This is a genomic window from Streptomyces typhae (genome assembly GCF_009755605.1).
GTDB lineage: Bacteria > Actinomycetota > Actinomycetes > Streptomycetales > Streptomycetaceae > Streptomyces > Streptomyces typhae.
The window spans coordinates 1-57,501 of record NZ_WPNZ01000023.1 but is presented as its reverse complement, the minus strand read 5'-3'; the positions used below and the strand labels follow the sequence as shown (position 1 = coordinate 57,501).

Annotated in this window: 49 protein-coding genes and 2 pseudogenes (1 of these 51 only partly in view); 22 read left to right on the top strand and 29 right to left on the bottom strand. The window is 69.4% G+C overall.

The genetic code is table 11. The features are described from left to right. The 4 genes in view from GPA10_RS32385 to GPA10_RS32370 are tightly spaced (at most 52 nt apart) and all read right to left on the bottom strand, a layout consistent with a single transcriptional unit that may run on beyond the window. A protein-coding gene (locus GPA10_RS32385; RefSeq protein ID WP_058849971.1) for an ABC transporter permease crosses the window boundary here: on the bottom strand, window positions 1-346 show its beginning. Its footprint begins 377 nt before the window's first position; the window shows 346 of its 723 coding nt (coding positions 1-346); its start codon is at window positions 344-346; its stop codon lies off the left edge, out of view. An 11-nt stretch (window positions 347-357) separates the two neighbouring features. After that, entirely contained in the window at window positions 358-1,269 is a 912-nt protein-coding gene (locus tag GPA10_RS32380) for an ABC transporter ATP-binding protein (RefSeq protein ID WP_157168577.1), read from the bottom strand. Window positions 1,270-1,321: 52 nt separating this feature from the next. Beyond that, a complete protein-coding gene (locus GPA10_RS32375) occupies window positions 1,322-2,203 on the bottom strand; it encodes an ABC transporter permease (RefSeq protein ID WP_058849973.1) in 882 nt (293 codons plus the stop codon). After that, the gene (locus tag GPA10_RS32370) at window positions 2,193-3,341 is read right to left on the bottom strand and encodes an ABC transporter ATP-binding protein (RefSeq protein WP_343041595.1); all 1,149 of its coding nucleotides are present in this window, start codon (window positions 3,339-3,341) and stop codon (window positions 2,193-2,195) included. Before GPA10_RS32370 ends, GPA10_RS32375 begins: the two co-directional genes overlap by 11 nt. Before the next feature lie 348 nt (window positions 3,342-3,689). Here GPA10_RS32370 and GPA10_RS32365 point away from each other — a divergent pair, with 348 nt between their 5' ends. The 5 genes from GPA10_RS32365 (at window position 3,690) to GPA10_RS32345 (ending at window position 9,687) form a co-directional block, all read left to right on the top strand. Further along, complete coding sequence (locus tag GPA10_RS32365; protein ID WP_157168576.1) at window positions 3,690-4,541, top strand: M24 family metallopeptidase; 852 nt, start codon at window positions 3,690-3,692, stop codon at window positions 4,539-4,541. Then, the gene (locus GPA10_RS32360; protein ID WP_157168575.1) at window positions 4,538-6,319 is read left to right on the top strand and encodes an SDR family oxidoreductase; all 1,782 of its coding nucleotides are present in this window, start codon (window positions 4,538-4,540) and stop codon (window positions 6,317-6,319) included. Before GPA10_RS32365 ends, GPA10_RS32360 begins: the two co-directional genes overlap by 4 nt. Before the next feature lie 223 nt (window positions 6,320-6,542). After that, window positions 6,543-7,532 carry a MerR family transcriptional regulator gene (locus GPA10_RS32355; RefSeq protein WP_343041594.1) on the top strand — a complete coding sequence of 330 codons (990 nt, stop codon included), beginning with the start codon at window positions 6,543-6,545 and terminating at the stop codon, window positions 7,530-7,532. Between the two features lie 271 nt (window positions 7,533-7,803). Then, the gene (locus GPA10_RS32350; RefSeq protein WP_157168573.1) at window positions 7,804-8,706 is read left to right on the top strand and encodes an LLM class flavin-dependent oxidoreductase; all 903 of its coding nucleotides are present in this window, start codon (window positions 7,804-7,806) and stop codon (window positions 8,704-8,706) included. Between the two features lie 105 nt (window positions 8,707-8,811). After that, window positions 8,812-9,687, top strand: coding sequence for an HAD hydrolase family protein (locus tag GPA10_RS32345; RefSeq protein WP_343041571.1), 876 nt, complete (start codon window positions 8,812-8,814; stop codon window positions 9,685-9,687). 115 nt (window positions 9,688-9,802) lie between these two features. Here the strand turns inward: GPA10_RS32345 and GPA10_RS32340 are convergent, their stop codons facing one another. From GPA10_RS32340 to hisC, 6 genes are all read right to left on the bottom strand, one after another. Continuing rightward, window positions 9,803-10,873 carry a murein hydrolase activator EnvC family protein gene (locus GPA10_RS32340; protein ID WP_157168571.1) on the bottom strand — a complete coding sequence of 357 codons (1,071 nt, stop codon included), beginning with the start codon at window positions 10,871-10,873 and terminating at the stop codon, window positions 9,803-9,805. Window positions 10,874-11,084: 211 nt separating this feature from the next. Then, window positions 11,085-12,818, bottom strand: coding sequence for a GAF domain-containing sensor histidine kinase (locus tag GPA10_RS32335; protein ID WP_157168570.1), 1,734 nt, complete (start codon window positions 12,816-12,818; stop codon window positions 11,085-11,087). Window positions 12,819-12,905: 87 nt separating this feature from the next. Next, window positions 12,906-16,802 carry a thiol reductant ABC exporter subunit CydD gene (cydD, locus tag GPA10_RS32330; protein ID WP_343041570.1) on the bottom strand — a complete coding sequence of 1,299 codons (3,897 nt, stop codon included), beginning with the start codon at window positions 16,800-16,802 and terminating at the stop codon, window positions 12,906-12,908. A 226-nt stretch (window positions 16,803-17,028) separates the two neighbouring features. Then, a complete protein-coding gene (cydB, locus tag GPA10_RS32325) occupies window positions 17,029-18,081 on the bottom strand; it encodes a cytochrome d ubiquinol oxidase subunit II (RefSeq protein WP_157168569.1) in 1,053 nt (350 codons plus the stop codon). Between the two features lie 14 nt (window positions 18,082-18,095). After that, complete coding sequence (locus GPA10_RS32320) at window positions 18,096-19,640, bottom strand: cytochrome ubiquinol oxidase subunit I (RefSeq protein ID WP_343041569.1); 1,545 nt, start codon at window positions 19,638-19,640, stop codon at window positions 18,096-18,098. Window positions 19,641-19,920: 280 nt separating this feature from the next. Further along, window positions 19,921-21,000: a histidinol-phosphate transaminase gene (gene hisC, locus GPA10_RS32315; protein ID WP_343041568.1), complete on the bottom strand. Its 1,080-nt coding sequence runs from the start codon at window positions 20,998-21,000 to the stop codon at window positions 19,921-19,923. Between the two features lie 487 nt (window positions 21,001-21,487). Between hisC and GPA10_RS32310 the strand changes: the two genes are divergently transcribed. The 3 genes from GPA10_RS32310 to GPA10_RS32300 all read left to right on the top strand — a co-directional run bounded on the left by GPA10_RS32310 (window position 21,488) and on the right by GPA10_RS32300 (window position 25,507). Continuing rightward, window positions 21,488-22,609, top strand: coding sequence for a LacI family DNA-binding transcriptional regulator (locus GPA10_RS32310; RefSeq protein WP_058849983.1), 1,122 nt, complete (start codon window positions 21,488-21,490; stop codon window positions 22,607-22,609). A 686-nt stretch (window positions 22,610-23,295) separates the two neighbouring features. After that, the gene (locus GPA10_RS43515) at window positions 23,296-24,426 is read left to right on the top strand and encodes a metallophosphoesterase (RefSeq protein WP_425505856.1); all 1,131 of its coding nucleotides are present in this window, start codon (window positions 23,296-23,298) and stop codon (window positions 24,424-24,426) included. 193 nt (window positions 24,427-24,619) lie between these two features. After that, window positions 24,620-25,507 (top strand): hypothetical protein, encoded by an 888-nt coding sequence (locus GPA10_RS32300; RefSeq protein ID WP_157168568.1) that lies wholly within the window; start codon window positions 24,620-24,622, stop codon window positions 25,505-25,507. 214 nt (window positions 25,508-25,721) lie between these two features. On the opposite strand, the gene GPA10_RS32295 is transcribed toward GPA10_RS32300, so the two are convergent. Both GPA10_RS32295 and thiC read right to left on the bottom strand, forming a co-directional pair. After that, the gene (locus tag GPA10_RS32295; RefSeq protein WP_157168567.1) at window positions 25,722-27,188 is read right to left on the bottom strand and encodes a VWA domain-containing protein; all 1,467 of its coding nucleotides are present in this window, start codon (window positions 27,186-27,188) and stop codon (window positions 25,722-25,724) included. A gap of 165 nt (window positions 27,189-27,353) precedes the next feature. Next, window positions 27,354-29,141 (bottom strand): phosphomethylpyrimidine synthase ThiC, encoded by a 1,788-nt coding sequence (thiC, locus tag GPA10_RS32290; RefSeq protein ID WP_157168566.1) that lies wholly within the window; start codon window positions 29,139-29,141, stop codon window positions 27,354-27,356. A 218-nt stretch (window positions 29,142-29,359) separates the two neighbouring features. Between thiC and GPA10_RS32285 the strand changes: the two genes are divergently transcribed. Then, a complete protein-coding gene (locus tag GPA10_RS32285) occupies window positions 29,360-30,709 on the top strand; it encodes a YibE/F family protein (RefSeq protein WP_343041567.1) in 1,350 nt (449 codons plus the stop codon). A 118-nt stretch (window positions 30,710-30,827) separates the two neighbouring features. On the opposite strand, the gene GPA10_RS32280 is transcribed toward GPA10_RS32285, so the two are convergent. The 4 genes from GPA10_RS32280 to GPA10_RS32265 form a co-directional block, all read right to left on the bottom strand. Continuing rightward, window positions 30,828-31,262: an SsgA family sporulation/cell division regulator gene (locus GPA10_RS32280; protein ID WP_157168565.1), complete on the bottom strand. Its 435-nt coding sequence runs from the start codon at window positions 31,260-31,262 to the stop codon at window positions 30,828-30,830. A gap of 101 nt (window positions 31,263-31,363) precedes the next feature. Continuing rightward, a complete protein-coding gene (locus GPA10_RS32275; RefSeq protein WP_157168633.1) occupies window positions 31,364-32,077 on the bottom strand; it encodes an IclR family transcriptional regulator in 714 nt (237 codons plus the stop codon). Between the two features lie 833 nt (window positions 32,078-32,910). Beyond that, the gene (locus GPA10_RS32270; protein ID WP_157168564.1) at window positions 32,911-33,126 is read right to left on the bottom strand and encodes a DUF5326 family protein; all 216 of its coding nucleotides are present in this window, start codon (window positions 33,124-33,126) and stop codon (window positions 32,911-32,913) included. 266 nt (window positions 33,127-33,392) lie between these two features. After that, a complete protein-coding gene (locus tag GPA10_RS32265) occupies window positions 33,393-33,710 on the bottom strand; it encodes a cupin domain-containing protein (RefSeq protein WP_058850171.1) in 318 nt (105 codons plus the stop codon). 70 nt (window positions 33,711-33,780) lie between these two features. Here GPA10_RS32265 and GPA10_RS32260 point away from each other — a divergent pair, with 70 nt between their 5' ends. From GPA10_RS32260 to GPA10_RS32240, 5 genes are all read left to right on the top strand, one after another. Further along, window positions 33,781-34,161, top strand: a complete 381-nt coding sequence (locus GPA10_RS32260) for a phage holin family protein (protein ID WP_058849993.1) — start codon at window positions 33,781-33,783, stop codon at window positions 34,159-34,161. A 9-nt stretch (window positions 34,162-34,170) separates the two neighbouring features. Continuing rightward, on the top strand, window positions 34,171-34,716 hold the full coding sequence (locus GPA10_RS32255) for a low molecular weight protein-tyrosine-phosphatase (protein ID WP_157168563.1): 546 nt from the start codon (window positions 34,171-34,173) through the stop codon (window positions 34,714-34,716). Then, window positions 34,713-36,218, top strand: coding sequence for a cystathionine gamma-lyase (locus tag GPA10_RS32250; protein WP_246260205.1), 1,506 nt, complete (start codon window positions 34,713-34,715; stop codon window positions 36,216-36,218). Before GPA10_RS32255 ends, GPA10_RS32250 begins: the two co-directional genes overlap by 4 nt. 283 nt (window positions 36,219-36,501) lie before the next feature. After that, window positions 36,502-37,407: a LysR family transcriptional regulator gene (locus GPA10_RS32245; protein ID WP_157168562.1), complete on the top strand. Its 906-nt coding sequence runs from the start codon at window positions 36,502-36,504 to the stop codon at window positions 37,405-37,407. Window positions 37,408-37,466: 59 nt separating this feature from the next. Beyond that, complete coding sequence (locus GPA10_RS32240; RefSeq protein WP_058849996.1) at window positions 37,467-37,949, top strand: NUDIX domain-containing protein; 483 nt, start codon at window positions 37,467-37,469, stop codon at window positions 37,947-37,949. Between the two features lie 73 nt (window positions 37,950-38,022). Here the strand turns inward: GPA10_RS32240 and GPA10_RS32235 are convergent, their stop codons facing one another. Then, window positions 38,023-39,423: a globin domain-containing protein gene (locus GPA10_RS32235; protein WP_425505855.1), complete on the bottom strand. Its 1,401-nt coding sequence runs from the start codon at window positions 39,421-39,423 to the stop codon at window positions 38,023-38,025. 899 nt (window positions 39,424-40,322) lie between these two features. Further along, window positions 40,323-40,994: an HAD family hydrolase gene (locus tag GPA10_RS32230; RefSeq protein WP_157168560.1), complete on the bottom strand. Its 672-nt coding sequence runs from the start codon at window positions 40,992-40,994 to the stop codon at window positions 40,323-40,325. Between the two features lie 76 nt (window positions 40,995-41,070). On the opposite strand from GPA10_RS32230, the gene GPA10_RS32225 reads away from it, so the two are divergent. Together GPA10_RS32225 and GPA10_RS32220 are read left to right on the top strand one after the other, a co-directional pair. Continuing rightward, window positions 41,071-41,652, top strand: a complete 582-nt coding sequence (locus tag GPA10_RS32225; RefSeq protein ID WP_343041566.1) for a DUF2269 domain-containing protein — start codon at window positions 41,071-41,073, stop codon at window positions 41,650-41,652. Between the two features lie 5 nt (window positions 41,653-41,657). Continuing rightward, window positions 41,658-42,542: a GNAT family N-acetyltransferase gene (locus tag GPA10_RS32220; protein WP_343041565.1), complete on the top strand. Its 885-nt coding sequence runs from the start codon at window positions 41,658-41,660 to the stop codon at window positions 42,540-42,542. Between the two features lie 185 nt (window positions 42,543-42,727). On the opposite strand, the gene GPA10_RS32215 is transcribed toward GPA10_RS32220, so the two are convergent. Further along, window positions 42,728-43,159: a GlcG/HbpS family heme-binding protein gene (locus GPA10_RS32215; RefSeq protein WP_157168558.1), complete on the bottom strand. Its 432-nt coding sequence runs from the start codon at window positions 43,157-43,159 to the stop codon at window positions 42,728-42,730. A gap of 62 nt (window positions 43,160-43,221) precedes the next feature. Beyond that, entirely contained in the window at window positions 43,222-44,442 is a 1,221-nt protein-coding gene (locus GPA10_RS32210; protein WP_157168557.1) for an MFS transporter, read from the bottom strand. 141 nt (window positions 44,443-44,583) lie between these two features. Here GPA10_RS32210 and GPA10_RS32205 point away from each other — a divergent pair, with 141 nt between their 5' ends. Together GPA10_RS32205 and GPA10_RS32200 are read left to right on the top strand one after the other, a co-directional pair. Then, window positions 44,584-45,042 (top strand): MarR family winged helix-turn-helix transcriptional regulator, encoded by a 459-nt coding sequence (locus GPA10_RS32205; RefSeq protein ID WP_058850003.1) that lies wholly within the window; start codon window positions 44,584-44,586, stop codon window positions 45,040-45,042. 95 nt (window positions 45,043-45,137) lie between these two features. Beyond that, a complete protein-coding gene (locus GPA10_RS32200) occupies window positions 45,138-45,590 on the top strand; it encodes a GNAT family N-acetyltransferase (RefSeq protein ID WP_058850004.1) in 453 nt (150 codons plus the stop codon). A gap of 124 nt (window positions 45,591-45,714) precedes the next feature. Here the strand turns inward: GPA10_RS32200 and GPA10_RS32195 are convergent, their stop codons facing one another. From GPA10_RS32195 to GPA10_RS32175, 5 genes and pseudogenes are all read right to left on the bottom strand, one after another. Next, window positions 45,715-47,088: a serine hydrolase domain-containing protein gene (locus GPA10_RS32195; RefSeq protein WP_157168556.1), complete on the bottom strand. Its 1,374-nt coding sequence runs from the start codon at window positions 47,086-47,088 to the stop codon at window positions 45,715-45,717. A gap of 74 nt (window positions 47,089-47,162) precedes the next feature. Beyond that, the gene (locus GPA10_RS32190) at window positions 47,163-47,933 is read right to left on the bottom strand and encodes an alpha/beta fold hydrolase (RefSeq protein WP_157168555.1); all 771 of its coding nucleotides are present in this window, start codon (window positions 47,931-47,933) and stop codon (window positions 47,163-47,165) included. A gap of 178 nt (window positions 47,934-48,111) precedes the next feature. Then, window positions 48,112-48,503: pseudogene (locus GPA10_RS32185) on the bottom strand (hypothetical protein). Between the two features lie 39 nt (window positions 48,504-48,542). Then, window positions 48,543-48,845, bottom strand: coding sequence for a hypothetical protein (locus tag GPA10_RS32180; protein ID WP_157168630.1), 303 nt, complete (start codon window positions 48,843-48,845; stop codon window positions 48,543-48,545). A gap of 43 nt (window positions 48,846-48,888) precedes the next feature. Further along, the gene (locus tag GPA10_RS32175) at window positions 48,889-49,239 is read right to left on the bottom strand and encodes a hypothetical protein (RefSeq protein ID WP_157168554.1); all 351 of its coding nucleotides are present in this window, start codon (window positions 49,237-49,239) and stop codon (window positions 48,889-48,891) included. Between the two features lie 199 nt (window positions 49,240-49,438). Between GPA10_RS32175 and GPA10_RS32170 the strand changes: the two genes are divergently transcribed. The 4 genes from GPA10_RS32170 to GPA10_RS32160 all read left to right on the top strand — a co-directional run bounded on the left by GPA10_RS32170 (window position 49,439) and on the right by GPA10_RS32160 (window position 53,190). Next, window positions 49,439-50,689, top strand: coding sequence for a hypothetical protein (locus GPA10_RS32170; RefSeq protein ID WP_343041563.1), 1,251 nt, complete (start codon window positions 49,439-49,441; stop codon window positions 50,687-50,689). Beyond that, complete coding sequence (locus tag GPA10_RS44175; protein ID WP_425505852.1) at window positions 50,587-51,000, top strand: DUF3885 domain-containing protein; 414 nt, start codon at window positions 50,587-50,589, stop codon at window positions 50,998-51,000. The genes GPA10_RS32170 and GPA10_RS44175 overlap by 103 nt, the downstream gene beginning before the upstream one ends. Before the next feature lie 769 nt (window positions 51,001-51,769). Then, on the top strand, window positions 51,770-52,630 hold the full coding sequence (locus GPA10_RS32165) for a restriction endonuclease (protein WP_198351767.1): 861 nt from the start codon (window positions 51,770-51,772) through the stop codon (window positions 52,628-52,630). 5 nt (window positions 52,631-52,635) lie between these two features. Next, a complete protein-coding gene (locus GPA10_RS32160) occupies window positions 52,636-53,190 on the top strand; it encodes a hypothetical protein (protein WP_157168552.1) in 555 nt (184 codons plus the stop codon). A 107-nt stretch (window positions 53,191-53,297) separates the two neighbouring features. Here the strand turns inward: GPA10_RS32160 and GPA10_RS32155 are convergent, their stop codons facing one another. The 4 genes and pseudogenes from GPA10_RS32155 to GPA10_RS32145 form a co-directional block, all read right to left on the bottom strand. After that, complete coding sequence (locus tag GPA10_RS32155) at window positions 53,298-55,112, bottom strand: LysR family transcriptional regulator (protein WP_343041591.1); 1,815 nt, start codon at window positions 55,110-55,112, stop codon at window positions 53,298-53,300. Between the two features lie 474 nt (window positions 55,113-55,586). After that, window positions 55,587-56,024: pseudogene (locus GPA10_RS43860) on the bottom strand (TniQ family protein); the annotation flags it as partial. Continuing rightward, entirely contained in the window at window positions 56,021-57,142 is a 1,122-nt protein-coding gene (locus tag GPA10_RS32150) for an AAA family ATPase (RefSeq protein ID WP_343041562.1), read from the bottom strand. The gene GPA10_RS32150 and the pseudogene GPA10_RS43860, both read right to left, overlap by 4 nt. Continuing rightward, a complete protein-coding gene (locus GPA10_RS32145) occupies window positions 57,139-57,363 on the bottom strand; it encodes a hypothetical protein (protein ID WP_246260203.1) in 225 nt (74 codons plus the stop codon). The genes GPA10_RS32150 and GPA10_RS32145 overlap by 4 nt, the downstream gene beginning before the upstream one ends. Window positions 57,364-57,501 lie beyond the last annotated feature (138 nt).

Genomic DNA, 57,501 nt, shown 5'->3' with positions numbered 1-57,501 from the left:
AGGTCGGGAGCGCCGAGAACGCCATGGTGACGGCGATCGCGACGGTGAGCTTGGTGACGATGATCGTGGGCCGTTTGACCGGCTTGGACAGCAGGTAGAGCACCGAGCCGTCGTCGATCTCGGGACCGATGGCGCCGGTGCCCGCGATGACGCCGATGATCGGCACCATCGTGGCGAGCGCGAAGCCGCCGAGCAGGTCGGACGCGACCTGGTCGTCGACTCCGCTGAGGGCCCGTACCGCCACGGAGATGACGATGAGCAGCAGGGGCAGGGCGAAGAGGATGAGGGCCCGGCGGCGGCCGAGCAGTGCCCGGTAGGTGAGCCGGGCGACAGTGGGGTCGTACACGGTGGCTCCCTTCAGGCCGCGACGAGGTAGGAGAAGACCGACTCGAGCGACTCGTCCGAGGGCGAGACGGTCAGGAGCCGGATGCCGTGTTCGCGGGCGATGCGTGGCAACAGGGTGGTGAAACGCCCGAAGTCGACGGCCTGGATGCGCAGCGCGCCCTCTTCCAGGTCGACCTCGATGCCCGCGGTCGACGGGTCGGCGATGAGGACGGCAGCGAGCGCGCGGTCGTCGCTCGATCGCACCAGGTAGCGGTGCGGCCGGTCCGTCATCAGACGGCGGATCCTGCGGAAGTCGCCGCTGGCCGCGTGGCGTCCGGCGACGACGACCTCGATGTGGGAGGCGAGCTGTTCGACCTCTTCGAGGATGTGCGAGGAGAAGAGCACGGTGCGGCCCTCGTCGCCCATGGTGCGCAGCAGTTCCATGAGTTGCATGCGCTGGCGCGGGTCCATGCCGTTGAAGGGCTCGTCGAGCAGCAGCACGGACGGTTCGTGGACGAGGGCGGAGGCCATCTTCACGCGCTGCCGCATGCCCTTGGAGTACGTCGAGATCTTGCGGTCCTGCGCGTACTCCATCTCGACCGTGGCGAGGGCGCGCTGGGCGGCCTTCTTGCCCAGGCCGTGCAACTCGGCGTTGGCGACGACGAATTCGCGGCCGGTGAGGAAGTCGTACATCCCCTCGCGCTCGGGGACGATGCCGAGGTGCTCGTAGATCTTCTCGTTGCGCCAGGTCGGCCGGCCGTCGAGGCTGACGCTGCCCGTGGAGGGGGCGAGGAAACCACCCATCATGCTGATGAGGGTGGACTTTCCGGCGCCGTTCGGGCCGAGCAGACCGGTGACCCCGGGGCTGATGGTCATCGTGATGTCGTTGACGGCCACGACGTTGCCGAACCAGCGGGACACGTGGTCGATGGTGAGAGTACTCATGGGCGCAGCCCGTTCCTTGGAAGGGTGGTGGTGGGCGACGGGTGGGCCATGCTCAGAGCCCGGCCTTTCGGTAGCGGCGCAGCAGGCCGGCGTAGCTGCCCGCGATGAGGGCGAGGGTGACAAGGACGTACACGACGCCCGCTCCGGTCGAGGGGCCTTCCTCCCCGGGGAAGGCGGACGTGGCTCCCAGGAAGGCGGTCTGCACGCCGTCGATCAGGGTGATCGGCGAGAACAGGCCGAGCCAGCCGATGGCGCTGCCGCTGCCCTGTTCGTCGGCGATCGCCTGGACGGTGGACACCGCTCCGTAGGAGATGGTCAGGACGGCGATGACGGCGGCGATACCGAGGCCGCGGCGCGGGGTGACCGCCGAGATGAGCAGCGCGATCCCGGCGAAGAGTACGGAGAGCAGAGCCACGGAGACCAGCCCTTGGGCGAATCCCTTCGTCTGGTCGGCGAAGTCAAGTTTGGCGAGCAGTGCTCCTGTGTAGAGCACGATCAGGGGAGCGGCCGTCAGGATGAACAGGGCGCTGGAGAGTGCCGCGAACTTCGCGCGTACGTAGTCGACCCGTTCGATGGGCCGGGAGAAGTACAGCGGCACGGTCTTGAACCGCAGGTCCCTGGAGACGGTCTGCGGGGCCTGGGCGGCCAGATAGAGGCTGATGACGGCCTGGAGGACGATGGCGTAGCGCGTGTAGTCGACGGGCAGGTCGTTGGCCTTGGTGGCCACCGCAACCGCGACCATGATCAGTGCGGGGGCGCACATGACCCCGAAGAGGATCATCGGCAGGACCTTGGACTTGGCCGAGCGGCCGAGTCCGTAGGCGCCGCGCAGGCTCTGCGAGAACAAGGAGCGGGTGGCGTAGGCGCGGCCCAGGCGCTGGCCGTCGTAGTGGCGGTAGCCGATGTTGTGGATCTGTGTGGAGTCAGCGGGCATCGCGGCCGCCTCCCGTTCGCTCGGCGGTGATCGCGGGGGTCGCCGTGGTCGCGGGGGTCGCATCGGCATCGGTGGCCGCGGGGGTCACAGCGGCATCGCTGGCTGCGGCGGCCTCGCTAGATGCGGCGGCCGCGGTGGTCACAGCGGCATCGCTGGTTGCGGCGGCCGCGGTGGTCGCGGCGGCCTTCTCGGCCCTCGCGGTCTCTTCGTCGTGGGCGCGGAAGACCTCCGCGATGTGGTGCCTGCGCTGTTCCATCCGGACGAGTCCGAGGCCGAGGTCTGCGACGACGTCCCGGAGCAGGTCGTAGGTCTCCTCGCTCTCCGCTTCGAGCAGCACGGTGTGTCCGGCGCCGGGCAGGCCGCCGCCGTCGTCGTGCGTGGCCACGCCGCGGGCCGCCAGGGCGGCGCGCAGGGCGGCCGTCCCGTCGGGGTGGGTGTCGCTGTCGGTGACCTCCACGGCCACGGTCGTGGTGCTCTGGGTGAAGTCCGTGGTGGAGCTGGAGCGCAGCAGCTTGCCGCCGTCGATGACGACGACGTGGTCGCAGGTGCGCTCCAGTTCGCCGAGGAGGTGCGAGGTGACGAGGACCGAGATCCCGAAGTCGGTGTGCACGCGCCGGATCAGGCCCAGCATCTCGTCGCGTCCCACCGGGTCGAGGCCGTTGGTGGGCTCGTCGAGGAAGACCAGCTGCGGGTCGTGGACTAGGGCCTGGGCGAGCTTCACGCGCTGCTTCATGCCGGTCGAGTAGCCGCCGATGGGGCGGTAGCGCTCCTCGTAGAGACCGACATGGCGCAGGGTGTCCGCGGTGCGCTCGCGGGCGGCGGTCGGCGGCAGGCCCGACATGCGCGCCATGTGGACGACGAACTCGGTGGCCGAGACGTCGGGCGGCAGGCAGTCGTGCTCGGGCATGTAGCCGACGCGCTCGCGGATCTGGCCGCCGCTGGTGGCGACGTCGAGGCCGAGCACGGCGGCGCGGCCCTCCGTGGCGGGGGAGAGGCCCAGCAGGATCTTGATCAGTGTGGACTTGCCGGCTCCGTTGGCTCCGACGAGTCCGGTCACACCGGGCCCGATATCCATGGAGAGCCGGTCAAGCGCGGTCACCCTCGGGAACCGCTTGCTCAGGCTTTCGGTCGCGATCACAGTCACGATTCGAACGTAGTGGCGCGGGCCACAGCGGGCGTCAGTCTTGGGGCCCGGTCCTGCGTCCCTCTCGAGTATTACGGGCCCGTAGGGGTCGTACGGAAGTCACCCCCGAGACCGACGGGCGTCGCGTCCCCCGGCTCCCTCCGGGAACTTCCGGATCTGTCCCCCGGGGTCACGCACACCTATTGACGCAGCCGTCAGGCATTGTCACATTCATCAGTGTCAAGTTACGAACGCGTACGGAGACCAACGCGTACGGGGACGGCCTGCGGCACCCGGCGGCGCCCGGCGGTGTGCGGCGGTGTGCGGCGGACGGCATGGCGGAGACGGCGGACGGACGGTGGCATGACCTCAGCAGTGCAGGGTGGACTCTCCGCGGAGCTCAGGGGTTTCCAGCGGGTGCAGACCCTCGCGTACGCATGCGCGGAAGCGGTCGCCGCACAGCTCAGGCCGGGGGTGACGGAGCGCGAGGCGGCGCGGATGCAGCGGGAGTGGCTGCGGGCGCGGGGCGTCAGGGACTGGTTCCATCTGCCCTTCGCCTGGTTCGGGGACCGCACGGCCTTCGTGAACTTCCGCATCCCACTCCAGTTCTTCCCCACCAACCGCCGCCTGGAGCCGGGGATGCCCTTCATCCTCGACATGGCCCCGGTGTACGAGGGCTGCACCGCGGACATCGGCTACTCCGGCTGCCTCGGCCTGAACCCCGTGCACGACAAGCTGCTCGCGGACCTGGAGGCGCACCGCGCGCTGATCCTGCGGGAGGTGCGCGAGCGCCGCCCGCTCCGGGAGATCTACGAAAGCGTGGACCGGCTCATGGTCCGCCAGGGGTATGCCAACCGCCACCGCGCCTATCCCTTCGGCGTCATCGCGCACAAGGTGGACCGCGTCAAGGAGCGCCGCCTGTCGCCGCACGTCTTCGGGTTCGGCACGCAGTCCCTGAAGGGCCTCGCGAGCGACGTGCTGCACGGCCACCGGGACGGCTGGTCCCCGCTGTGGTCGCCGTACAAGTTCTCCGATCACCCGCCGCAGCCGGGACTGTGGGCCGTGGAGCCCCATCTGGGCTTCCGCGGCACGGGCGCGAAGTTCGAGGAGATCCTGGTCGTCACGGACTCCGCGGACCCCGAGCAGAGCGCCTTCTGGCTGGACGACGACCTGCCGCATGTGCGGCGCTGGGCCGAGGAAAGGGCTGCCGCATGACCACCGTCGATCTTCTGGGTGCGCGCGAGCGCTGGGTGCGCACGGGCGGCGTGGAGCTGTGCGTCGCCGAGCTCGGGGACGCCTCGCGGCCCACGGTCCTGCTCGTGCACGGCTATCCGGACTCCAAGGAGGTGTGGTCCGAGGTAGCCGTCCGCCTGGCCGACCGCTTCCACGTGGTGTTGTACGACGTGCGGGGGCACGGCAGGTCCACGGCCCCCAAGCCGCTGCGGGGCGGCTTCACCCTGGAGAAGCTGACCGACGACTTCCTCGCCGTCGCCGACGCCGTCAGTCCGGACGCGCCGGTGCACCTGGTGGGCCACGACTGGGGTTCGGTGCAGTCCTGGGAGTTCGTGACGGTCGAGCGCACACAGGGGCGCATCGCGTCCTTCACGTCGATGTCGGGCCCCTCCCTGGACCACTTCGGGCACTGGATCAAGAAGCGCGTGACCCGGCCGACCCCGCGCCGGGCCGCCCAGCTCATCAACCAGGGCGCCAAGTCCTGGTACGTGTACATGCTGCACACCCCGGTGCTGCCCGAACTGGCCTGGCGCGGCCCGCTCGGCAAGCGCTGGCCGAAGCTCCTGCAACGCCTGGAGAAGGTTCCCGCGGACGGCTATCCCACGCTGTCGCTGCCGTCGGACGCCGCGCACGGCGCCTGGCTCTACCGCGACAACGTCCGCCCCCGGCTGCGCAGGCCCCGCCCCGACGCGTACGCACACGCCCCGGTGCAGCTCGTCGTCCCCTCCGGCGACATATTCCTCTCCGAGAGGCTCTACGACGATCTCGGCCGCTGGGCCCCGCAGTTGACCCGGCGCACGCTCCCCGCCAAGCACTGGGCGCCGCGCACCCGCCCGGACCAGCTCACCGCGTGGATCACGGACTTCGTCACGGCGCACGAGGACGGCGGCCCCGCCGCCCCGGCGAGCGCGGTCGCCCCGGCTCCCGGCAAGCACGCCGAGCGGTTCGCGGGCCGGCTCGTCCTCGTCACGGGCGCGGGCAGCGGCATCGGTCGCGCCACGGCGTTCGCGTTCGCCGAGGCGGGCGCCCGGGTGGTCGCCGTCGACCGGGACGCGGAGTCCGCCGCGCGCACCGCGGAGATGTCCCGACTCGTCGGCGCCCCGTCCGCCTGGGCCGAGACGGTCGACGTCAGCGACGAGCAGGCCATGGAGAAGCTCGCCGAAAAGGTCGCCACGGAGTACGGCGTGGTGGACGTCCTGGTGAACAACGCGGGCATCGGTCTCTCCGGTGCGTTCCTCGACACCAGCGCCGAGGACTGGAAGAAGGTCCTCGACGTCAACCTGTGGGGCGTGATCCACGGCTGCCGTCTCTTCGGCCGGCAGATGGCCGAGCGCCGCCAGGGCGGCCACATCGTCAACACGGCGTCCGCGGCGGCCTTCCAGCCCTCCAAGGCCCTGCCCGCGTACAGCACGTCCAAGGCCGCGGTCCTGATGCTCAGCGAGTGCCTGCGCGCCGAACTCGCCGGGCAGGGCATCGGCGTCTCGGCGATCTGTCCGGGCTTCGTGAACACGAACATCACGGCGACCACCCGTTTCGCCGGTGTCTCCGCCGACGAGGAGAAGCGCCGCCAGAAGAGGACCAGCCGTCTCTACGGCTTGCGGAACTATCCGCCGGAGAAGGTCGCCGACGCCGTGCTGCGCGCCGTGGTCCGCAATCAGGCCGTCGTGCCCGTCACCCCGGAGGCGCGCGGCGCCCATCTGATGTCCCGCTTCACGCCCAAGGCCCTGCGTGCGATCGCCCGGTTGGAGCCCCCGCTGTGAACGACCACCACGCGACCGTGCCCCGCCGTGTCTCGTTCGGCATGGACGAGCACTGCGGCGGCCCCGAGGCGTCCCGGTACGCGCGACGCGTCACGGCCATACCCTGCGGTCCGCGACGGTCGTACCATCCGTCGCGGGAAGGCGCGTCGGATGGAAGGCACGCTGCGCAAGGCGAGCCGCGCGGCCATCGCCCAGTGCCTGGAGCGTCGGAAAGGTCTTGAGCGTGGAGGAACGGCCGGCAGTCGCCGAGGTGTCGGTGCCCGCCCCGGATGAGCCGCGGGTGGAGTACCGCATAGAGGACCTCGCGCACCACAGCGGTGCAACGGTGCGCACCATCCGGGCCTATCAGGACCGCGGCCTGCTCCCCCGCCCGGAGCGGCGCGGCCGGTCCAACGTGTACGGGGACGCGCATCTGGCCCGCCTGCGCCAGATCGCCGACCTGCTCGACCGCGGCTACACCCTGGCGTCCATCAAGGAACTCCTGGAGGCCTGGGACGCGGGCCGCGGGCTCGGGGGCGTGCTCGGCCTGGTCGCCGAGGTCGACGGCCCCTGGACGGACGAGAAGGCCGACCGGATCACGCGGGCGGAGTTGGACGCGGCGTTCGGCGGCAATCCGGACGAGGCGGCGGTAGCGGACGCGGTCGCGCTCGGGGTCCTGGAGCCGTTGCCGGGGCGCGACGACGAGTTCCTGGTGCCGAGCCCTCAAGAGTTGGCCGTGGCGGCGGAGTTGCACGCGGCGGGCGTACCACTGTCGGCGATTTCAGCCCATTTGAGGGAGTTGAGGGGTCAGGTCGAGCATATCGCGGCCCGTTTCCTGGAGTTCACCAACGACCACGTCTTTGCCCGGTATCTCGGCAGCAGCCCGCCGAGCGAGGCCGACGCGGCGGAGGCGGCGTCGCTGGTCCGGCGTCTGCGCCCGCTGGCGCAGCAGTCGGTCGACGCCGAACTCGCGCGTGCCATGCGGACGTTCGCGACCCGTTATCTGCGCAGGCACCTCGCCCCCGAGGAGCCCGCACAACCGAGCGAGGAGCCGCAGCACATCGCCCTTCCCGCGCACACAATGCGCGCTGTGCAGAGTCTTGTTGGTGTGGAGAACACCGCGGCATTCATCGCGGCAGCTGCCGAACGCGAGGTCCAGAGCAGGACTTTGGACACACTTGCTGCAAGTCACAGCAGAGAACGACATGTTGCCCAAAAAGGGCAATTCGACTAGGAGTTGTCCACAGAATCGCCAACAAGCCTGTGGATAACCTGAGTTGGTTGTGGATCAAACCTGTCGCTCGAATTTCGTCGATGAAGAGTGGGTGGCACGAAATCGAGTCCGCGGAGAACGAGCGGCGCGCGCCCCGGCGCGGGCCCTCGCCGCGGCGCTGCCGGAGCCGGGGTGTGGTCCCCGCCGCGGCGCGACCGGGGCCGGGGTGTGGCCCCGGTCCGGACGGAGCCGCCCCGGTGGCCACTCCGGGCACAGCCGTACCCTCGGAGTCATGAGTCTGCGTCTGAGCACCGTGATCCTGCCCGTACGCCGCTGGCACGACGGCGGCAAGGAGCGCTGGCAGCGCGCCGAGGAGCTCGGGTTCCACACCGCGTACACCTATGACCATCTCTCCTGGCGGACCTTCCGCGACGGGCCGTGGTTCGGCGCGCTGCCGACGCTGACCGCGGCCGCGGCCGTGACCGGGCGCATGCGCCTCGGCACGCTCGTCACCTCGCCGAACTTCCGCCACCCCGTGACGCTCGCCAAGGAACTGATCACGCTCGACGACGTCTCGAACGGACGGATCACGCTGGGCATCGGCGCGGGCGGCAGCGGTTTCGACGCGAGCACGCTCCGCCGGGCCGGCGAGGAGCCCTGGACACCCCGTGAACGCGCGGACCACTTCGGGGAGTTCCTGCCGCTGCTCGACCGGCTCCTGACCGAGGACTCGGTCACGTACGAGGGCGAGCGGTACGCGGCGTACGAGGCGCGGAACATCCCGGGCTGCGTGCAGCGCCCCCGGCTGCCGTTCGCCGTCGCCGCCACCGGCCCGCGCGGCCTCAGGCTCGCCGCACGGCACGGGCAGGCATGGGTGACCACGGGTGACCCGAAGATCTCCGAGACGGGCACGCCGGAGCAGTCCCTGGAGGCCGTCCGCGGCCAGATCAACCGGCTCGGCGCGGCCTGCGCGGAGCTCGGCCGCGACGTCGACGAGCTCGGCAAGGTGCTGCTCACCGGCTTCACGCCGGACCGCCCGCTCGGCTCCTTCGACGCCTTCGTCGACTTCGCGGGCCGGCACGCCGCCCTCGGCATCGACGAGATCGTGCTGCACTGGCCGCTGCCCGACACGGACTTCGCCGCCGACGAGAAGCTCTTCGAACGCATCGCCACGGAGGCGCTCGCCCAGCTCTGAGCAGGCGTCCGACAGGAGGGACGGCGGGGGCGCACGGGTGGCCGGCACACTCAGATGTGCGCCCCGCCACACACCCGTGCGCGCATATGCGGGACACTCGTGTACGTGACCTCTACCACCCCACGGCCCCGGCCCCCGGCCCCTTCCGTCCCGCCCCGGCTGATCGCCACGGACCTGGACGGCACCCTGCTGCGCGACGACAAATCCGTGTCGGAGCGCACCGTGGCCGCGCTGGCCGCCGCCGAGGCGGCGGGCATCGAGGTCTTCTTCGTGACCGGACGCCCGGCGCGCTGGATGGACGTCGTCAGCGACCATGTGCACGGTCACGGCCTGGCGATCTGCGGCAACGGTGCGGCGGTCGTCGACCTGCACGGCAGCCCCGGCAGCCACCGCTTCGTGAAGGTGCGGGACCTGTCGCCCGCGACCGCCCTGGAAGTCGTCGGCATCCTGCGCGCGGCGGCGCCCGGCACGTCCTTCGCGATCGAGCGGACCGGCGGGGTGCACCACGAACCGGCCTACCCGCCGCTGCACCTGGACCCCGCCGTCGGCGTGGCCCCCGCGGAGAAGCTGCTCGCGGCCGGGGCCGACGGCGCCGACCAGCCCGTGCTCAAGGTCCTCGCCCACCACCCCGAGATCCTCCCGGACGCCTTCCTGACGCTCGCCCGGATCGCCGTGGGCGGCCTCGTGGAGATCACCCGGTCCAGCCCGACCGCCCTCCTGGAGATCAGCGGTCCCGGCGTCTCCAAGGCCAGCACGCTCGCCCTGTGCTGCGCCGAGCGCGGCATCAGCCACGAGGAGGTCGTCGCCTTCGGCGACATGCCGAACGACGTCGAGATGCTCACCTGGGCCGGAGTCTCGTACGCGATGGGCAACGCCCACGCGGACGTGATCGCCGCCGCGTCCGGCCGCACGGTGGCCAACAACGAGGACGGCGTGGCGGTCGTCATCGAACGCATACTCGCGGAGCGCCAGGAGCGGTAGCGGGCCCCGGAGGCTTGGAGAGGTCTGAAGTGGTTCTCTGTCTCTGTAGGCGCCTGGAGAGACCTGGAGAGACCTGGAGAGGCTCCGGACCTTGCAAGGACTCGGGCCTGTCGCCCTAGAGGTCGACTCCCCGTTCCGCCAGCCACTCCACCGGGTCCACGCCCGAGCCGAGGTGGGGCGTGAGGCGGGCCTCGAAGTGCAGATGGGGGCCCGTGGAGTTGCCGGTGGTGCCGGCCTGGCCGATCCACTGGCCGGCCCGCACCAGCTCCCCCTGGTCGACGGCGGCGGAGGCGAGGTGCGCGTACTGCGTGTACGAGTCGTCCTCGTGCCGCACCACGACCTCGATGCCGAAGCCGCCGCCGCACGCCACCCGCACCACCCTGCCGTCACCCACCGCCCGTACCGGGGCGCCGATGCCGACGGCGAAGTCCTGCCCGGTGTGCCGGCCCGCCCAGCGCTCGCCCGCGCTGTCGAAACCCGCGGACAACTCGTACGACTCCACGGGCGTCACCCACGCGCGCGTGGACGACCACGCCGGTTGGGAGAGCCGCTCGGCACCCCGGCACCGGCCCGCGGCGGCCGACCGGTCCGCCTCGCCCTGCAACGCCCACTGCGCCGACTCCAGCTTCTCCTCGATGTCCCGCTTCAGCCGCCCCAGATGGGCCGTGCGCCGGTCGAGCACGCGGCGGGCGCGGTCGGCGGACCGCTGGGCGACGCCGAGCCGGGCCGCGGCCCGCTGCGTCCTCGCGACGGTGTTGGTGACCGCCAGATCCGCCTGGCCGACGACGCGTCTGCCGCGCAGCAACTCCTCGGGGTCGTCCGCGAGCAGCAGCCGTGCGGTGAGCGGCAGCCCGCCACCGGTGCGGTACTGGGCGCTCGCCATCCGCCCCAGGTCCTCGTGCAGCACGGCGACCTCGTGCTGCTCCTCGGCGAGGAGCCGGTCCAGGCGCCGGACACGGGCCCGCTGGGCGTCGGCCACGCGTTCGCCCTCCTCGTAGCGCACGGTGGCGGCCTGCGCCTCTTCGTAGAGGTGGGTCACCGCGGCGCCCGCAGTGGGGACGTCGGGGCCCGCGGCGCCGTCGTCGCCGTCCGAGGCTGCCGACGGCGTCACGAGCAGGGTGGTCAGGGCGGTCACCGCGCACAGCAGGACCGGGGCGAGACGAGGGCGGCAGGACGGTGGACGCATGTCCCGGATCGTTGCCCGTGCGTACGGTCGACGATCCGGAGGACTCGTACGCGCGGGGGACCGGGTGACCCGTACGGCGCACACCCTTACCGCCGAACAGGGGTGTCCAGTGCGGCGGGCGTTCAGTGCGGAGGCGTGGGCGCGCAGCACGGTAGGCGCGCAGCGAGTGGACGCGAGCGCGGTGGACGCGAGCGCGGTGGGCGGTGGGCGTTCAGTGCGGTGCCTGCCACACCACCGTCGTGCCGCCCCCGTGCTCACCGATGCCGGGGCCGTGCCAGCTGTCGCCGCCGAGGGACTCCGCGCGCCGTTTGAGGTTCTTCAGGCCGCTGCGGCGACCGCCCTCCTTGATGCCGACGCCGTCGTCGGCGACGGTCAGACGTACGCCGTGCTGCCCGTCGGCAAGGAGCACCGTGGCGTCGACGACGACATCGATGCGGTCGGCGCGCGCGTGCCGGAAGGCGTTCGACAGCGTCTCGCGCAGGGCCGCGATGAGGTTCTTGCCGGTCAGCTCGCCGACGAGGGTGTCGACGGCGCCTACGAAGTGGTGCGAGGGCTTGAAGCCGAGCGGTACCGCCGCCATGTTGATCTCACGCAGGACCCGGGTGCGCAGCCCCGCGGGCGCCTCGGCGGGCCCCTGCTGGAGTGCGAAGATCGCCGTGCGGATCTCCTGGATCGTCACGTCCAGCTCGTCCACGGCCTTGACCACGCCCTCCTGCACCTCGGGCACGACGATCCGCCGCTGGGCGCCCTCCAGCATCATCCCGGTGGCGAACAGCCGCTGGATGACCAGGTCGTGCAGGTCGCGGGCGATCCGGTCGCGGTCCTCGTAGACGGCGAGCCGCTCCCGGTCCCGCTGTGCCTCCGCCATCATCAGGGCGAGCGCGGCCTGCGAGGCGAACTGGGCGGCGAGGGTCCGCTCCGCCTCCGTGAACGGCCGTGCCCCCCGCGCGCGGGGCGTGACGAGCGTCCCGAGGACCCGGCCGTCGCTCTGCAGCGGCAGCATCATGGCGGGCCCGTAGGAGCGCGCGAGGTCGGTCATGACGCGCGGGTCCGTGGCCGCGTCGTCGATGAACACGGCCCGCCCGTCGAGCAGATCGGCGATGATGCGGCTCTCCGGGGGCACGGTCACCCCGAGAGCCGCGCTCGGCCGGTCCGAGGACACGGCGACGATCTCCATGCCGCCCTCCTCGTCGGTCAGCAGCACGATGCCCGCGGCGGAGTCCGCCAGACGGCGCGCCTGCTCCGCGACGACGGCGAGCGCGTCGTCGGCGTCGGAGCCCGAGAGGAGTGCCGTGGTGACGGCCACGGACCCGTCGATCCACCGCTCGCGCTGCTTGGCGGCCTCGTACAGGCGGGCGTTGCCGATCGCGATCCCGGCCTCCGTGGCGAGGACGCGCACCATGTGCACGTCGTAGTCGTTGAACTCGCCGCCGCGCTTCTCGGTGAGGTAGAGGTTGCCGAAGATCTCCCCCTGGACGCGGATCGGCACCCCGAGGAAGCTGCTCATCGGCGGGTGGTGGGCGGGAAATCCGCAGGAGCGCCGATCGGTGGCGAGGTCGGCGAGGCGCAGCGTCTCCGGTTCGTGGATGAGCGCGCCGAGCAGCCCCCGGTGGCCGTCGGGGAGCCTGCCGATGTGCCGGGCGGTGGTCTCGTCGATGCCGGTGAAGACGAAGTCGGAGAGCCCGTCGCCGTCTTCGGAGACGACGCCGATCGCCGCGTAGCGGGCGTCCGTGAGCTCGGCCGCGGTCTCGCAGATGCGGTCCAGGGTGGTGTGCAGTTCCAGTCCCGTGCCGACGGAACGCATCGCCTCCAGGAGCTGCGGCACGCGCGCGGTCAGCTCGGTGGAAAGACCCTGAAGGCTCCGGGAGGCCCGCGCCGCCGCCTTCGCCGGGTCCGGGGCGCCGTCGGGCGGCGGGGCGGGTGCGGAAGCCGGAGGGACGGGCATGCCTTGAGAGTAGTTAGTCCGTTTTGCCAGGGAAAGTCGAGCCTTGACCGGTCCCTGGCATCCGGAAGCCACTCCGAACCACCTCTCTCAGCCGCCGACGCCCGTCAGCAGATCCGCCGCCGATTCCCGTTCCCGTGTCCGCCGCAGCGGTCCGTCGACGGCGAGCAGTTCGTCGTACGTACCGCGCTGCACCACCCGCCCGGCATCCAGGACGAGCACCTCGTCAACTTTGTCGAGTCCGACGAGACGGTGCGTGATGAGCACCGTGGTGCGGCCTTCGGTGGCCGCGAGCAGGTCGGCGGTGAGCGCGTCGGCGGTCGGCAGGTCGAGGTGCTCGGCGGGCTCGTCGAGCACCAGGACGGGGAAGTCGGCCAGCAGGGCGCGGGCGAGCGCGAGACGCTGCCGCTGGCCCCCGGAGAGACGGGCGCCGTGCTCGCCGACCGGCGTGTCGAGCCCCTCGGGCAGGGACCGCACCCAGCCGTCGAGGCGTGCCGCCGCGAGCGCCGCGTACAGCTCCCCGTCGTCCGCGTCCTTGCGGGCGAGCAGCAGGTTCTCGCGGACGGTGCTGTCGAAGACGTGGGCGTCCTGGGCGCAGAGTCCGACGGAGCGGCGCACGGTGTCGCCGTCGAGCGCCGACACGTCCGTGCCGCCCAGCGTGTACGTACCGTCGGCGGTGCCGAGGAAGCGCAGCAGCACATGGGCGAGCGTCGTCTTGCCGGACCCGGACGGGCCGACGACGGCGACGCGACGGCCGCGCTCCAGGGTGAGCGAGACGTCCGCGAGGGCATCGCGGTCCTGCCCGTCGTAGCGGGCGCGCACCGACTGGAGCCGCAGGGGGAAGGGCGTCCGCGGGGCCGGGGCGGAGGCTTCGGGCACCTGGTCCGCGGCGGGAGCCGCGGGGGTCGGGACGGGCTCACCCGGCGTGGGGGCCGTTACGGGCTCACCCGACGCGGGAGCCGGTACGGGCTCACCCGACGCGGGAGCCGGTACGGGCTCACCCGACGCGGGGGCCGTTACGGGCTCACCCGACGCGGGGGCCGTTACGGGCTCACCCGACGCGGGGGCCGTTACGGGCTCACCCGACGCGGGGGCCGTTACGGGCTCACCCGGCGCGGGGGCCGGTACGGGCTCAGGGGCGTCGAGGACCTCGACGACCCGCTCGGCGCTCTTCTTGACGCGCTGGCGGTACTGCACGGCGAGCGGCAGCCCCGTCACCGCCTCGAACGCCGCGAGGGGGGTGAGGACGACCACGGCGAGCGCCACGCCGCCGAGCCGACCGTCGTGCACACCCTGGACGCCGACGAAGGCGGCCGCCGCCACCGTCAGCCCCATGGCCAGGGTGCCGAGCCCGTCGCCGAGCGCGGTGGCGCCCGCGGTCCGCCCGGCGATCCGGGTCAGCTCGGCGTCGGCGGCCTTCGCCCGGTCGGTACGGCCGCGCAGGGCACCCGCGACCGTCAGTTCGGCCGTGCCGGTGAGCAGGTCGGCCACCCTGGTGGCGAGCACACCGCGCGCGGGGGCCAGCCTGCGCTCGGCGCGGCGGGCGACGGCTCCGCTGACGAGGGGCACGCCGACACCGGCGGCCAGCAGGCCCACGGCCAGGACGGCCCCCGCCTCCGGGAGCAGCCACGCGGTGAAGCCGACGGCACCGGCGCTGACGAGAGCGGCGGCACCGGCGGGCAGCAGCCAGCGCAGCCAGTAGTCCTGGAGGGCGTCCACGTCGGCGACGAGGCGGGACAGCAGGTCGCCGCGGCGGGTCGTCCGCAGGCCCGCCGGGGCGAGGCGTTCCAGGCGCCGGAACACCGCGACCCTGGTGTCGGCCAGCATCCGCAGCACCGCGTCGTGCGACACCAGCCGCTCGGCATAGCGGAAGCAGGCCCGCCCGATACCGAAGGCGCGGGTCGCCGTGACGGCGATCATCAGGTACATCACCGGGGGCTGCTCGGAGGCCCGCGAGATCAGCCACCCGGAGGTGGCCATGAGCCCCACGGCGCTCCCGAGGGCGAGACTCCCCAGGAACAGCGCAAGCGCCAGCCTCCCCTTGCGCTCCCGTGCCGCTTCCCTGACCCGGGCGAGCACCCCACGCGCCGAGCGGGCCTCCCCCCACGCAGCCGCGGAATCGGGGGCAGTCCCTTCACTCCCGCCACGGACGACAGCCCCACTGCCGCTGAGGGCGACAGCCTCGCTCCCACCCCTGCCGCTGTGCCCGAGGTTCGGGGCACCGTCCGCGTCAGCGCCCACCCGTACGACCCGGTCGGCGACCGCAAGCAGCGCAGGCCGGTGGACTACGAGAACCACGGTCCGCCCGACAGCCAGCCTCCGGACCGCCTCGACGACTCCGGCCTCGGTCTCCCCGTCCAACGCGGCAGTGGGCTCGTCCAGAAGCACCACAGGCCGATCGGCAAGAAACGCCCGCGCCAGAGCGACCCGCTGCCGCTGCCCGGCGGAGAGCCCGACCCCGTCCTCCCCGAGGACGGTCTCGACGCCCCGGGGCAGCCCGGTCACGAACTCCCAGGCCCCCGCGGCACGCAGCGCCCCAGCCACGGCCGCGTCGTCCGCCCCGGGGCGGGCCAACCGCACGTTGTCCGCGATGCTGCCCGCGAACAGGTGCGGCCGCTGCGGCACCCAGGCAACCCGCTCGCGCCACCGCTCAAGCTCGACGTCAGCGAGATCGCTCTCACCGACACCAGCACCAGCACCAGCACCGACACCGACACCGACACCGACACCAGCATCAGCATCAGCACCGCCGCCACCAACACCAACACCACCGCCATCGGCACCGCAACGGCCGACGTCACCGCCCCCGACCAGAACCCGCCCCCCAGCAGGCCGGACAAAGCCCAACAGCGCGCTCAGGACGGTCGACTTGCCGGAGCCGCTCGGCCCCACCAGGGCCACCGTCTCCCCGGCCGCGACCGAGAACGACGCCCCGGAGACAGCGTCCTCCGTGCGCCCGGGGTACCGGACGGTGAGGCCGTCCACCCGCAGCCCGCCCCGCTCGGGCACCGGCCCCGTCCCCCCGGCCGGAACCGGGGTCTCGAGCACCCCGAAGATCTCCTCCGCGGCGGCGAGTCCCTCCGCTGCGGCGTGGTACCGCGCCCCGACCTGCCGCAGCGGCAGATACGCCTCGGGCGCGAGGATGAGGACGACCAGGCCGTCGTACAGCTCCATGTCGCCGTGGACGAGCCGCATGCCGATGGTGACGGCGACGAGCGCCACCGAGATGGTGGCGAGGAGTTCCAGGGCGAACGACGACAGGAACGCGATGCGCAGGGTGCGCATCGTCGCACGCCGGTACTCCCCGGTGATCTTCCGGATCGCCTCGGCCTGCGCCTTGGCCCGGCCGAACACCTTCAGCGTCGGCAGACCCGCGACGACGTCCAGGAAGTGCCCGGAGAGGCGGGACAGGAGCTGCCACTGGCGGTCCATACGGGCCTGCGTGGCCCAGCCGATCAGCATCATGAAGACGGGGATCAGCGGCAGCGTCGCCACGATGATCGCCGCGGAGACCCAGTCCTCGGTGACCACGCGCAGCAGCACCGCGGCCGGCACCACGACCGCGAGCCCGAGCTGCGGCAGATAGCGGGAGAAGTAGTCGTCGAGCGCGTCGACGCCCCGGGTGGCCAGCGTGATCAGCGAGCCGGTCCGCTGACCGGTCAGCCAGCCCGGACCGAGCTCGCCCGCCCGCTCCAGGAGCCGGCCCCGCAGCTCCGACTTGACCGCGGCGCTCGCCCGGTGCGCGGCGAGTTCGGTGAGCCATGCCACCAGCGCCCGGCCCACCGCGACCACCGCCAGCAGAACCAGCGGCGTACGCAGGTCACCGGCGTCGAGGCCGTCCTGGAAGCCGCCCACCACGATCTCGGCGATCAGCATCGCCTGGGCGACGACGAGGCCCGCGCCGGCCAGGCCGAGTACCACCACCGCGACGAGGAAGAAGCGCGTGGCACGGGCGTACCGGAACAGGCGCGGGTCAATCGGTTTCACGTGAAACACACCCTCCGAAGGAGCTTGAACGCGGGGCGAGTTGGGTCAGTACATGGCCTCGGCACGCAAGCTCTGTACACAGCCTCGTCACCCTAGCTCTACGTGCGGCGTCGTCACGAAGTTCTCCGCACGACTTCGTCACCTCGGCGCGATCCCGTCGGCTCGGACGCGCGATCCCGTCAGCGATCGTCACGACCGCGCACTCGCCGGGCATGCCCGCGCACTCTCACTGCGCGGCGTCGGTCGCATGCGCACCGTCGGCACGCGGATCGGGCGCATGCGGATCGGGCGCGATGTGCTGCGTGCCGATCCGCTTGCGGAACACCCAGTACGTCCACGACTGGTAGAGCAGCACGATCGGCGTCGCGACACCCGCGCACCAGGTCATGATCTTCAGGGTGTAGGGGGTGGACGAGGCGTTGGTGACCGTGAGGCTCCAGTCCTCGTTCAGCGACGACGGCATGACGTTCGGGAACAGCGTCAGGAAGAGCATCGCGACGGCGGCGACGATCGTGACGCCCGAGAGGGCGAATGACCAGCCCTCGCGCCCGAGCTTGATCGCCACGACGGCTGCGGCCAGGGCCACCACCGCCACGATCATCGCGGCCAGGCTCTTGCCGTCGCCCTTGTCGGCCTGCGTCCAGACGAGGAAGCCGAGCGCGAGCACCGCGGTGACCAGGCCCAGGGCGAGCGCCAGCCTCCGCGCCCGTATCCGGATGTCGCCGACCGTCTTCAGGGCCGTGAACACCGTGCCGTGGAAGGTGAACAGCGCCAGGGTGACCAGGCCGCCCAGGAGCGAGTACGGGTTGAGCAGGTCGAGGACGTTGCCCACGTACTCCTTCTGCGCGTCGATCTTGACGCCGCGCACGATGTTGCCGAAGGCCACGCCCCACAGGAACGCCGGGAGCAGCGAGGTCCAGAAGATCGCGTGTTCCCAGTTGGTCTGCCAGCGCTCCTCGGGGCGCTTCGCGCGGTACTCGAAGGCGACACCGCGCACGATCAGGCAGAGCAGAATGATCAGCAGCGGCAGATAGAAGCCGGAGAACAGCGTCGCGTACCACTCGGGGAAGGCGGCGAAGGTCGCGCCGCCCGCCGTGAGCAACCACACCTCGTTGCCGTCCCAGACCGGGCCGATGGTGTTGATGAGCACCCGCTTCTCGGTGCGGTCGCGGGCGAGCAGTTTGGTGAGGACGCCGACTCCGAAGTCGAAGCCTTCGAGGAAGAAGTAGCCGATCCACAGGACGGCGATGAGTACGAACCAGACGTCGTGAAGTTCCATGTCGCCTGTCTCCTTCAGTACGAGAAGGCCATGGGCCGGTCGGCCTCGGCGTCGGCGTCGGTGTCCGCGCCCGCGCCGCCGGGCGGGCCGCCGATCCTGGTGGGCGGGTTGAGGTCGGCCTCGGTGAGCTGCGGCGGTCCCTGGCGGACGTACTTGAGCAGCAGCCTGACCTCGATGACGGCGAGGATCGCGTAGATGAGGGTGAAGACGATCAGCGAGGTGAGCACCTCACCCTGCGACACGCCGGGGGAGACCGCGTCCTCGGTGCGCAGGACGCCGTAGACGACCCAGGGCTGCCTGCCGGTCTCGGTGAAGATCCAGCCCCAGGCGGTGCCGATGAGCGGGAAGATCAGCGTCCACTGGGACAGCCGCCACCACCAGATGCCCAGCTTCGGCGCCAGCTCCCGGTTCTTGGTGAGCATCAGCTTCGGTACGTCGTCCGCGCCGGTGCGGTGCTCGGGCGCCAGCCAGAACCTGCGCCGGGTGAGCCAGAGTCCGGCGGTGCACAGCGCCATCGAGACGCCGCCGAAGCCGATCATCCAGCGGTAGGACCAGTACGCGGTGGGGATGTTCGGCCGGTAGTCGCCGGGGCCGTACTTCTCCTGGGACTCCCGGTTGATGTCGTTGATGCCGGGGATCTCGGAGCTGAAGTCGTTCTTGGCGAGGAAGGACAGTATCCCGGGGATCTCGATGGCGACCTTGTTGTGGCCCTCGGCGACGTCGCCGTACGCGAAGATCGAGAACGGTGCCGGTTTCTCGGACTCCCACAGGGCCTCGGCGGCCGACATCTTCATCGGCTGCTGCTCGTACATCACCTTGCCGAGGGTGTCGGCACTGATGACGGTGAGCAGGGTGCCGGCGAACGCGGTGACCAGGCCGAGGCGCAGCGACATCCGCATAGTGCGGACATGCTGCTTCTTGCGCAGGTGGAAGATCGCGATGCCGGTCATGAAGGCGCCGCCGACCAGGACCGACGCGGCGATCACATGGAAGAAGTTGACGAGCGTCGTCTCCTGGAAGAGGACCTTGGCGAAGTCCGTCAGCTCGGCGCGCTCCTTGCCGTCCCGCTCCGTGATCCGGTAGCCGACCGGGTGCTGCATAAAGGCGTTCGCGGCGATGATGAAGTACGCCGACAGGATGGTGCCGATCGACACCATCCAGATCGTGGCGCAGTGCAGCTTCTTCGGGAGCTTGTCCCAGCCGAAGATCCACAGACCGATGAAGGTCGACTCGAAGAAGAAGGCGATCAGCGCCTCGAAGGCGAGCGGGGCACCGAAGATGTCGCCGACGAAGCGCGAGTAGTCGGACCAGTTCATGCCGAACTGGAACTCCTGCACGATGCCCGTGACGACGCCCATCGCGATGTTGATCAGGAACAGCTTGCCCCAGAACTTGGTCGCTCTGAGGTAGTGCTCCTTGCCCGTCCGCACCCAGGCCGTCTCGAGGATCGCCGTGAGGGCGGCCAGGGAGATCGTCAGGGGGACGAAGAGGAAGTGGTAGACGGTGGTGATGCCGAACTGCCATCGCGCCAGTGTTTCCGGCGCCAGAGCCAGGTCCACGTCGACTTCTCCTTACGTGCCGTGGTCGAACCGGCATTTTGCTCTGTATGTCGCTGATGTCGGCGACATACATGGAGCAACTAGGACGCGCTTGTGAACGCGTTCACATTCACAAGCATTATGTCGTACGGGCGGACGATGTCCGAATGGGGGGTCCCCGTTACTGCGGGGAACGGTGCGGCCGGGTGCGCGGGGCGATCACCGGCCGCTCTTCGGCCGACACGCGGGAGGGGCCGACAGCACGGTTGCCGTCGGTCCCTCCTGGTCCCGTCCCGGGAGGCTAGAGCTCCTTGCGGAACGTCTCCGCCGCCTGCAGGAAGATGTCGTTCGCCTCGGTCTCGCCGATCGTGATCCGCGCTCCCTCACCCGCGAAGGGCCGCACGACCACACCCGCCTTCTCGCACGCCGCCGCGAAGTCCACCGTCCGGTCGCCGAGACGCAGCCACACGAAGTTCGCCTGCGTCTCCGGGACCGTCCAGCCCTGGCCGCGCAGCGCCTCGGCCACCCGCGTGCGCTCGCCCACCAGCGCCCCGACCCGGCCCATCAGCTCGTCCTCGGCGCGCAGCGAGGCCACCGCCGCGTCCTGCGCGAGCTGGCTCACGCCGAAGGGCACCGCCGTCTTGCGCAGCGCGGCGGCCACCGGCTCGTGGCCGACCGCGAAGCCGACCCGCAGGCCCGCCAGGCCGTACGCCTTGGAGAACGTACGCAGAACGCAGACGTTCGGCCGGTCACGGTAGATCTCGATGCCGTCCGGCACCTCGGGGTCGCGGATGAACTCCCGGTACGCCTCGTCGAGCACGACGAGGACGTCGCTCGGCACCCGGTCCAGGAAACGTTCGAGCTCGGCCCGGCGCACCACCGTGCCGGTGGGGTTGTTGGGGTTGCAGACGAAGATCAGGCGCGTGCGGTCGGTGATCGCCGCGGCCATCGCGTCCAGGTCGTGCACCTCGCCCGGCGTCAGCGGCACCCGCACCGACGTGGCGCCGCTCACCTGCGTGATGATCGGGTACGCCTCGAAGGAGCGCCACGCGTAGATCACTTCGTCGCCCGGACCCGCGGTCGCCTGGATCAGCTGCTGGGCGACGCCGACGGAGCCGGTGCCGGTGGCGATGTGCGAGACGGGCACGCCGAAGCGGTCGGCCAGCTCGGTCATCAGGCCGGTGCAGGCCATGTCGGGGTAGCGGTTGAAGCTCCCGGCCGTGGCGAGCACGCTCTCCATGACGCCGGGCAGCGGCGGGTAGGGGTTCTCGTTCGAGGACAGCTTGTAGGCCACCGGACCACCGGCCGCGGCGGGCTTGCCCGGCTTGTAGGTGGGAATCCCCTCCAGCTCGGCGCGCAGCCTCGGACTCGTCTCACTCACCGCGGTCCTCCTCGTGATCATCCGGACTTCAATGATTCTCACCTTATGAGGATTCGGCGCCGCTGCGAATGGGTCATCGGTCTCGGTCCGGACAACGACACCGGACCACGGCACCGGACCACGGCACCGGTCCACACCCGGGACGCACCAATGGAGGACGGTCGGCAGCGGCCCGCACGAGGGCGTCACGGCACCCCGCACCAGGGGCCACAGGGCACCGGGCAGGGGGGAGCGTTTCTCGTTCCGGCACGCGCCGGTGGCTCACTCCGTGGCGCGCATCACCCGTGAAGGTGAGTTGAGACCTCTTCGAGACCTGGGTCATTTGGCAGGCCCCCGCGCGACGACAAGGTACCGATGCCTCACTACAGGCCCAACTCCCTATGTTTCCAAGGTCATTGAGTGTTTTCCACCATGCAGAAACGTGCCTGTCAACGGGTGCATATGCGTCCGCACTACCCACCCCCATGAGCCCTACTATCGGCTCGCCATGACAGCAGCAGGGAAGCACCAGGTGAGCCGAGCGGAGACCTCCCGCCGGGGCAACCGGCAAAGCCGAGCGGGTATCAGAGACGTCGCCGCAGCAGCCGGTGTCTCCATCACGACTGTCTCAGACGCCCTCAACGGCAAGGGCAGGCTGCCCGACGCCACGCGACGCCATGTCCGCGAGGTCGCCGACCGCCTGGGCTACCGCCCGTCGGCCGCGGCCCGAACCCTCCGTACCGGCAAATCGGGCCTCATCGGCCTCACCGTGACGACGTACGGGGATGAACCTTTCACCTTCACGGAATTCGCGTACTTCGCGGAGATGGCGAGAGCCGCGACCTCGGCCGCGCTCGCCCGGGGCTACGCCCTGGTCATTCTCCCCGCCACCTCCCGCCGCAGTCCCGTCGACGTATGGTCCAACGTCGCCCTCGACGGCACGGTCGTCGTCGACCCCTCCGACCACGACCCGGTGGTCAGCGAGTTGGTGCGGCAGGGCCTCCCGGTGGTCTCCGACGGCCGCCCGGCCGGTTCGCTCCCGGTCACGGCCTGGGTCGACAACGACCACGAGGCCGCCGTCCTGGAGATCCTCGAACATCTCGCGGCGGCCGGAGCACGCCGCATCGGCCTGCTCACGGGCACCACCACCGACACCTACACCCATCTCTCCACCACCGCCTATCTGCGCTGGTGCGAGCGCGTCGGCCAGGACCCGGTGTACGAGTCCTACCCCGCGCACGACCCCTGCGCGGGCGCCGTCGCAGCCGACCGGCTGCTCGCCCGCCCGGACCGGCCGGACGCGGTGTACGGCCTGTTCGACCCGAACGGCACCGACCTGCTCGCCGCCGCCCGCCGCTACGGCCTGCGCGTACCCGACGACCTGCTGCTCGTGTGCTGTAGCGAGTCCACCGTGTACGCCACCACCGAACCGCCCATCACCACGCTCTCGCTGAAGCCACGGCGCATCGGCACCGCCGTCGTCCAGCTCCTCATCGACGCCATCGAGGGGCTCGACGCCGGCCGACCCGTCGAGCAGGTGATACCGACCGAACTGATCGTGCGCACCTCGTCCGAGCGACGTCCGCCACGAACGACGGTCAGCCCGCCACGATCACCCGGCCACAGCTGACCCCCATCCCTCCGATCGGCCCGGGGCCCGCCACCTGCGGGAAAGCACGGGGAGACCTCGGGCCAATTCGGGAGAAATCCGCAGTGAACCGGTTCCCCGCACCGATTCACCACCCCTGGTGCACCACACAGCGACAGCCGCATTCCTATGATGGGCGGACGACACCGCGGGCCGCTGCGACCAGGCAGTCCGATCCCGGGTGCAGATGCGGCGCAATGGTGGTGGAGGGGTCGATGACTCAGGGGGCCGGTCAGGGACCCGAGGTGCGGACGGCGACGCTGCGCGACTTCCGCGTGCCCGCGTACGTCTATGAAGGCGTCCGTGAGACCGACCGACCCACCGCACAGGAACCGGACGGCACCCCTGCGCCCGCCCCTGACCAGGGCTTCTCTCCCGCTCCTGCGCCTCCGGAGCAGGGGTTCGGCCAGGATCACAGCCACGACGGGCCGCACGGGCGGACTCAGGCCCCCGGGCCGGGGCAGCCGCACGCCGCCGCCCCGGCCAGCGCCCCCGCTCCTGCTCCTGCTCCTGCTCCTGCTCCTGCTCCTGCTCCTGCTCCAGTTCCTGCCCCAGCTCCCGCTCCCGCCGCCGTACAGCAGCCCCCGCAGGCCCAGCAGACGCCCGCGCAGCCGCAGCAGGCGCCCGTACAGAGCCAGCGGACGCCCGTACAGTCGCAAGAGGCGTCGGTGTCGCCTCAGCAGGCCTCCGTACAGTCCCAGCAGGCCTCCCTGGCGCCGCGGCAAGCGTCCCCGCAGCCGCACCAGGCGCACCAGGCACATCAGGCGCATCAGGTGTCCCCTCAGCCCCAGCAACCTCCCGTACCGCAAGCCACCGCCCACCCCGGGTCCGCCGGTGAGGTCCCCGAGGGCTACACGCCCACCGAGCGGGACCTGCCGGTCATCAAGCGCGGTGACACCGTGATCAATCGCGGTGACACCTTGCAGGTCGAGGTGCAGGAGATGCCGGAGCCGCCGCCCGCCCCCGAGGGCAACAGCATGGGCCCCTTGTACGTCGTCGGCGACGTGCACGGCTACCTGGACGAACTCATCGCGGCCCTCGCGGCCGAGGGTCTCATCGACGCCGACGGCAGCTGGTCCGCGGGCAACACCCGCCTCTGGTTCCTCGGCGACTTCACCGACCGTGGACCTGACGGCATCGGCGTCATCGACCTCGTGATGCGGCTCTCCGCCGAGGCCGCGGCCGCCGGCGGCTACTGCAAGGCCCTCATGGGCAACCACGAACTGCTGCTCATCGGCGCCAAGAAGTTCGGGGACACCCCGGTCAACTCCGGCGCGGGCACCGCCACGTTCCAGGCAGCCTGGCTCCTCAACGGCGGTCAGCGCGCCGACATGGAGCGCCTGGAGGACCACCACCTTCAGTGGATGGCCCGGCTCGACGCCATCGAGGAGGAGGACGGGCATCTGCTCGTGCACTCCGACACGACCGCCTACCTCGACTACGGCGACTCGATCGAAGAGGTCAACGACACCATCCGCGAGGCGCTCACGCGCAACGACGCGGACGAGTACTGGGACCTGTTCCGCAAGTTCACCAAGCGCTTCGCCTTCCGCGACGACTCGGGACCGGCCGCCGTACGCGAACTCCTGGACGTCTACGGCGGCACCCGCATCGTCCACGGCCACAGCCCGATCCCCTATCTCCTCGGCGAGGTCGGCTCCGAGTACGACGGCGACGACGACGGACGCCCGGTCATCGAGGGCCCGCACGTCTACGCGGACGGCCTGGCCATCGCCATGGACGGCGGTGTGACCATGGCCGGAAAGCTACTGGTCTGCCAACTTCCACTGGGGAACTGAACGTTCATTCCAAACGTTCACGGGGCACGTGCCGCCGTACAGGATCACGCTGGCCAGAGGGCCAATTCTGGATAACCCCTGTCACCGCGTGCCGTCACCGCTCTACCATCGCCTTATCCGTAGCAGGCTCCCCTCCGTTTCTGCCCGACGGCTCGTAACCATGCGAGCCCCAAGCCCTACGGAGCATCGGGGGATGCACATGAACAGCGCTCCACACCTGCTCAATGAGGACCGCCCCCAGTACGAGCGGGTCCTCGATGAGGCGCTGCGCACCGCACCGAACCGCCCGGAGCTGGCCGCGGTGGGCCAGCGACTCAACCCCGAGCAGCTGCGCACGATGGCTCTCAACGCCACCGCACTGATCACGGCCGCCGCCGCGACCGAGTACCACCACTATGTGAAGGTCCGCGAGGAACTGCGCGACCCCGGACCCTCATCCGCGACATCGATGCGTGAAAGGAGCGGATCCGGATCCAACTCGTCCGAGTCCGGCTCCGGCGGTGTGGGGCTCGCCACCACCATGGGCGAGGTCACCGAAACCGCAGGCGCCGGACTGGTCGCCGTGATCGCGGTACTCGCGCCCGTCCTCGCCGGGACGGCCGCCGCGATCTTCCTGCTCGTCGGCTACATCCTGAAGATGCTCGACCCCGAGCCCGCCTTCGCGGACACCTTGCTCACCGCCGGGTGGCTGTTCGGCGCGCTCACGGCCGGCGCCATCCTGGTCGCCGCGGTCGGTCTGCTCCTCACCGCACTGCGCAACGGCTCCACCTCGCTCCAGGCAGGCTCGCACCACGAGCGGGACAAGGCGGTGGAACGGGCCAGGGAAGCCTGGTGCCAGGCGCTTCTGGAGCGGGGCATCCTGCCCTTCCTGCGCGAGGCGCTCGCGGACCCGGACGCCACGGCGGCGTCCGCGACCCGCGCGTCGACGGCAGGACCGGCCGGACGCATGCCGCAACTCGGCTATCACAGGCCGGGGTTCAGCAGCCCGGACGGCGGCTCGACCACCGGGACCCGCCCGAGCTACACCAGTCCGGATTTCTCGAGCCCGGACTACGGCGGCCCCGAGCACCAGCCGGACTGACCGACCCGGGCCGACCGGACCACTCGGGCTGACCGGACCACTCGGTCTGACCGAACCACTTGGTCCGACCGGACCACTCGGTCCGACTGAACCACTCGGTCCGACCGGACACTACGGGGTTTCGTCGCGCCGCTGTCGGCGGACGGCGGCGCGAGAGCCCGCCCCAGCACGGTGTGACGGGCTTTCGTGTGCTCCCGCCCAAGGGCACCTACGGTCACGGTCGGAGGATTCCCGCGCGGCGTGCGGCCGCCATCCAGTCGGGGAACTCCGAGAGCAACCGGTCGTACAGCTCCGTGTCGGGGACCGTGCTGATGTCGTCCACGGCGAAGAACCCGACGTTGTCGACGCGCCGGCCGGGTAGCGTGTCGAACCGTTCGAGCACCCCGTAGTTGGACTTCCCCAGGCCCACGAACTGCCAGAAGACCGGTTCCTCCACGGCGTCCCTGAGCTGCCGCTCGATCTCGTCGTTACGGTAGACGCCGCCGTCGGAGAAGAACAGGACGAGCGTCGGAGCAGCCGTCGGGTTCTCCCGTACGTACGACCGCACTTCGGCGATCACCTTCTGCTCCTCGTTCTGAATGCCGACGGACCGCATGTCCACCTGCTCGTCCCGCAGCCCCTTCTTGCGCTTGCCGGCCCGGTGGAAGAGGCCCACCTCGCCGACCCGGACATGCAGCCGCAGCCAGTTGGGCAGCTCGCCGATGAGCAGGTCGGGCAGCCGCGCCGGATTCGATGCGAACGTCCAGGCCTGCATCTCCCCGTCGTCGTCCAACTGCGCGGAGACGGCGGCCATGCGCTCCACCACGTCGGCGACGATGCCCTTGGAGTACAGGAACGCCATGGACCCGGAGGCGTCGAGCACCAGGATGACGCGCGCGGTGACGCCCTCCGCGCCGTGCTTGCGCAGACTGACCGCCACCGCCTCCTTGCGCAGCGAGAGCCGCTTGCGCATATCGACGGGGAGCCGCTCCTCGCCCTTGCTGAGGCGGGGGCCCGGGGGCGCGGGGGGTGCGGGCGGGGCGGACGTCCTATGGCCGCCCGCCTGGGTTGTGACCTGCGGTGATCCCGGGATCATGGCCTGCGGTGGTGCCTGGGCGCTGATCTGCGGTGATCCCGGGGTCGTGGCCTGCGGTGCCGCTGGGGCCGGTGCGTCGTCCACGGTGATACCGAAGTCCGTGGCCAGCCCCGCGAGTCCGGAGGCGTACCCCTGTCCCACGGCGCGGAACTTCCACTGCCCGCCACGCCGGTACAGCTCTCCGCCTATGAAGGCCGTCTCCGTGGTGGCCGTCATCTCGAAACGCGCGATCTCGGCCTGCGTCGCCGTGTCCCGGAGGCACAGGGTGAGCCCGGCCAGCTGTCCGAACACGCCGCCGTCGACGGAGGCGCACAGCAGCACCCGGTCGACCGCCCCTTCCACGGCCCGCAGGTCCACCTGGAGCGTGTCCGTCGTGACACCGCCTGCGGTCTGCTTGCCCAGGTGCCGTACGGCACCCGAGGCGTGCAGCGGCTGGTTGAAGAACACGAAGTCGTCGTCGTCACGTACGCGTCCGTCCGCCGTGAGCAGCAGCGCGGAGGCGTCGCCCGCCGGCACGCCCGGTCCGTCGGACCAGGCGAGCTCGGCGCGTACATCGGGTGAGGCGACGGGAAGATTGGCACCCTTGGACAGGGAACTGGCAGTCATGCGGCCAGTCTGCCCAGCGCGACCTGCAGTTGCTACATGAGCTACATGAGCTACATGCCGTACAGCGGATACATGAACTACAGGGCTGCATGGGATGCATGGGATGCATGGGCTACAGGAGCTACAGGAGCTACGTGAACTACTGGTCTACTGGGCTACCTGGGCTCAGTCGGCCAACGGCAGGTAGACCCGGTTCCCCGCCGCCGCGAACTCCTCGGACTTCTGCTGCATGCCCTCCTCGATCTCCGTCTGTGTCGTGCCGTGCTCACGCCGGATGTCCTGGGAGATCTTCATCGAGCAGAACTTCGGCCCGCACATCGAGCAGAAGTGCGCCGTCTTCGCGGGCTCGGCGGGCAGCGTCTCGTCGTGGAACTCCCGTGCCGTGACCGGGTCGAGGGCCAGATTGAACTGGTCCTCCCACCGGAACTCGAAGCGGGCGTCCGAGAGCGCGTCGTCCCAGTCCTGCGCGCCCGGGTGCCCCTTGGCGAGGTCCGCCGCATGCGCCGCGATCTTGTACGTGATGACGCCGGTCTTCACGTCGTCGCGGTTGGGCAGGCCCAGATGCTCCTTCGGCGTGACGTAGCAGAGCATCGCCGTGCCCCACCAGCCGATCATCGCGGCGCCGATGCCGGAGGTGATGTGGTCGTAGGCGGGCGCGATGTCCGTGGTCAGCGGGCCGAGCGTGTAGAACGGCGCCCCCTCGCAGATCTCCTGCTGGAGGTCGATGTTCTCCTTGATCTTGTGCATCGGGACGTGACCGGGGCCCTCGATCATCGTCTGTACGTTAAGACGCTTGGCGATCCGGTTGAGTTCCCCGAGCGTGCGCAACTCAGCGAACTGCGCCTCGTCGTTGGCGTCCGCGATCGACCCGGGCCTGAGACCGTCACCGAGCGAGTACGTCACGTCGTAAGCGGCGAGGATCTCGCACAGCTCCTCGAAGTGCTCGTACAGGAAGCTCTCCTTGTGGTGGGCGAGGCACCAGGCCGCCATGATCGAGCCGCCGCGCGAGACGATGCCGGTCTTGCGGTTCGCGGTCAGCGGCACATACGGAAGGCGCACGCCCGCGTGCACCGTCATATAGTCCACGCCCTGCTCGGCCTGCTCGATGACCGTGTCCTTGTAGATCTCCCAGCTGAGCTCCTCGGCCCGGCCGTCGACCTTCTCCAGGGCCTGATACAGCGGTACCGTGCCGATCGGCACGGGGGAGTTGCGCAGGACCCACTCACGGGTCGTGTGGATGTTCCGGCCGGTGGACAGGTCCATGACCGTGTCGGCGCCCCACTGGGTCGCCCACGTCATCTTGTCCACCTCCTCCTCGATGGAGGACGTGACCGCGGAGTTGCCGATGTTGGCGTTGACCTTCACCAGGAACTTCTTGCCGATGATCATCGGCTCGATCTCCGGATGGTTCACGTTGGCGGGCAGCACCGCGCGGCCCGCGGCGATCTCGTCCCGCACCACCTCGGGCGCCATGTTCTCCCGGATGGCTACGTACTCCATCTCCGGCGTGATCTCCCCGCGCCGCGCGTACGCGAGCTGCGTCACCGCTTGCCCGTCCCGGCCGCGGCGCGGCTGGCGGGGGCGGCCGGGGAAGACGGCGTCGAGGTTGCGCAGACCGCCGCGGGGCGAGGTGTGCTTGATGCCGTCGTCCTCGGGGCGGACCGGGCGGCCCGCGTACTCCTCCGTGTCGCCGCGGGCGGTGATCCAGTTCTCCCGGAGCGGTGCGAGGCCCCGGCGGACGTCGGTGTCGATGTCGGGGTCCGTGTACGGACCCGAGGTGTCGTACAGCGTCACGGCCTTGCCGTTGGTGAGGTGCACCTGGCGGACCGGCACCCGCAGATCCGTGCGCGAGCCCTCCGGGCCCGTCACGTACGCCTTGTGCCAGCCGTTGGACTTCCCGCCCCCGGCACCCTCGGTGCTGGAGGCAGGCGTGCGTGCGTCCGATGTGGTCATGAGACCTACTCCCTACGCCGGCATTACCCGGTAACAGGTTCGGCGGTCGACGCAGCCGTTTCCGTACGGTCCGAACCGGTACCTGCCCGTTCGTACGGAGGTCAGCGCCCTCTCAGCCCGGTGCTCCGAGCTCCCGCGTTTGCAAAGGTGCCTCCACGCTAGCGTCCCATCGGGCGCGGTGAACAGAGGGCCCCCGCCGTTCTTGCGATGATCGGGCCGTGACGACGACACCGACACCCACCGGGCCCCCCACACCGGAGCCGCACAGCCATGCGCACGGCCATACCCACAGCCATGGCCCCGCGGCCCCCGTGTCCCAGCATCTGCGCAAGGTCATCGCCGCCGTCCTCATCCCCTTCGCCGCGGCGGTCCTCGTCGGCCTGGTGGTGCTCTGGCCCGGCGGCGCGCCCGCCCATGAACGCACCGGAGTCGGCTTCGACCGGCAGACCCAGTCGGCCACCGTGACCAAGCTGGACAAGCTCTCCTGCAAGGACCTCAACCCCTCGCAGACCCCGCCGAACGGCGACACCTCCACCGCAGAGGGCCAGGAGGCCCAGGCCCGCACCCAGGGCACCTGCGGCCGGGCCACCATCGAGGTCACCAGCGGCCCCGACAAGGGCCGCACCTTCACGGAGATCGTCCAGCCCGACTCCCCCCGGCAACTGCGCAAGGGCCAGGACGTCGTGGTCGCCTACGAACCCAAGGCCCCCAAGGACCTGCAGTACTCGGTCACCGACGTGAACCGCAAGTTCCCCATGGCCCTGCTCGCCGGCGTCTTCGCCCTCGCGGTCGTCGTCGTGGGCCGCCTCCGGGGTGTCATGGCCCTGGTCGCTCTGGCGGTGAGCTTCCTGGTCCTGACCTTCTTCATCCTCCCGGCGATCCTGCAAGGCTCGAACCCGCTCGTCGTCGCCGTCGTCGGGGCGAGCGCCATCATGCTGTGCGCGCTCTACATGTGCCACGGTCTGACCGCGCGCACCTCCGTCGCCGTCCTCGGCACCCTGGTCTCCCTCCTGCTCATCGGCCTGCTCGGCTCCCTGTTCATCGGCTGGGCCTCCCTCACCGGCAACACGGACGACAACACCGGCCTGATCCACGGCCTCTACCCCGACATCGACATGAGCGGCCTGCTGCTCGCCGGCGTCATCATCGGCTCCCTCGGTGTCCTCGACGACGTCACCGTCACCCAGACCTCCGCAGTCTGGGAACTCCACCAGGCCAACCCGACGATGGGCCGCCGCGGCCTGTACCGCGCGGGCATCCGCATCGGCCGCGACCACATCGCCTCGGTCGTCAACACCCTCGTCCTCGCCTACGCGGGCGCCGCGCTCCCCCTCCTGCTGCTCTTCTCCATCGCCCAGAGCAGCGTCGGCACCGTCGCCAACAGCGAACTCGTGGCCGAGGAGATCGTCCGCACCCTCATCGGCTCCATCGGCCTCGTCGCCTCCGTCCCCGTCACCACCGCGCTCGCGGCCCTGGTCGTCTCCGCCGACCGCCCCGGCCCCACCACCCCGTCGACCACGTCACGCCGCCCCGCCCTGGCAGGCAAGGGCCGCCGCCGCAAAGCCTGAACCCACCGCAGCACAGCACAGCACAGCACAGCACAGCAGAACAGAACAGAACAGAAAAGCATAGGTGCCACTAAATGCCCTGATCTGCCATATAGGGTATTTGGTGAAGAGTGCCGGATCAGCCCGCGCCCTGCTCCGCGAGAATCCTGTCCAGGGCCTCGTCGAGATGCGTCTCGAAGTCGACCAGCGACCGCTCCTCACCCAGCGGCACCAGCTTGTCCGTCCGGTCGAGGAAGGCCAGCAGCGGCGGAATTCCCACCTTGAACAAGGCCTGGTCGTGCCCCACTTGCAACCGGATCAACGCCTCGTCCACCTGGTCCGACCCGGCCGGCGCGATGCGCACGTCTCCGTCCCCGCACGCCTCGCCCACCCCGTCCGCCAGCAGCTCCCGCCCGAACGCCCAGGTCACCGGGACGTCCCCGGGGAGGTGGAAGGTCAGCCGGACGGCATAGGGATCGCACATCTCGTAGCGCAGCTCCACCGGGATGCGGAACGACAGCTCCTCCGACACAAGGAAGCTCATCATGACCTCTGCCTGGACCGACTCTCGCATCGCCGTCTACCCCGTCAGTAGCTTTGAGGTGGCAGGAACCAACTCCCTGACACTCTTGGCATCTTGCTTAACGTGCACACCAGATCACAAGGAGTGAGTTTTCAGATGCTGATAGAGAAGGCGAGTGTCCTTAGTAGCTTTCCGGTCTCCTCCTGCAACAGGCGCGTCGCCGGTTTCAACCGGTAGGCCTGCGACGACGGCACGGAGATCGCCATCGTGGCCGCGGTCGTGCCCACCGTGACCGGAATCGCCGCGCACACCGTCCCCAGCGCATACTCCTGCTGCTCCACCACCGGTGTCATCCGCCCCAGCGCGTCCAGCCGCCGCAGCAACGTCCGATCGTCACGCACCGTGTTCGGCGTGAGCGAGCGCACCGGGTGACGATCCAGGTGGTTCCGTCGCGCCTCGTCGTCCAGTTGGGCAAGGAGGCACTGCCCGATCGCATGGGCGTGGCCCGTCTCCCGGAAGTCCGCCCACTCCTCCACCGCCGGGTTGCCCACGGTGTCGGCCACGGACACCACATCGATCTCACCGTCTCGGTAGATCGCGAAGTACACGGGCACCCCGATCAGGTCGCACCAGTGCGCCAGGGTGTCCGCGACCATGCCGCGACGATTCTGCTCCGCCGCTCCCGCACTGAGCCGCTCGGTCGCGGCTCCGAGCACGAACACCCCCTTCTCTCTCCGCAGATAACCCTCGTGGTTCAACGTCCGCAGCAGGTGGTACGCCGTCGGCAGTGCGAGGCCGGCCTCCCGGGCCAGTTGCTTCGCGGGGGCTCCGGCCGGATGCGTGGCCGCTGCCTCAAGAAGACGCATCGCACGCTGCACGGAGCCGATCAGGGTGGGGCCGACGCCCTCGGCCGAGGTGGGAGTGGCGGTGGAGGCGGGGATGAGCGTGGGGGTGGAGGTGGAGGCGGGCGTGGGCTTGGGGGTGCAGGCGGGTGTGGGGCTGGAGTCGGGTGTGGGGCTGGAGTCGGGTGTAGGGCTGGAGTCGGGCGTGGGCTTGGGCGTGGTGACGGTGGGAGCGGGAGGGGTCCTGGCGGTACTGGGGTCGGTGAGGGGTTCCCTCGGAGCGGGCGGCGGAACGCGCTGTCCGGGCGGCGGAACGCGTCGTCCGAGCGGCGGAGTTGACGGGCCGTCTTCGCTCGAAGGATCCTCAGCTGCGAGGTCGCTCGGCTGGGTGTCACGGGGTGCGTCGTCAACCGCGGCCATGGGTCACTCCCGAAGCACATGGGGGTCCACTCCCGCCCGGAGGCGGCGGAGTGGCGCAGTGGGCCCGCCTGCGGGGGTCACCCCGCGTCGGTTTTCGGACTCTAGCCTCTGGCCTCCGGCGTGGGGCGCCGTGGCGGGAAACTTCCCCCTGGGGAGGGAACCGGCCTTTACCCTCCCACCAGGCTTGTGCTGACCGAGCGGGTGCCCGCCTGGCGCATGCTCTTCGGGCGCATGCTCTTCAGGCTCGGGCCTTGCGGGTGCGTGCACGTGCCCTGCGGGTACGCGTCCTGCGTGTGCGTGCCTTGGGGGAGCGCGTCCGCCGGGTACGGGCTCTGCGGGTCTGTGCCCTGCGGGAGGCGCGTCCGCCGGGTACGGGCTCTGCGGGGGCGTGCCCTGCGGAAGCGGACCCGCCGCGTACAGGCCCCGCGGGGGCGTCCTCACCAGTCGCTGCGTGACGAGGACGAGCCGGATATGAACTTCCGTACCACGTACACGACTCCGCCGACCAGGGCCACGACGAGCAGCAGTTTGAACAGCAGACCGAAGACGAAGCCGATGACGCTCGCTATGAGGCTGCCGAAGACTACCAGGGCGATGACCGGCACCGCGATCCACTTCACCCACCACGGCATACCCGCGAAGATCTCTCGCATTGCCCTTGCCTGACCTTTCTCCGCAGCTTCCGGGAACTCCGCCCATGTGCAGATTTCCCACTTCACGCATTCGATGCTAGGGCGGAAAAAGCCAGTTCGGGGCCGTGCGAGCCCTTGTCCTTCCCGGACTCGCCCCCTAGGGAACCCCGAGGCCCGGACCCCGAAGCGTGAACCCCGAGGGTGAGCCCCGGTGCCCGGCTCCAGAGGTCCGGGCGCCCCACCCGCACAGCCCGCACGCTCGCACCGCCCTCACCCCCCGCACGCCCTCACCGCTCCGGCGGCGAGAACACGACCAGAACCCGCAGGTCCTCGCTGATGTGGTGGAACTTGTGGGCCACGCCCGCAGGCACGTACACGACACTGCCGCGCGCGACCTCCGTCGTCTCCATCCCCACCGTGATCGAGGCACGGCCGCTGACGACCATGTACACCTCGTCCTGCCGGTGCGGCTGCTGCGGGTCGTTCTCGCCCGCATTCAGCGCGTAGAGCCCGACCGACATGTTCCGCTCACGGAGAAATTGCAGATACGCGCCGTCGTTCGCGGCCCGCTCCGCTTCCAACTCGTCCAGTCGGAAAGCCTTCATCGCTCTCTCTGCCCCTTGCCCCAGGTCGTGGACCGACCACTGTTGACCTTCGTCTGCCACGATCAGACACATGAAGAATTTCGTAGTCAAGACGCTTGCCAACGCGGTGGCCCTCGCCGTCGCGGTGTGGCTGCTCGACAAGATCACGCTCACCGGCGACAGCACGGGCAAGAAGACCCTCACGCTGCTCGTCGTCGCCCTGCTGTTCGGCCTGGTGAACTTCCTGGTCAAGCCCATCGTGCAGGTCCTGACCTTCCCCCTGTTCATCCTGACGCTCGGCCTGATCACACTGGTGGTCAACGCCCTGATGCTGCTCCTGACCTCGTGGCTGGCGGACAAACTGGATGTCAGCTTCCATGTCGAGGGGTTCTGGACCGCCGTACTGGGTGGCCTGATCATTTCGATCGTGTCCTGGGCGTTGAACGTCGCGCTCCCCGACCACAAGGACTGACCTCACGCCATGTCCCGCGCCTCCGCCCACGTGCCGCCTCCAACGCCCGGGACGCCCGTCCCCAAAGCGTTCGCCATCTGTTTCGTGTGCACCGGCAACATCTGCCGCTCTCCCATGGCCGCGTCCGTGTTCCGCGCACGGGTGCGGGACGCGGGCCTCGACGACATCGTCGTGGTGGACAGCGCGGGCACCGACGGCTGGCACGAGGGGGACGGCGCCGACCCGCGCACCGTCGCCGTCCTGGACTCCGCCGGATTCGAGACCGAGCACGTGGCCCGCCAGTTCCAGACGGACTGGTTCGCCCGGCTCGACCTCGTGATCGCCCTGGACCGGGGGCACCAGCGGTCCCTGCGCCGTCTGGCGTCGACTCCTGAGGACGCCGACAAGGTCCGTCTGCTGCGTTCGTACGACGTGTCGGCCGGCGACGACCTGGACGTCCCCGACCCCTACTACGGGGACGCCGAAGGGTTCGACGAGTGCCTGACAATGGTGGAAGCGGCGAGCGAAGGCCTGCTCGAAGCGGTACGGGACGCGGTGGAAGGACGAGCGGCATGACGGACGCAGAGCAGAAGCCGGACCCGGCACCGGAGGGCACGCCCGGCGCCCACGCTGCGCGGGACGGTGCCCGGGCCGGGCGGGGAGCCGCGCATGCCGGGGACGGCACCCGGGACGGGCGGGGAGCCGCAAGCACCGGGAACGGCACGCAAGACGTGCCAGGAGCCGCCAGTGCCGGAGACCGCACCCGAGCCGCGCGGGGTGACGAGAACCCCCAGCGGCAGGCGAACGACGCCCGGCCCGCGCTCGACGCCGCGAGCCCCGGAGACAGCACCCATGCCATACCGGGAGCCGCGAGCCCCGGAGACAGCACCCGTGCCGTACGAGCCGGGCTGCCCGAGCCCGCGCAGTACGAGCCGACCCTCCCGGGGCCGGTGTTCGCGGCCCATTTCCACCTCTCCGGCGAGCCCACCGGCCCGTACACGTACGGCCGCGACTCCAACCCGACCTGGACCCACCTGGAGCGCGCCATCGGGGAACTCGAGTCCCCGGAGTATTCCCGCAGGCACGCTGCCGGTACCGGCAGCGGAACCGGCACCAGCACCGGTGGCCGACAGGACGCTGCCGCCGGGAGCAGCGCCGCGACCGTGGAAACCCTGGTCTTCGCGTCCGGCATGGCGGCGATCTCCGCGGTCCTCTTCTCCCAGCTCCGCGCGGGCGACGCCGTGGTGCTGCCTGACGACGGGTACCAGGCGCTGCCGCTGGTGCGGGAGCAGCTCACGGCGTACGGCATCGAAGTGCGTACCGCGCCCACCGGCGGCAACGCGCAGCTCGATGTGCTCGACGGAGCCCGGCTCCTGTGGATCGAGACCCCCTCCAATCCGGGCCTCGACGTCTGCGACGTTCGCCGCCTGGCCGCCGCCGCGCACGCGCGCGGCGCGCTGGTCGCCGTCGACAACACCCTCGCCACCCCGCTCGGCCAGCGCCCCCTCGACCTCGGCGCCGACTTCTCCGTGGCCAGCGGCACGAAGCAGCTCACCGGCCACGGCGACATCCTGCTCGGCTACGTGACCGGCCGCGACGCCGAACTGATGGCCTCCGTACGGCGCTGGCGCAAGATCGTCGGAGCGATTCCGGGCCCCATGGAGGCCTGGCTCGCGCACCGTTCGCTCGCCACGCTCCCCTTGCGCGTCGAGCGGCAGAACGCGAACGCCCTGGCCGTGGCCGAGGCGCTGCGTTCGCGCGCCGAGGTCACCGACCTGCGCTATCCGGGGCTTCCCGACGACCCCTCGTACAAGATCGCGCAGCAGCAGATGCGGCGATTCGGGTGCGTGGTGTCGTTCGAACTGCCCTCACGCGCGCGTGCCGAGCGTTTCCTCACGGCACTGCGGCTCGTGGACGACGCGACGAGCTTCGGCGGAGTGCGGTCCACCGCGGAGCGGCGCGGCCGGTGGGGCGGGGACGCCGTCGCGGAGGGCTTCATTCGTTTCTCCGCGGGGGCGGAGGACGCCGAGGACCTTGTGGCGGACGTGCTGCGGGCGCTGGACGAGTCGGCGGCCTGAGAGCCGAGTCGGCGCGGTCCGAGAGACGGGTCGGCGGTCTGAGAGACGGGTCGGCGGTCTGAGACCGGACTCGCCAACGGCGGGCTGGGGCGGTCTACGCACAACGGACGGCCCGAACCTCCCCCCTCGTGGCTCGGACCGTCCCCGGTTCTGCGCGCGAAGAACCGCGCGAACAAGGCTAGTTGACTCTGTGTCAGTGTCCAATCACAGTAGCGACAGCAACCTATCGACAAATTTATAGTTGTGCGGTGCGCGGGGGCTGACTGGAGAGGACGGCTGCACCATGGATCTGGCCCTGCTGCGCACCTTCGTGACCGTCCACCGGGCCGGGTCCTTCACCCGCGCGGCAGCTCTCCTCGGGCTCTCCCAGCCAGCCGTGACCTCCCAGATCCGCACCCTGGAGCGGCAGCTCGGCAGACCTCTGTTCCTGCGGCAGGCCCGTGGCGTGACCCCCACGACCATGGGCGACGAGCTCGCCCACAAGGCCGCCCCGCACCTCGACGCCCTGGTCGAGATCACCGAGGAGGGGCTCCACGAGGACTCCTCGGACCGTACGCTGCACCTCGCCGGGCCACCGGAGTTCACCGCAGGACGCGCCCTTCCGGCCCTTACGTCACTCACCGGCGACGACGGTCATGGGTTCGCTCTGCGCGCCTCGTTCGGCAACGCCGAGGAAGTCCTGGAGGGGCTTGCCGCCGGCCATCACGACCTGGCCATCACCACGGCTCGTCCGCGCGGCGCGCTGCTCACCGCGACCCCGCTGTGCGACGAGGAGCATGTGCTCGTCGCCGCCCCGCGCTGGGCCGCCCGCATCGGCCCCGGCAAGCTGCGCCGCAAGGGTGCCGTCACCGTGGAGAACCTGCCGGTGGTCGAGGTCCACGAATCGCTGCCGCTCGTCTCGCGCTACTGGGCCGCAGTCTTCGACTCCCGTCCGTCCGCGTCGGGCGCCGTGATCGTGCCAGATCTGCGGGCGGTGCTCGCCTGTGTCACCACCGGCGCCGGGCTCGCCGTACTGCCGCGCTATCTGTGCGCCGACGCCCTGGACCGCGGTGACGTCGTCGCCCTGCTCGACCCGGCGGTTCCGCCCTTGCGTACGTACTTCCTGGTCGTCCGTACCGGAACGCTCGCCATGCCGCACATCGCGCGGGCGCACGAGTGGTTGCGGCGCGCTGCCATCGACTGGGCCTGAGCCGGTCTCCACACGGCTCGCGATGTTTCACGTGGAACAGTCCGGGCCACATTTCTCCCATGACCGTCCGACCCGTGGTCAAGCGCACCGCACGTGCCGTCCTCCTCGACGGGGACCATCTGATCCTGATCAAGCGGACCAAGCCCGGTGTGGATCCGTACTGGGTCACTCCGGGCGGTGGTGTGGAGGCGGAGGACGCGACTGTGGTCGACGCGCTCCACCGGGAAGTGCACGAGGAGTTGGGCGCGAAGATCACCGATGTGGTGCCGTGCTTCGTGGACACGGTCGAGCACATCGGCGAGGACGGTGGTGCGACGGGTGTGAAGGTGCAGCACTTCTTCGTCTGCCACCTGGAGTCGATGGACACGGGACTGCGGCACGGCCCCGAAGTGGACGAGCCCGCCGGTGAGTACGAGATCGTGCGGGTGCCGTTCACCCGCGTGGGGATCGCCTCGGTCCATCTCGTCCCACTGTCCCTGCGGCACTACCTGGACGGCAACATCGAGGGCGTACGCGCGATGCACGCGCCCGACCTCGGATGAATCCCGCCGCGAGGCACTGAGTTCCGCGCGGCACCACGCAGCGGGATGCGGCAGGGCTCGGCGGGTCGTCGGCTCAGGCGAGCTGGTCGCCCGCCGCCACCAGTTCCTCCACCGAGTCGTGCCGGATGCGGCCCGCGGGGATGCCCACGTCCCGCAGGGCGTCCACTCCGCTGCGGATCATGCCGGGCGGGCCCGAGAGATAGGCGTCGTACTCGTTCCACGGCCCGTACTCGCGGACCACGTCGGGAAGCTGAACCGCACGGTTGTCGACGATCGGACGGACGGCCAGCCAGGGGTGGCTCTGCTGGAGGCGCAGCATCGTGTCGATGTCGTACAGGTCGTGATCGGTGCGCGCACCGTAGAAGACCTCGACCGGGCGCCGCCTGCCGTGCTCGGCGACGTCCTCGACGAGTGCCTTGATGGGAGCGATACCGGTCCCGCCGCCCAGGCACAGCAGTCCGCTGTCGGTCGAGTGATCCACGGTCATGGAGCCTGCGGGCGGCCCGAGCCTGAGCACGTCGCCCGGCCGGGCATGGTGCACGAGCGCGTTGGAGACCCAGCCCGCGGGGACCGCCTTCACATGGAACGAGAGCAGCCCGTCGGAGCGCGGCGCCGACGCGAACGAGTAGTGCCGCCAGATGCGCGGCCACCACGGGGTTTCCAGGCTCGTGTACTGCCCGGCGAGGAAGGGATAGGGCTGGTCGGGGCGGACGGTGACGACAGCGATGTCGGGCGTCCTGAGATCGTGCGCGACGACTTCCGCGTACCACCAGGCGGGCGCGCGCAGTTCGTCCTCGGCCGCCGCGTCGATCATGATCTGCGAGATCGTCGTGTAAGCGCGGACCCAAGCGGCTTCGGTGTCGTCGTCCCACACCGAACTCGCGTACCGGCTCAGCGCGCCGATCAGGCACTCGCCGACGGCCGGGTAGTGCTCGGGCTGGGTGCCGTACTTGCGGTGCCCGCGCCCGAGGTTGCGCAGATAGTCGACGAGCGTGTCGGTGTGGTCGATGTGCTCGACAGCGGTGAGCAGCGCCTTCAGCAACCGGTCGCGCTGGGTGTCCATCGCCGCCGGGAACAGGGCCCGTAGGTCGGGGTGGCGAGTGAAGAGGAGTGCGTAGAAGTACGAGGTGACCTTGTCGGAGATCGGCGCGATCTCGGCCATCGTGCGCTGTACGAGGACGGCGTCGGGGGATGCGTCGAGGTTCGGGGCTGCCGAGACTGCTGGAGCCGCCGGAACCGCCGGAGCCGACGAACCTGCCGGGCCTGCCGGAGTTCCGTGGCCTGCCGGAGTTCCGTGGCCTGCCGGAGCTCCCTGTGTTGTGGGCCCTACCTGGGCTGCCGGAACAACTCGCTGGGCTGCCAGAGAGGCTTCCCGAGCTGCCGGAGAGGCACTCCGAGCTGCCGCAGCACCTTCCCGGGTTGCCGGAGCTGACTGTGCAGCCTGGGTTGCTGGCGCTCCGTGGGCTTGCGGCAGTGCCTGTCGGGTATAGCCGCGTGCGGAGGGCTCTGCCTCAGCTCGGGCCGCCGCGGTCTCCGCTTCGGCGTCCGCGACTTCTGCCCCGGCCCGCTCCTCGGCCCCTGCCTCAGCCTCAGCGGACCCGACTTCCGCGGACTCGGCTCCCGAGGGCTCGGCTCCCGAGGGCTCGGCTCCAGGGGACTCGGCTCGCGAGGGCTCGGCTCCAGGGGACTCGGCTCGCGAGGACTCGGCAGCACATATTCGTCCGGGTCCCGGGCCCGGCTCCACGCCGCTCTCGGGTCCCGGTCTACCGACCGGACGGAACGCCGACAGCCGACGGCCCGGCGGCGCCTCCCGCTGCCCGCTCTCGTCGGCGGGCGCGTGCCCCGTCTGCGGCGCGGCGTCGGGCGACTTCACGCCCTCCCGCTCCTCGGGACGCCTGGGCGCCACGCGTGGCGTGAACCAGCCGCCTGAACCGCCGTCGTCCCCGGAAGTGCCATTGCCCGCCGACGTGGTGGTCGGAGCGTCCATGCTGTGCCTCGCCTCGAACATCTCTCAGTCGGTCCGTGCACTTCCGCAACGGAAGACGCGTGCGTTCCCCGCCCTGCCCTGGCAGCCCATATCGACCACATTGAACCCTGATGCCCCAAGAGTTACGGACAGGTAGGGAGGGAATGTGACATTGACCGCAGTCACCTCAACCGCAGCATCGCAGCTGCGCCGCTTGCGCGGTGCGCGAAGCGGGAAGTGCGGGCTTTCGATCTCGCCGCCTCGATAGGCTTTGCTGACCTGCGTCCATGCCCCCTCGGTGTGCGCTTCCGGCGCGCACTTCCGCGCCTGGCTCGAATCGCCTCCACCCCTGGCTTGAACCGGAGTCGACCATACCGGCCGCAGCTCAGCGCACAAGTCCCCTTCCGTCACTCGGAATTCAAGAGTCCGCCCTCGTCGAGCGCCTCGATTACCGGAATGCGCACCAGTTCGTACGCCTTCCACAAATCACGCCCGACATACGTATGTGTGGCCAGGTCGACCAGCCGGGGATCCGCGTTCACCGCGACGGAAACGGGCATCGCGGCGAACAGGTCCAGGTCGGACAGCGAGTCCCCGTACGCGACGCAGTCGGCCGTCCGCACCCCGAATTCTTCACAGAGCCGGTTCGCGATCTCCACTTTTGCGGCTGCGGTGAGGACGCCCGTGGGATTCACCGGCTCGGTGAACGGCACGTCCGGAAACAACGAGCCGTGCGCGGCATGGGCTCCCCACGCCAACAGCCGCTCCACGAAGAAGGACGGAGAAAGCGAGACAACGGCGCAATAGTCGCCGTTCGAGCGGATCGCGTCCCAGGTCTCCCGGATCCCGGCCAGCCAGGGCGCTCCGTCAAAGGCAGCCGTCACATGGGTGTCGGTCAGCCCCTCCCACAGAGCATGCACCCGTACCGCGTACTGGCCGGAGTCGATGTGCCCCGCGACGAAGTCCCGCTCCAGCTCCGCGATCTCCCGCTCCAGGCCGAGCTGACGGGAGATCTCCACGGGCGCGGCGGTGCCGTACAGCAGCGTTCCCTCCAGATCGAAAAGATGCAGGCGTGCCATGTACGCCGAGGCTAGTACCCGCGGTTACTCCCGCTGTCAGACGCCCTGGCTTCGCGCTCCCGGCACCGTGTTTCACGTGAAACTACGCCGCCCCGCACGCCGGGCCACCCTCGTCGTCCATGTCGCCGCCTCCGCCGGCTGGCTCGGGCTCACACTCGGCCTTGTCGCACTCGCCGCGGCTGCGATCACCTCCGACTCCCCTCCGACCATCGAGGCCTGTGTCCGCGCGATGAAGGTCTTCACGGACTGGCTTCTCCTCCCCCTGGCGTTCCTCACGCTGCTGAGCGGGCTCCTGCTCTCCCTCGGCACGCCCTGGGGGCTGGCACGGCACCGCTGGGTCTACACGAAGTTCTGGCTGACCCTGGCCACGACCACCGCCACGACCTTCGCTCTGCGTCCCGGCATCAACAACTCGGTAGCGGCCGTGGCTGCCGGAGAGTCGTCGCTGCCGTCGACCGACCTCATCATGGGGCCCGTCGTCTCGCTAAGCGCCTACCTCTTCATGACGGTGATCTCGGTCCTTAAGCCCTGGGGAATGACGCGCCGAGGACGACGCGTACGCGCCCCGCATCAGCCCGACGGGAAGCAACTTGGCCAAAAGCAACGTGCTTCTACCCACAAAAAGGTGGACGCCGAGGTCATGCGTCAGACAGCCTGACCCGCGTGTCGACACCTTCCCTCTCCGCACTGCCCATCCGCAGGCTGACTCCCCGCGATCTCGCAGCCTGCGCCGATCTGTCCGAGAACCGTGGCTGGCCCCGTGAAGAGCACAAATGGGGCCTGCTCCTCTCGACCGGAACGGGCTACGGCATCGACGACCCCGACGCCCCCGGCCTCGTCGCCGCGTGCGTCGTGACCCAGTACGGCCCCCTCGAAAACCCAGCCCTCTCGGCGATCGGCATGGTGCTGGTCGCCGAGCGCCATGCCCGCAAGGGCATCGGCCGCCACCTGATGCGGACCGTCATCGAATCCGCGGGCACCACTCCGCTCACCCTGCACGCGACACCGACCGGCCGCCCCCTCTACGAACAGCTCGGATTCAAGACGACCGGCCGCGCCGAAATGGTCAGGGGCCACTTCGTCCCGGACGCCTCGGACACCGATTCCCCCGCGTCAGGGATCACCACCAGGGCGGCGACCGCGGAGGACCTGCCCACCCTCATCAGACTCGACACAGAGATCTTCGGCCTGGACCGCACCCACGTCCTCACCCGCCTGCCGGCATTCACCGACCAACTCCGGGTCGCGGAGGCGGACGGCGAGATCGTCGGCTGCGCGGGCGCGTGGCCGAACATGGAGACCCATGTCGTCGGCCCTCTCATCGCCCGGGACACACAGACGGCGAAGGCACTCATCACCTCGCTCGGTACCCGCACCGATCGCCCGCTGCGCACCGACATCGACGTGCGCCACGAGGAGCTGCTCACCTGGGTGAAGGCGCGCGGTCTGGAGCCCGTCGCCTTCAACGCCGTGATGACGTACGGCATCACGGAGCTGCCCGGCGACTGGACGCGCCGCTTCGCGCCGCTGACGGTGGCCGCCGGCTGAGCGGACCACCGGCCGCGCACGTCGAAGCCCGCCTCCCGGCGCCAACAGGTACGTGGCGCCGGGAGGCGGGCTTCGTCGCTTTGGCACCCGGTGGCGGGCTTCGTCGCTGCGGACGGATACGGGGATCCACAGGGCTCGTACTACGGGAGGAGTACGAGCCCCCGAGCCCCGGGACGGGCGAGTCGCTACGCGAGGGAGCGCGCCGCCACCGTGGCGAACTCGTGGTCCTGCTCGGGGGCTCCGCCACCGACACCGATCGCGCCGATCAGACGCCCGTCACGGTGGACCGGCAGTCCGCCCGCGATGAACAGGAGCGGCCGGTCGAGCGCCGTCGGCAGGGTGTGGAACGGCGCGCCGGGCTGCACGGCGTCGACGAGGTCGGCGGTCGGGGCGTTCAGCTGGAGGGCGGTGTACGCCTTGCGAGTGCTGGTCTCCCCGGAGATCAGCACGGCGCGGTCGTCACGCCGGAAGGCCAGGAGGTGACCGCCCGCGTCGAGGACGGTGACGCTGACCGTCACGTCCGCCGCTTCGGCGGCACGACGGGCGGCGGTGACCAGGACCTCCGCGTCGGTGGTCGTCAGCGGGGCGACCGCGGTGGTGGCGGTGGTGGTGCTCATGAGGGGTTCTCCTCGGTGGTTCTTTCAGAGCTGACGGTGGTTCCGCCAGGGGTGAGTGGAGGTCAGTGGTGGGCGGCGGCCTCGGCCGTGCGGGCCTCGACGACGGGAGCAGCACCGACGACGACCGTGCTGCGGCCGGTGGACCGGCGCTCCAGGGCGGCCGAGAGGAGGGCCAGGGCGAGGGCGGAAGCGGCCAGCGCGGCGCCCACCCAGTTCGGGGCGGTGTAGCCGAGTCCGGCGGAGATCACGAGCCCGCCGAGCCAGGCGGCGAGGGCGTTGCCGAGGTTGAAGGCGCCGATGTTGGCGGCCGAAGCGAGCGTCGGGGCGGCGGCGGCCTGGTCGAGGACCCGCTTCTGCAGCGGCGGCACCGTGGCGAAGCCGAGGGCGCCGATCAGCATGACGGACACGGCAGCTGTGAACTTGTCGTGCGCGGTGACCGTGAACAGGGCGAGCACGAGGGCGAGGGCACCCAGCGAGATGAACAGCATCGGCATCAGCGCGCGGTCCGCGAACCGGCCACCGATCAGATTGCCGCCGACCATGCCGAGGCCGAAGAGCACCAGCAGCCAGGTGACGGAGGAGTCGGCGTAGCCCGCGACGTCCGTCATCATCGGCGTGATGTAGGTGATGGCCGCGAAGACACCACCGAAACCGAGGACGGTCATGGCCATGGCCAGGAGCACCTGGACGTTGCGGAAGGCTCCGACCTCGTCGCGGAGCCGTACGCCTTCGGGCTTGGGCAGGTCCGGTACGAGCTTCGCGACACCGGTGAGGCCGATGACGCCTAGGGCGGCGACGACCACGAAGGTGATGCGCCAGCCGATGGCCTGGCCGACGAATGTGCCGAGCGGCACGCCGACGACATTGGCCACGGTCAGTCCGGTGAACATCAGGGCGATGGCGCCGGCCTTCTTCTCCGGGGCGACGAGCTCGGCGGCGACGACCGAACCGATGCCGAAGAAGGCACCGTGGGCGAGCGAGGCGACGACGCGCCCGGCGAGCATGACGCCGAACGACGGCGCCACGGCGGAGATCAGATTGCCCGCGATGAACAGACCCATCAAGAGCATCAGCATCCGCTTGCGGGAGATCCGCTGACCGAGAACGGTCATGAGCGGGGCTCCGGCGACGACACCGAGGGCGTAGCCGGTGACGAGCAGACCGGCGGTGGGGATGGAGACGTCGAAGTCACCTGCCACCTCGGGAAGCAATCCCATGATCACGAATTCCGTGGTCCCGATTCCGAAGGCCCCGATCGCGAGGGCCAGAAGCGCGAGAGGCATGGAGCTACCTTCCAGACGGTTGCAGGTGCGCTTTACGAGCGACCACAATAGTTGCATACGCGGGTTAATTGCAAGCGCGGGATATTGCACCAGTGGCTTACCCTGGAGGAAGTCGGGCCGCAGGAAGCCGGAGGAACAGTCATGACAGCGACAGACCCCGCACTCACCGCCCTCGCCCAGGGCTGGTGCGCTCTCTCCCTCCTCCACGGGAAGATCGAGGCTCATGTCGAGCGGGCCCTCCAGGCCAAGCACGGCCTGAGCGTGCGGGAGTACAGCCTGCTGGACGTCCTCAGCCGCCAGCACGACGGCGAAGGGGGCCACCTCCAGATGAAGCAGGTGGCCGACGCCGTCGTCCTCAGCCAGAGCGCCACCACGCGTCTGGTCACCCGCCTCGAGGAGCGAGGCCTCCTCTCCCGCTATCTGTGTCCCACCGACCGGCGCGGCATCTACACGGACGTCAGCGAGAGCGGTGCCAGGCTCCTCGCCGAGGCGCAGCCCACCAATGACGCGGCGCTGCGCGAGGCCCTGGACGAGGCCGCCAAGCGCCCCGAGCTGGCTCCGCTGGTCCAGGCGGTCGAGGCGGTCCGCACTCCCGCGTGACGCCCGGCGCCCGGCGTCCAGTGCCCGCGGACGGACGCACGCACGGGACCTGGGAGGCGGGAGGGAGTCCGCCATCAGGCTCTAGGCTGCCCTCCATGGGAGATCTTGAGATACGACCCGCCGCGGCCGACGACATCCCCGCGATCGTGGCCATGCTCGCCGACGACCCCCTGGGCGCCGCACGCGAGTCCCTGGACGACCTCACGCCCTACAACGAGGCGTACGAGCGGCTCGCCCAGGACCCGAACCAGCGGCTCGTCGTCGCCGTGCGCGAAGGGCGCGTGGTGGGCACGCTGCAGCTCACGATCGTGCCGGGCCTGTCACGGAAGGGCGCGACCCGGTCCATCATCGAGGCCGTCCGCGTGCACGCCGACGAGCGGGGGGGCGGGCTCGGCACGCGCTTCATCGAGTGGGCCGTCGACGAATCCCGCCACGCGGGCTGCCAACTGGTGCAACTGACCTCGGACGCCACCCGTACCGACGCGCACCGCTTCTACGAGCGCCTGGGCTTCACCGCGTCCCACGTGGGGTTCAAGCTGCAGCTCTGAAGCCGCCCATCCGAGGCTGCCGATCTGAAGCCGCAGCGCGAAACGCACACGTGCCGGGCCGGAACGCTGTGTGGGGTGGTCTTGTTTCACGTGAAACAGGACCACCCCACACAGGTCGAGTCGCTCAGCCGAGTCCGCGCCAGCCCGCCGGATCGACGCCACCCGGCACCGGCGCCCCCGCCTCATAGGGCTCACGGGTGAAGACGAACGAGGCGATGTCGAGGTGACTCACCGAGCCGTCCGATCTCCGTACTGCCTGGAGCCGCTCTCCCGCGTAGTACCCGTCGAGCCCCGTCCACGTCCCGTCCCCCTCGGGCCGGAACCGCGAACCCCGCCCGGAGCCCGCGAGCGGCCCCACCTCGACCCAGCCGTCGGCCGCCAGCCGTAGCACGAGCACCGAGGTCCCCCAGTACCAGGGGCCGGTGAGCTCCAGTACGGCCCGGTCGACGTCCGGCAGCGGCCGCCACGGCTCAGGGATACGCGGTTCGGCGTCCGCGACGATCCGAATGAGGTCCGCAGCGACCGCGCCCACCGCCACACCGGACGTGCAGTTGGCCAGGACCACCGAGGCGAGCCCGTCCTTCTCGCTCGTCCACAGGGTCGCGACGAACCCGGGCAGCGAACCCGTGTGGCCGGCCAGCACCCGCCCTTCCCGTACGACGAGATCGACCCCGAACCCGTACGTCCGCTCCCCGTCCCCCGCCTCCGCGGGCGCCGCCGGTGTCCTCATCTCCCGCACCGATTCCGCGCTCAGCACCCGGTCGTCGCCGTGCACGAGAAAGACGGCGAATCGCACCAAATCAGCTGTCGTGGACCACAGTTGACCGGCCGGTGCCATCAGGCCGAGGTCTTCGCTGGGCTCCGGCAGCAGCACGTCCGCCCAGGGGTGCACGGCCCAGCCACCGGCGTGCGGGGCCTGCGGCTGCCCGCTGGTGCGATGCAGGCCGAGCGGCTCCAGGACCTCCCGCCGCAGCACGGCCTCCCAGGGCTCGCCGCGCACCGCCTCGATGAGGGAACCGAGCAGGGTGTAACCGGGGTTGGAGTAGTGGTGCCTGCGACCGACGGGGTGCTTGAGGGGCTGCTCGCCCAGCACGTCGCGCAGCTCCGGGCGCAGCGAAGCGGTACTGCGCTCCCACCACGCACCGGGTGTCTCCGCCGCAAGCCCGGCCGTGTGCGACAGGAGTTGCGCGATCGTGGCCTCGCCGACGCCGGTGCCCGGAAGATGCTTCTCCAGCGGATCCGCGAGGTCGAGCACTCCCTCGTCACGCAGCCGCAGTACGAGAACCGCCGTGAACGTCTTGGTGATCGATCCAATGCGGTACTGGACGTTCTCGTCCGGGGCGTGCCCCGCCACCGAGGTACGAGCCCCTGTCCACACCAGCTCGCCGTCCCGGGCGACTGCGGCGACCAGCGAAGGCGCCCGTCCCTGCGCCTGTGCCGTGGCGATGCGATGGGTCAGGGCGCGGCGCGTGCCGGCAAGCAGTTCTTCGTGAGTCATGGGGCCAGTCCATACGGGCGGATGCCGTACGTCGACCCAATTCCCGTTCGCGGTGCGTCAGGTCACGCACGGTGTCACAAGCCGCCCAGGAACTTCACGACCGCCGCGGCGAAGCCCACCGGGTCGGTGTCGTGCACGGTGTGACCGGTCGGCAGCTCCACGAGCTGTGTACGCGGCCGCCGCGCCACCATGTCCTCGGCTTGCCGACAGCTCAGGACGCCGCTGCGGGTGCCGTGGATGAGGAGGGCGGGGCACTCGCTGGACAACCAGTCGTCCCAGTGATCGCCATTGGCCTGTTCCTGCGACATCGCCATGTCCTGCGGAGCGAAGGTCAGACCCCAGCCGTCCGGATACTCGCGGATGGCGTGCGCGAGGTAGTACGCCGAGTCCCCCAACGCGTCCTCGAAGGCCTCCCTCGTGGGGGCACGCTCTGGCCAGGCCAGACAGAACGACAGATCGCCGTCGACTTCCGCGCCGATCTCCACGACGACGAGCGCCCGCACGAGATCCGGGTGCCGGGCCGCGAGCTGATAGGCGTTGATGCCCCCGAGGGAGTGGCCGAGGACCACGGCGTCGGTGACACCGAAGTGAGCGAGGACCGCGGCCGCGTCGCCGACATAGCCCTCACGGGAGTAGTCCGCCGCCCGCTCCGAGCGCCCATGTCCCCGCTGGTCGAGGGCGAGGACCCGCCAGTCCGGCGCGAGGTCGCGCGCCAGCGCGGCGAACGTGCGCCCTTCGTCGAAGTGGCCGTGCAGGGCGAGGAGCGGCCGCCCCTCGCCCCCGAAGTCCAGGCAGGACAGTCGATGACCGTCCACGGACACGCTGTGTCGCGTCGCTTCCCCCATGAGCCCACTCTATGGACCCACGGCTCTGGGCTTGGAGCGGTGTAGGTTCTCGCTTTCGGTGTCATGCGCCGACGCTATGACCTGGACGTTCCCCTTCAGTCTCACGACGTGTCGGCGGGTGGCTGTCTCAGATCGGTGTCATTTCCTCAGACTGTCCAGCCGGCCGCGCCGGACCTCATCAGCCTGCATCGGCGGCCGTCCGTTCCATCCACTCCCGCACCTTCACTGCTTGCTCGATGCGGTTGACGATGTCTTCTTGGACGCCGTGTCCAAGGTCTCCGGGATCTTGTCGAAGGTGTCGGGAAGGACGTCGAGGAGACCCCAGATCTGCTCGCCGGTGCTGACGGTAAGCAGTTTCTGGCACCTCCACTGCAGCGGCACCTCGGGACGGTGCGTGAGCCGCTGCACGAGTGTCGGGAACAGGTAGTGCGTCGCTTCTGCGGCGAGGTGCTCTCGTAGCCAGTCGACCGGGAGCCGCTGGCTGAAGCTATGCATGGCGGCCTCCTGGGCCAGGTCCAGGAGCTGAGCGGTGTCGACGGCTCGGACGGTGCGGGGGAGGGTCGGGCTCATGTCGCGATGATGCCAAGAAGCCAGTGCTGCGCCGAGAGGTCAGCTGGGCCGGGGTGCGATCTGCTGACGGGCAGAGCCCCAGACATCCTCGAACTCCTCGAAGGTGAGTTGTTCGGGGTCGTGGCCTTCCCATTCCGAGACGGGCAGCTCGGCGGTGATCCCGAACCTGCTGTCGTAATCACCGAGGCGACCTGCGTCGCGGACCCGTTGCCACTCGGCGAGGGAAGCAGCTGCGATCGGGACCAACTCAGGCCCTTCGAGTTCGACCTGCCGGATCACCCAGCCTTCGGCGTCGACCTCGAAGTAGAAGCAGGTGTCTTCCTCGTCCCAGTAGCAGCGCATCCATGTGGTCACCAGGCCATGATGCCGGGCCAGATGCATCGCGCTACTCCGCGTCGTCTCGTGGTCGAGCGATGAATCCTGCGGATCGGTCGAGCTGGAACGGAGAGCCGACCCGGGTTGGATCCCAGCCTTGATCCCGTGCCTCGCGAATGCTGGCAGCAACGTGAGCTGGGCGAATGGGCTCCGTCTCGATGCCCACCCAGTTACTGGGGTGGGCCTGGCCACTGGTGACGATCAAGATCGTGCCCGGCTGGCTGCCGCTGGCTGCTTCAACCGCATAGGTCAGTGGTGTCCAGCAGAGTCCCTGCATGTAGGAGGGCTTCCTACGGATCCGCCAGCGGTACTCGATCCCGTCAACGGTTATGCGCCGGGAACCCTTCTTGTTCAGCGCCATCTTCGCCTCCTGCGCCGTTGGACTCTGATGTGTCACCGCGGTCGCGAAAAGCAGGTTGCACGCGAACGTACCGAACGTTATCGCCGACAAGCACCTTCGGGCTACGGATGGGTTGATCAGCCCATAAGTTGGTGTCAGTGCCGAGCGACCCGGCGCATCGCACCCGCCCCGGGTGCACTCACCGCGATCGGAGAGCACCGTGAAGAACAGGGCGTTGTGGCGCGTAGTTGACAACGAGAGTGGTAGCCAGTCCATCGTCAGCACGCCCTCCGAGGCGGTCGCGTTCGTCAACAGCCGGTTCGACACCGATGACGACGACGAGCCGTTCAGCATCACCGAGGTCGGTCCTCTCCTTCCGAAGCCGCTCGGGGTCATCACCGCATGGGCCTCCGAGAAGGACAGCGAGCGAACCGACGGGCGTACTGCCCCGATCACCATCAGGCCGGTTGTGACAGACAACGCCAGCGAGTGCGATGACGTCGTGCTCTGGGGCGACGTGTACGTCTCCTGGGACCACGACATGTACACCGTCGAGGAGCCGGACAGCTCCGAGTACAGCGAGGCTTACAGCGCAGCCGAGTTGAGCGCGATCCTCGACGAGTACGCCGACGACTACGAGTACGCGTCTGAAGGGCCTGAAGGGCCCGACAGCCACAGGTGGCCGAAACCGGAAGAGTTGATCACCTACGGGGCCCAGGAGTGTGCCAAGCGGTTCGGGCACCTCGACGACGACGCCCTGCTGTGGCTCGCTGCCACCCGCATCACGCTCGCCGTGTGGCGCAACACACCCGTCGAGAACTGGCATGCCGGGAAGAGTCAACTCCACGACGGCACAATGATGCGGATCAACACGGCAACCACCCGGCTCGTGCGCTCGATGCTGTCGTTCGACCATGTCGACTGGATCGGTCTCGGTCTCGCGATCGTCAACCCGTCCCGGGTTCTACCGACCGGGCAGTCTGTTCTCGAGCTCGGGCTGGCCTGCCACAACCCTGACGACCCGGCACACGAGGTTGATCCGCGCGAAGAACTCGCGGAGATGGCACAGGACGCGATCGCTTGGGGGCGAACGTACTGCCTTCGCGAGAAGAAGTTCGGCCTGCGAACCCTGATCAAATTCTTCTGTGCGTTCGACAACAGCTGGTTCGGCGCACCGAGTTGGGGGCGGATCGTCGATCGGTTCCTTACGGCTGTCGACGACCGGGAGAATGCGCATTGGCGCATGCACCGGGACGAGCCTTGGTTCGACGAGTGGTTCACCAACCGCCCGGCCGACATTGCGGACACCACGGAATTTCGTCGGCTGCTCCATGCCGGGCCCGACCTGCTGTCCGAGGAGGCCGCCGAATGGTGCGTGGATGGTGCCATCGGCTACGTCTGCCGGGACGACCACACGAACGGCTGCCCGCGGTGCGGCATCCCGCTGGCAACGGAGTCCCCCAACGAGTGAACGTGGGCACCAGCGTAGAAAAGCAGCAATCCGCTGACCGCGCTCTCTCCCGCCTACTCGGCCTCCCCCTGCTTGGGGAGCCAGTCGCGGCTCCACTGACTGGAGATGTGCGGGTGCTTCTGACGGATCTGTGGCAGCAACGCTGGCCCGGCTGCCCGCCGGTCGGTTACAAGCCCCGCGAGCCCTACAGGAATTTCTGGGTCCGCTTCCACAGTCTGCCGGAGTCGAAGCGATACCCGGAGAACGAAAGTGACTACTCCGTCGTCCTGGGCCGGCACAACGGGGTGTTTCGGCGCATTTGCGACCCGTAGTGATCACGCTGTGCCTCAGGACATCGTGTTGTCCTGCATCTTTCGAATGGCCTTGAGCACCTTCGGTTGGACGTGTTCGCGTTCGATCCGCTGACGAGTGATGGGATTGGCCAGCGATTCTCAATCCCGTGTCAGATCGGCCAGTCACATGACATGGCGACTGAGAAAATGACACGGAATTTGAGAACCTACACGCATGTAGGTTCTCACTTTCGGTGTCATGCACCGACGCTATGATCTGGACGTTCCCCCCCCAGTCTCACGACGTGTCGGCTGGCGGCTGTCTCAGATCGGCGTCATTTCCTCAGACTGTCCAGCCAGATCCACCGCGTCTGGGGCGTCACGAACCTGCATCGGCAGCCATCCTTCCACCCACTCACGCACCTTCCCTGTAGGAATCCGAGGCAGCTGAGCACTCCGACCTGGGACATTGCGGTAGTTGAGCACAACCCGACAGCCCTGCGGCGCCAGCACTTGAGCAGCGGCTCAGACTGACATCCCCGCGGCTCCAGGCTCCCGGACTCCGTCTCCGTTGGTCAGCGTTGGGACTCGCTGAAAAATGGCTCTGCCCGCGGCTCCGCAGCCAGTCTTGCCGGGCTTTCCCCGCAGCACGGCCGGCCACCACCAGCATGACGTTGCTGCGGCTACCGACCGCCCGATGACGATCCATCGCTCTGGCCACCGTGTGGAGTCCTACAGTGAAGGGCCCACCAAGGGGCGCCGCTCGAAGGGGAGTGAGCGTTGGCACGAACCGCGAATGGAGGACGCCATGGCACACGAGAGCGGGTCACACTCCGTGTTGATGTGGCACTTGTCGCCCGATCGGCCTTGGGCCAAGGAGATCGTTTCCGGTCTGGCCCGGCACGGCTTCGCTGTGCGGAGAATGGAGCAATACGTAGGGCGGGGAGAGCAAGCGACGGCTCTAGGAGAGAATAAGCAGGCGGGACTCCTTTTGAGCCTCAAAGGCGCTGACTCACTACTCCTTCTGATCTCTCCGAACGTGCCTCCGAGTGATGAGCAACTGCGCAGTCTCGACAGCAGCATGGATCAGCGGGGTGTCGATGTCATCCCAGTGATTCTCGGGTCAGGGTCAGTGCCCCAACCGCTGAGGGGGCGAGCCGGGGTGACCATGGCGCACGGCGAGGCGTCGATCGGTGAACTCACACAGAGAATCGAAAAAGGGAGGGCGATTGACCTCCTGGACCTCCGGTCGGCGGATTTCGAGAATTTGGTAGAGGATCTTCTCCGCAGTGAGGGCTTCGACGTCATCGCGTTCAGCAGATCGGGAGACCGTGGATACGATTTCTTAGCGAGGACCCCCGGAACCGACAACACGCCGCCGATCGAGTACGTCGTGCAGGTCAAGGCGTATCGACACTCACGTGTGTCGGTGGCAGCCGTGCACGAAATTGCACAGAAGGTCGCCAGGGCAGGAGGTGGCCGAGCCGTCATGATTGTGACGAACGGTCAGCTCACCTCAGTGGCAAAGCGCACACTTACGGACCTTGCCTCACTCCCGGAGTCCCCTGAGATCCGCGTCTTGGACGGCACCCAGGTCAAGTACCTCCTACTCAAACATCCTGACCTGGTGCGCAAGTACGGGCGATCACACCACGAACGAGGCCGGTGAGGGGGATGACCACCCAAGCCGCACTGACAGCTGCACAACTGCGTGCAGACCTTGACTCGTGCCCGGCGGGGGCATCCGGGTGGAAGAGATTCGAGGAGGTCGCGCTCGACGCACTCAGCTACCTTTTCGTCCCGCCGCTCAGGCCGCCTACCCCCCAGGCGCACACCTACTCCAATGTGGAACGCCGGGACGCCGTCTTCCCCAACCGACACCTCGACCCGTCGAGCAACTGGGGAATTTTCCGGCAGGACCTTGAGGCTCGGATGATCGCAGTGGAGTTCAAGAACTACGACAAGACAGGGATCGGGCGGGAAGAAGTCGATCAGACTGCCAATTATCTGCGCCGACCCTGGGGTCGGCTTGCCTTACTTTGCACGAATGTTGAGCCGAGTAAGTCGGCACATATTCGCCGAAACTCGATATTCAGCGATGACAAAAAGGCGATCCTCTTCATCACTAAAGCCGACCTAGGCGAGATGCTGGATATGAAGGATCGAGGCGAAGATCCCTCGGACTTGATCATGGACATCTATGAGGCATTCCTAATCCAGCACGAGTGATTCCCCGGGGGAGGGAGGCCGTGGAAAAGCTCCAGCGACCTCCGCACTCTGCTAACGCGCGGGCCGGAAAAGGGCACGCTGAAGACGGCCGACAGCAGCCATATTCATCAACCTCCCTCTCCCGTGATCACGCGCCTCTCGCGCTGGCGTGAAGGTAGCAACCCCTCACCGGCCTGGGCAAAGCAATTTTGGTCGGGATCAGCAAGGGCTTCGCGGGCAGCTGCGGCGACCTTCTGGCCGAAGGCCGTCAGCTTCATGGGGTGTCCGCGCTCAGCCCGCTCGAGTAGTTGTTGGCCGAGGTCGTTCTCAAGCCGCTGAATCTGCTTCATCAGTGCCGCGGGTGTGATGCGGCGAACTCGGGCGGCTTGATAGAGGCTCGGGTGTGGAGCCGCTGCCGCGAAGCGTTCCAGCCGCTGCCATGCATAGGGGCTGGTAAGGGCCTTGCGCAGAATCGCAGGTGCGTGGTCAGCTTGTTCGGCCAAGCGAAGAGCCGAGTCGTGACTCACTCCGCCGCGGGGCCTGATCGGGATGTTATGTCTGTGTGCCCACCGCTCCATGTGCGCGTGACTCATGCCCCTCTCCCGGGCGAGATCAGCAAGGGTCCGGCGACGAACGACGTATTGCTCGTGCAGCCAGTCGCGCTCGACGGTCCCTCGGCGCGTATAGTCCTGCGGTCCATCACGCAGCGGGATGCCGTATTCGTGTGCGAGCGGGGTCAGAACCGTGCGGGAGATGCCAGTGAGTTCTGCAATCCGGGCGAGTGAGAGATGTTCACTCTGGTAGAGGCGGTCGAAGTCACTTCTCGACAGCTGTTGTCGAGCCGCGTAACGAACGCGGCCTGTTGATCTCGCGGCGGCCTCGGTCAGAGCGGCGGCAGGAGCGGGGTTCTCCTCCAGAATGCCTCGGACCACGGGGGTGCTGGTGCCGAGGGTCTGAGCTGTCCGTCGAACGGGATGCTTGCCCTGACGGATCAGACAGTGCAGGTGTGGGATGTCGATGGTGGTGGGGTCGGGTCCGGGCAAGTCGAGTCCATCGAGTAGGCGAGCGGGTGGCTGCCAGACCACCGGTTCGTTCCGGATGTGCTGGGCAAGGAGGAACGCGCGGGCCTCGTCGTTCAGCGCTTCCGCAAGCTCGGGTGTCAGGAAGACGGGGAATCGTGCGGCCTCGACGCGGAAGTGTGCTTCTTCGTCCTCGTCGAACCCTGGGGAGGCTTGCGCTGGCAGGCCGCTGATGCGTTGGAACAGACGGCGGCGGACGACCCACTCGCGCCGTCCGTTTCCGGGCTGGGTGCCGATGGACCGGCAGATCTCCAGCCAGCGCTCGTGCGGCAGCAGGCAGGTGTAGTCCAAGCGGCGACGCCTGGAGTAGTCGATGGGAATGTCGTGCGCGTCGAGGTAGTTGGTCAGTCGGATCAAGGCGGTCTGAACGTCAGGCCAGCGCGGGTCCTGGCCCAGTTTGTGCTGGATGCGGCCGACGGCAGGGCCGTCGGTATGGGAGCCGAGGAGTTCGGCGGCGGCGTCGAGCCGGACCCAGCTGTTGATCACCAGCAGTGAGGCGGACAAGGCCATAGGAAGGACGTTGTGGAAGCCCTCCGGTGAGGCACTGAAGCGCATGGCCCAGGAGGGCCAGAACGTGCTCGGGATCTTCCGGGCTCGCTGGCCGCCTGCCCGGCTTGCGGTGCTGGGACAGCTGGGCAGGGCTGTGATCGTGCGGAACCGGAGCTGTTCCAGAGGCGTGAAGGACGGGGCAAGCGCGGCTAGGTGCACGGCCTTGAGAACAGGGCTCAGGCCGCGTCCCCAGCTGTCGATGCTAGTGGCCGTGACTTGGTGAAGATCCGGATGCATTGCCAACAGCAGTTCGCGCATCGCGCTCCCGCTGCGGTGGATGTCGCGGTGAGCGAGGACGCTCAACGTGAACGTCACGGCAGCCGCAGTACTCACTGCCCGCGCTGGCGACATGTAGCCAGGGCGGACTGCGGCTCGGTGTGCGAGATGACAGCCGGGCTCGGGGACGAGGTGCCGTTCGGCGAGGTCCGGCGGGGCCAGGTCGACGAGGGAGTGAGGAGGCAAAGCTGCCAGGACGCGACCGCTGATGGCACGGATGTCATTCAGGGCGGTTCGTGCTGGCTGAGGATGTGCCGCATAAGGGCCGAACGACGCCGTTCCGCTATCGATGATCACTAACACCCGGTCCTGAGCGAGCAGGGCCGGATGTCCTTCCGGCAGGCGAAAAGTAGGGGTTTGGGTCAGATCGAAGCCGCAGCCGGCCGATGGAGGGCCGTCCGTGCGGGCCGGCGGGTTTCCGCAGAACCCAGGTCGGGGGACAAGCTTGCCGGAGCGGGGCTGAAGTCTCTGGATGCGTCCGCAGTTCGGACAGCAGTCCGCCAGGAGGCAGCGGTGGGTGGGACAGGCGAAGGTCCAGCCCAAGCGCCAGGTTGGCTGCCAGCGGCCGGTGGATGCGGCCAGGCAGTCCGGACAGAACCGGGAGCCGGAGCGGCCCCAGAGCCTTCCGCGTTTGACGTGCAGGCCATCGGCGGTGATGTGTAGGGCCCGACCGTCGTAGTGGGCCAGCGTCATGCTCATGACCTTTCCCAAGGGCAGTCCGCTCGCGTGGGCGACGGCTGCGGCTTCTGGGGCAGGCAGTGCGATCGTCCAGTCCGGAGGGATGCCCCGGGTGCGGTCACCAGCGCCACTGCGGGAGGGAAATCCGAGGTGCCGCTGAATCTCGCCCAAGGTGGCGTGATGGCGAACCGCCGATGTCTCCAGCCAGGAGTCGAACGCCTCTCCGGGAAGGGGTTGCACTCGCAGTGGGAGGGTTCGAATGCGGGGCCTCATGCAGCCTTCCGCCGGTTGGCGCCGGGTCGGCTGGTCAGCTTCCCTCGTCCCAACGCGGCTTCGAGTTCTCTGCGGGCAGCCTCGGACGCCTCGTCGTTCTTCACCCGATCGAGCAGGTCACGGTCGAGGCGTTCGGTGCCGCTGCGGATGGCTCGCTGGCAGCCACGGTTGACCAGTGTCATCAGCGAGCCGATATGGCCGGTGCTGCGTGCGAAGAGGTAGTCGGACAGGTCGTCCGCGAGCATGCCGGGGTGTTTGTCGGCAAGGACGATGCGCTTTTCGAGAGCCAGGAGCATTTGCCGCCATTCGCGGCGACCGTTCTCTTTGGTGATTGTGAAGGGCGGCATGTCCAGCCGCGTGGTTCGGCGGCCTGTCTGAGCCAAGGTGGTGTCGCCGCCGGTGTCCCCTTCGCTGAACAATCCCTTCTCAGCGAGCCCGACCCCGACTTTCAGCAAAGTAACGGGGAACTCGTTGGCGATCCACTTGAGATGGTTGCTGACCTCGATGCCGCTGGTCTTGCGCCATTTCAGAAAATGCAGGTCATCCAGCACCAGCAGACGGACCTCACAGGACAACACGCAGTCCAGAGCCTGCTGGCCAAGCTGGGCTGTGGTGCCGCGGTGGCGGCCAGGGTGCCCGAAGAACTCCAGCAGGGCCCGGTTCAGGTCCTTCATGCCGGTGTTGCCGGTGAGCCCGACCCGGCAGACCGGCCATCGCTCATTGCCCTGGGCGGTGAACTCCCCTTCCTCGGCAATCTCTCTGCGGTGGAATTCCCGGGTGAACGCGAGGACCGAGGTGGTCTTGCCCAAACCGGGAAAAGCATCGACGGCGACGGCGCCCTTGGCCTTGTCTCCGTCCTGGAGGTTGCTGTCGACGATGTCCCACAAGTCCTCGTGCAAGGCGGACAGTTGAGGAGTCTTGATCGGGCCGAGGTTGGCATGCCATTCCCGTCGCCGACGGTTGTATTCAGCTCTCGCCTCGGGGCTGAGCTTCTTCAGCTCGGCGCGTGTCAGCAGCTCGGGTTGGCTTCGGCGTGGGGCATCGGCGAATGCTCTGAAGTCCTCTTTCCGGCACAGTGCCAGGTTGCCCATGCTCGGCAGGCTGGTGGTGCCGATCACGCATCCTCCAGGGCGTCGGCGTAGAAGTCGTCCTCGCCGAGGTCTTCCAGGTCGGCCTCGTCGTCATCGCCCATTTCGGGCGCCGCGGCCACCTCCGGCTCTCCGCGGGAAGAGGCCGTCTCCTCGCCCAGAGCCTTGCGGACAGAAGGGAGCGAGAGGACCTGTTCCTCGGTGTCTGGCAGTTCGATGGCAGCCTGCTCACGCGAGAGCCGCAGGGCCATGCGCCGCTCGGCTAGAGATCATTAATGGCGAGGGTTACGGGGGTGTGAGTCCGGTCTTGTCGATGTAGCCGCGGATGAGGCCGGGCCGGTACTGCATCTTTTTGAGCCGGGTCTTGATCAGGGCGGCCAGCTGGTCGA

Excerpts from the sequence above, each read along its gene's own strand:
- GPA10_RS32380 (WP_157168577.1), bottom strand. The coding sequence starts at position 1,269 with ATGAGTACTCTCACCATCGACCACGTGTCCCGCTGGTTCGGCAACGTC.
- GPA10_RS32375 (WP_058849973.1), bottom strand. The coding sequence starts at position 2,203 with ATGCCCGCTGACTCCACACAGATCCACAACATCGGCTACCGCCACTAC.
- GPA10_RS32365 (WP_157168576.1), top strand. The coding sequence starts at position 3,690 with ATGACCTCAGCAGTGCAGGGTGGACTCTCCGCGGAGCTCAGGGGTTTC.
- GPA10_RS32360 (WP_157168575.1), top strand. The coding sequence starts at position 4,538 with ATGACCACCGTCGATCTTCTGGGTGCGCGCGAGCGCTGGGTGCGCACG.
- GPA10_RS32350 (WP_157168573.1), top strand. The coding sequence starts at position 7,804 with ATGAGTCTGCGTCTGAGCACCGTGATCCTGCCCGTACGCCGCTGGCAC.
- GPA10_RS32340 (WP_157168571.1), bottom strand. The coding sequence starts at position 10,873 with ATGCGTCCACCGTCCTGCCGCCCTCGTCTCGCCCCGGTCCTGCTGTGC.
- GPA10_RS32335 (WP_157168570.1), bottom strand. The coding sequence starts at position 12,818 with ATGCCCGTCCCTCCGGCTTCCGCACCCGCCCCGCCGCCCGACGGCGCC.
- cydB (WP_157168569.1), bottom strand. The coding sequence starts at position 18,081 with ATGGAACTTCACGACGTCTGGTTCGTACTCATCGCCGTCCTGTGGATC.
- GPA10_RS32310 (WP_058849983.1), top strand. The coding sequence starts at position 21,488 with ATGACAGCAGCAGGGAAGCACCAGGTGAGCCGAGCGGAGACCTCCCGC.
- GPA10_RS32300 (WP_157168568.1), top strand. The coding sequence starts at position 24,620 with ATGCACATGAACAGCGCTCCACACCTGCTCAATGAGGACCGCCCCCAG.
- GPA10_RS32295 (WP_157168567.1), bottom strand. The coding sequence starts at position 27,188 with ATGACTGCCAGTTCCCTGTCCAAGGGTGCCAATCTTCCCGTCGCCTCA.
- thiC (WP_157168566.1), bottom strand. The coding sequence starts at position 29,141 with ATGACCACATCGGACGCACGCACGCCTGCCTCCAGCACCGAGGGTGCC.
- GPA10_RS32280 (WP_157168565.1), bottom strand. The coding sequence starts at position 31,262 with ATGCGAGAGTCGGTCCAGGCAGAGGTCATGATGAGCTTCCTTGTGTCG.
- GPA10_RS32275 (WP_157168633.1), bottom strand. The coding sequence starts at position 32,077 with ATGCGTCTTCTTGAGGCAGCGGCCACGCATCCGGCCGGAGCCCCCGCG.
- GPA10_RS32270 (WP_157168564.1), bottom strand. The coding sequence starts at position 33,126 with ATGCGAGAGATCTTCGCGGGTATGCCGTGGTGGGTGAAGTGGATCGCG.
- GPA10_RS32265 (WP_058850171.1), bottom strand. The coding sequence starts at position 33,710 with ATGAAGGCTTTCCGACTGGACGAGTTGGAAGCGGAGCGGGCCGCGAAC.
- GPA10_RS32260 (WP_058849993.1), top strand. The coding sequence starts at position 33,781 with ATGAAGAATTTCGTAGTCAAGACGCTTGCCAACGCGGTGGCCCTCGCC.
- GPA10_RS32255 (WP_157168563.1), top strand. The coding sequence starts at position 34,171 with ATGTCCCGCGCCTCCGCCCACGTGCCGCCTCCAACGCCCGGGACGCCC.
- GPA10_RS32250 (WP_246260205.1), top strand. The coding sequence starts at position 34,713 with ATGACGGACGCAGAGCAGAAGCCGGACCCGGCACCGGAGGGCACGCCC.
- GPA10_RS32245 (WP_157168562.1), top strand. The coding sequence starts at position 36,502 with ATGGATCTGGCCCTGCTGCGCACCTTCGTGACCGTCCACCGGGCCGGG.
- GPA10_RS32240 (WP_058849996.1), top strand. The coding sequence starts at position 37,467 with ATGACCGTCCGACCCGTGGTCAAGCGCACCGCACGTGCCGTCCTCCTC.
- GPA10_RS32230 (WP_157168560.1), bottom strand. The coding sequence starts at position 40,994 with ATGGCACGCCTGCATCTTTTCGATCTGGAGGGAACGCTGCTGTACGGC.
- GPA10_RS32215 (WP_157168558.1), bottom strand. The coding sequence starts at position 43,159 with ATGAGCACCACCACCGCCACCACCGCGGTCGCCCCGCTGACGACCACC.
- GPA10_RS32210 (WP_157168557.1), bottom strand. The coding sequence starts at position 44,442 with ATGCCTCTCGCGCTTCTGGCCCTCGCGATCGGGGCCTTCGGAATCGGG.
- GPA10_RS32205 (WP_058850003.1), top strand. The coding sequence starts at position 44,584 with ATGACAGCGACAGACCCCGCACTCACCGCCCTCGCCCAGGGCTGGTGC.
- GPA10_RS32200 (WP_058850004.1), top strand. The coding sequence starts at position 45,138 with ATGGGAGATCTTGAGATACGACCCGCCGCGGCCGACGACATCCCCGCG.
- GPA10_RS32195 (WP_157168556.1), bottom strand. The coding sequence starts at position 47,088 with ATGACTCACGAAGAACTGCTTGCCGGCACGCGCCGCGCCCTGACCCAT.
- GPA10_RS32190 (WP_157168555.1), bottom strand. The coding sequence starts at position 47,933 with ATGGGGGAAGCGACGCGACACAGCGTGTCCGTGGACGGTCATCGACTG.
- GPA10_RS32180 (WP_157168630.1), bottom strand. The coding sequence starts at position 48,845 with ATGCGCTGCTACTGGGACGAGGAAGACACCTGCTTCTACTTCGAGGTC.
- GPA10_RS32175 (WP_157168554.1), bottom strand. The coding sequence starts at position 49,239 with ATGGCGCTGAACAAGAAGGGTTCCCGGCGCATAACCGTTGACGGGATC.
- GPA10_RS44175 (WP_425505852.1), top strand. The coding sequence starts at position 50,587 with ATGGTGCGTGGATGGTGCCATCGGCTACGTCTGCCGGGACGACCACAC.
- GPA10_RS32165 (WP_198351767.1), top strand. The coding sequence starts at position 51,770 with ATGGCACACGAGAGCGGGTCACACTCCGTGTTGATGTGGCACTTGTCG.
- GPA10_RS32160 (WP_157168552.1), top strand. The coding sequence starts at position 52,636 with ATGACCACCCAAGCCGCACTGACAGCTGCACAACTGCGTGCAGACCTT.
- GPA10_RS32145 (WP_246260203.1), bottom strand. The coding sequence starts at position 57,363 with ATGGCCCTGCGGCTCTCGCGTGAGCAGGCTGCCATCGAACTGCCAGAC.